This is a genomic window from Ornithinibacillus gellani (assembly GCF_003730295.1).
Classification (GTDB): Bacteria; Bacillota; Bacilli; order Bacillales; family Amphibacillaceae; genus Ornithinibacillus_A; species Ornithinibacillus_A gellani.
Window position 1 is genome coordinate 1 of record NZ_QTSZ01000016.1, and the last position, 57,671, is coordinate 57,671.

Consider the following 57,671-nt stretch of genomic DNA (forward strand, 5'->3'; position numbering starts at 1 on the left):
AAAAAAAATGAAAAAAATTTTAAAAGAGGTAAAAAAACATAAATAGTACTCACTTTTGAACACTAAAAAAACCACAGAAATGCTAAGTGTGAAAGCATTTCTGTGGTTTTAACTGTCAAACATGAGATTATTATATACATATTTTATCAGACAGTCACTTGCTTGGTGGTACATGGATGACGGGCATCTAAAAATTGTTAATGGTATACCAACAAAAATAATATTATCTACTGAAAGCTTTTCCGAACAAGAAAATATGCTATTAATTGCTTTTTTGGAACAAAAATATGGACTTGTTTTCAAAACAGATAAGCAAAATAGAATTATTTTATATGATCAGTTTCAAATCAGGTACTTCTTATTCCTTATCAATCCCTATATGCAAACATGTATGTATAGAAAAACAATAACAACCTTTTATCTTCCGAACGTTCAAAATCACAAAAGGACAACGTTATACCTGCCGAATTCCATCCCATTAAAACATCCAACAAAAGAAATTAATCAGACACTTCAACATCTAGATCAAATAATATTCGCATACAAGCAAAACTATTTTTATGATGCTTTTAAACAAAAAATTTCTCTATTACAACAAAACACAAAACCATATCAAATCGTCATTCATTGTACAAACTTGATGCGGCTATTATTTTTAAAGGAAGCAACCGGATTAAACTTTAGTAAAATAACAGAGCTGGCATTTACTATATAAGTACACAAAAAAGAAACTCTAACCCAACAAAGGCTAGAGTTTCTTTCATTTTTGGAAATTAACGCAGTAGTTGCAATACTCCCTGTGGAGTTTGGTTAGCTTGTGCTAACATTGCCTGTGATGCTTGTGTTAAGATGTTGTTCTTTGTAAACTCCATCATTTCTTTTGCCATATCAATGTCTCTTATTCGAGATTCAGCTGCTGTTAGATTCTCCGATGCATTGTTTAAGTTATTTATTGTATGCTCTAAACGATTTTGGTTTGCCCCTAGGCTAGAACGTGCCGCGGAAACATTTTTTATCGCTGCATCAATTTTAGCCAGCTCATCATCGTGATCAAAGGTTTCTGCTGTTACATCGATATCGTTTACTTTTAAATCTGTTGATGAGAAACCAGCTGTCTCACCTTCTGCGCCTTGATTAATAGTGATTTCCAGACTTTGCTCAGCATTTGCTCCAATTTGTAGTGTTCCTTCATACTCACCGTTAAGAAGTTTCTTTCCATTAAACTCAGTACGGTCTGCAATTCCGTCTAACTCTTTATTCAAAGCGTTAATCTCATCTTGGATATTTTGAAGTTCATCCTCACCAAGCGTTCCACCATTACCAGCTTGGATGATTAGTTCACGCTGACGTTGTAAGATTGCATGCGTTTCATTTAATGCGCCTTCAGCTGTCTGGATCAAACTAATTCCATCCTGGGAATTTTTGGAAGCCATGTCCAATCCACGAATTTGTCCACGCATTTTTTCAGAGATTGCAAGTCCTGCTGCATCATCTCCTGCACGGTTAATTCTGAGTCCTGAAGAAAGCTTTTCAAGTGAACTAGATACTGCATTGTTGTTTGCACCCAACTGACGATGTGTGTTAAGTGCTGAAATATTGTGATTGATAATCATGATCAATCTACCTCCATGTTTTTTATTTTACTAGCAGGCCCCATCCTTGAGAAATGCTAGTTATATAATATCTCCTAATTTAGGAGTTATTACCTGCGATACACCTCTACATGCGCAATGTGAGTAAATATCATGCAAATCCCCCGTTATTCCAGGTGATTCATCTCTTATATCGGCAGGTTATGTGGATTGTTAAATATTTTTAAGACTTTTTTATATTATTTTTTCTATTCATATCCTCCAATAAATATACGGCTGTCCCCCTTTCTTCCCTTTATAAGGCTGAATGATTTTTTATATTCAATATAAGAGCAATATATTTCCATCCAATTAACCATTGACAACCTATAAGTGCGATATTATAGTTAATTGTATTGATATTGATAATCATTCTCAACTATGGATCGATCATTTACATACAATACATTCAAAGGAGAAATTGCGCATGAAAAAAATATTCATTTTTAGTAGTCTACTTGTACTTATTCTCTTAGGGGCTTGCAGTAGCAAGGATGACGCAAACAAGGATAAAGATAATAGCATCAATACAGACGATGCTGGAACAATCACTTATGAATCGGAAAATGGCCCTGTCGAAGTACCCGCAAATCCGCAGCGTGTTGTTGTACTTTCCACTTATGCTGGTGATGTCATACATTTAGGTGTGCCAATTGTAGGTGCTGATTCCTGGTCCATGGACAACCCAAACTTCGCGGATGCACTGAAAGACGCAGAAGAGGTTTCCGATGAGAGCCTGGAAAAGATTATCGAACTGGAACCAGATCTTATTATTGGATTATCCTCCATTAAAAACGTGGATAAGCTGAAAGAAATTGCACCTACCGTTACGTTTACGTATGGAAAAGTAGATTATTTACAGCAGCATATTGAAATTGGCAAGCTATTAAATAAAGAAAAAGAGGCAACAGAATGGGTAGAGAGTTTTAAAGCGGAAGCGAAAGAACTGGGAGAAAAGATTAAAGATAAAATTGGCCCGAACGCAACTGTCTCTGTCATTGAAGACTTTGATAAACAATTATACGTCTTTGGTGACAATTGGGGACGCGGAACAGAAATCCTCTATCAAGCTATGGGATTAAACATGCCTGAATCTGTTAAGGAAATAGCCTTAAAGGATGGTTATTACGCCCTTTCGCTAGAGGTATTGCCCAAATATGCTGGTGATTATATGATCTTTAGCCGCAGCAGTGGTGCTGACAGCTCTTATTTGGAGTCGGACACATATAAAAATATTCCAGCTGTGAAAAATGGACATGTATTTGAAGTAGATCAGCGCTCCTTCTATTTTAATGATGCAACAACGCTGGAATATCAGCTGGAATTCTTTGAAGAAAATTTTTTACAAGATTAACAGGAATAAAGAGGGATTCTTAGATCATGGAATTCCTCTTTTTTAAAGGGAAGATGCACATTGCCGATAAAACACCCCAAAATTCGAAACAAAAAAATATATATTTATGCTGCATCCATTTGTGCTTTCATTGGTATGTTTATAATTGCCATCTTATTTGGTGCTGCCAATACTTCGATTACGGATGTCTGGCTTGCCATCACAACCAATCGGACGCAGGAACCTATTTCAGTCATACGGGATTTTCGGTTACCAAGGGAATTGGCAGCTGTGTTCGTAGGTGCTGCGCTAGCTGTAGCCGGAGCAATCATGCAAGGAATGACTAGGAATCCACTAGCAGATCCCGGCTTGCTTGGGCTCACAGCAGGCGCGAACGCTATTTTAGCTATCACCATGGCCTTTTTTCCGGATATTCATTATTTCGGGATTATGATTGCCTGTTTTATCGGTGCAGCAATAGGTGCTGGTATGGTTTATGGGATTGGTGCACTTGGTGGCGGGAAGCTTTCTTCTTTTCGTATTGTACTTGCTGGTGCAGCAGTATCCGCATTGCTCTATGCAGTTGAACAGGGAGTTGGAATTTATTTCAAGGTTTCCAAGGATATATCGATGTGGACTGCTGGAGGCTTTATCGGGACGACCTGGACGCAGCTATATGTAATCGTGCCTTTTATTGTATTTGGTATCCTTTTGGCCATTGGACTAGCCAAACAGCTCACGATTCTTAGTTTGAATGAAGAAGTCGCAATTGGCTTGGGACAAAATACGGCCATGATCAAAACCATCTTATTCCTAGTCGTGATTATACTTGCAGGAACAGCTGTTGCATTGGTGGGGAATATTGCTTTTGTCGGCCTAATGATACCGCATATCGTTCGTGCCATTATTGGGACAGACTATCGCTCCGTCATTCCAATGTCCGCCATTGTTGGTGCCATCTTCATGCTTTTTGCTGATACGATTGCTCGTACCTTAAATGCGCCATTTGAAACACCAATTATCGCAGTGGCAGCTATATTGGGATTACCATTTTTCTTGATGATTGTGCGTAAAGGAAGTGCAAGCCTATGATTCGTTCAACAGGTGTAAAAAAACAACGTCTTTTATTTATTCTATTTATCATACTCATCCTGATAACCGCCATGATCAGTATCCGAATCGGATTCTCATCCTTAACCTATGATCGGATTTTACCAACGTTATTCGGCCAAGGTGACTTTAAAGAGTCATTCATTTTATTTTCTGTGCGCTTGCCACGAATCGTGATTACAATCTTGGCGGGAATGGCACTTGCCTTATCTGGTGCGATTTTACAAGGAATCACTAGAAATGACCTTGCTGATCCAGGCATTATCGGAATTAATTCTGGGGCTGGCGTTGCAGTTGCACTATTCTTTTTGTTTGCCCCTATTGACGTCGGCAAATTTGCTTATATGCTTCCACTTGCAGCATTTATCGGCGCCATGATTACGGTAATCTTGATTTATTTATTTTCCTTTGACAAAAACAATGGTTTACAGCCAGTCAAATTTGTCCTAGTGGGTGTTGGGTTTTCCATGGCGCTATCGGGGCTGATGGTGGTGCTTATATCCTCCACAGATCGTGAAAAGGTTGATTTCATTGCTAAATGGTTGGCGGGAAATATTTGGGGAACGGATTGGCCTTTTATTTGGGCAATGCTACCATGGCTACTCATTCTCATACCATTTACACTATACAAAGCCAATCGATTAAATGTACTTGGGTTAAGTGAGCAGGTCGCGATTGGAATCGGCGTTTCCGTTGATAAAGAAAGATTGATATTGCTTATCACAGCAGTTGCATTAGCCGCTTCTGCTGTATCTGTCACCGGTGGAATTGCTTTTATCGGCTTAATGGCACCACATATTGCAAAGGCATTAGTTGGACCAAGAAATCAATTATTTATTCCGATGGCCATCTTAATTGGCGGCTGGCTACTATTACTGGCAGATACCATCGGGCGAAATATCGTTCAGCCAGACGGCATCCCAGCAGGCGTCATGGTCGCCCTAATAGGAGCACCCTATTTTATGTACTTACTAATGACCTCAAACCAGACCTGATATAGGGAATGACATTAAAACCATGCTCCCTAGGAAGGGGGCGATAAGCATGCTTCTACCACATCACAATATCCTTATTCCTTTTTTCTATAATATATCAAGAAGGAATTTTCAACTTTTAAAAAACAGGAATGGAATCACATATGATAATAAACAAATATCCGCGTTATTTTAAGATTTTGTTTTCTACATATCGGCATACTCACTCCACTATTAGCTGTATTTTATATATATCCAATAATATTTAATTATTAAATAACGTGAATCAAACTTTTGAAAGGGGGAACAATCGTATGATAAAACATTTGACGAGTCAGAAATAACATTTCATAGCTATTAATTTACAGACTTTGTAACAAACGCAAATGTAAAACAAAGATACCCAGCATACAACGATGAGATGGCTCTATGACTATCGAATTCACATTAAAAAGTAACAGAGAGCGTTCAATCCAGAACAACACATCTATACTATATTATTATGGTTTGGCAATCATTGAAGATAGTTATTTAAATACTACGCCATCGACACTTATACTTAAAAAAGGAGAGTCAAAAAAATTCTATCATGCATGTTTATATTTTAGATCCGGACAAATACAAGGCTGCGGAAAACGAACCATTTTTTATTGAATTCGGTCCAATAGTTTACGAGGGAGATGAAGGATCATAGGATTGGAATGAAGGTGAGATCGTCAAGAATGAACTTCCATAGCAATAAAGAACATGGATACTGTCCACAATATTTGTATTGATTAGAAACAAAAAATTAGAAATCCATCTTCCATTCAGATGGATTCCTAACCTAATCTACTAATTCACTAATTTCGCTAACGTATTTTCTACTTTTTTGCTAATTGCCTGTATGCCACCTAGTAAGGTTAAATTTTTAACTTCGTTTAACTCTAGGTAATCTGATACTACTTTCGGTACCCGATCATGGACTAACAAAATCGCGCTATCCTTTTTAGCAGCTAATACTGCCCCCGACAATGCATCAGCATATTCTTTACCCGTAGCAACATATAATTGTTTCGCTTCCAATTTACTATATTTCGCTACTTCTATATTTGTTTCATAGCGATCATGACCGGCGAGTCGTGTTACTTTAGGTAATTGTTTTTCTATACCGGTCCCAATAACACTAGTTCCTCCAACAACAAGGGACTCTTCGATACCAAGCTGTTTTATTGTTTTCAACGTTTCTTGGGAAATCCAGTCATGTTTTGCTAACAAAATAGGAATTCCTTCTTGTGCTGCATAAGTAGCGACTGATAATGCGTCTGGGAAATCCATCCCATTTACTACCGCTACTTTATTCGTTTCATTCGTTACAACCTTTTTAGCGATTTTTGAAGCTGTTTCAAAACGGTCTTTTCCATAGATGCGCTGAATTTTAACGCCAGCATTCTGTAAGCTTTTTTCGACACCATTACTAATCGCTTGTTCACCACCGAGTATGATTACTTCTTTAGCTCCAAGGCGTTTTATTTCCTTTTCTGTATTTTTCCAAAGTTTATTGTTCGGTGTTAACAGAATAGGTGCATCCAGTTTCTTAGAAAGTGGTACTCCCGCCAGTGCATCTGCATAATTATCACCACGTGAAAGGATTACTTTTTCTGCATTATACCAACCTTCCTTGCTGATTTCGACTGCTGTATCATATCTAATGTCCCCAGCAATGCGATTGACCTTCTCGGGATAAACAAATAAGCGTCCATTAGTTTGTTCCGTTAAAGTTTCATCTTTTCCATTTGTATAAGTTATTTCGATCATACCATCTCGTATATCAAGTTGATCTGGTATTTGCCAATGTCCTTTATAGTAACCTGGTAGGGTTTCTTTCATCTCCACCTGATTCACTACTATTTTATTATTAGGTAACTTGACTGAGAAATAGGCCTCTGCACCTCTCAAGTTGCCATGAAATCCAACGGTTAACGTATCACCTGAAATCAAAAATTCATCCTTTGATGGTTTTAAATATTTGGTTGTTAGTTTCTCACGGTGTACTGTAATGGGATCAGATTTATCCGTAACTTGTCCTTCTACAGTTGATACAGCTATAAATTCATTGTCGCCTATTGAAAGCTCCACATCAAATTCAAATGTTCCAGTTTCATTCACTTTTTCTTTCCCCACAACTACCCCATTGTTTGTTAATTCAATAGTTGCCGTTGGTGATGCTTTACCTACGATTGTAACCGCTGGGTCAGCAGACTTCTCACCAGTACGAGGTGATGTAATTTCCGGCTTTTCCATACCATAATCTACACGTGCACGGATCATATAGTTTCCATCTTCCACAAAAGCTGGATAGAACATACCATCAAGATACTGATAGCTTCTTTTGTAATATGGATTTCCATTATCTGTTGCTAAACCAAGTGCGTCTGGATAGTCCAATGTTTGGACATATACCATATAAAAATCACCGTCTACCTTAATGTTATGCTCTCTTAAATCAACAACCGTCCAATCATCTAACTGGGCTTCAGCTTTTATAGGTCCAGCTAGCTTATTTCCCGGTAAGCCATTGTTACCCTTAGCATCCCATACTTCCACTGCGAATTCTGTTTGTGGGCTTTCCGAGTAACCCTTATCTATAAAATGAAATACACCATCAGTAACTACAGCTGATTTCTTTCCTTCTGGCAGAGACATTCTTACCGCCCAACCTACACCTCCTGCAAAGTACATGCTTCCATTATCTACTTTGCCATTGTCATATCCTAACTCTCCGCCTGGATATGTATAAAAAGGATCTAGTTTGACATCAACGGTCTTCCCTTTTTGATCTATTGTTATTTCAACGGATTGATCATGGTACCCTGGCGCAGTAACCATCAATGTGTAACGACCTTCATATGCTTCTAATTCGTATTTTCCTTTACCATCTGACTGTACTTCCGGAATGTTAGCATCTTCGACCAACTGCACTGTTGCATTTGTAATGACCTCATTCGTTGCACGATCTGTAATCGTACCCGTGATTATCCCTTTAGGTATTTCGGTTAATACAAACTTTGCTGTTGCAGAAGCTTCTTTTTCAAAAGATATTGCTTGTTGGTTAGTAAAGTGACCATATGCCGTCGCTTCCACAGTAAAGTCTCCGACCGGATGAATTAACGTAAAAGATCCGTCTGCTGGCTCCGCTTTTGTGGAACGATTTGTCTCTTTTACAGTAACGGCTCCGACTAATGGTTTGGCTGACTCTGCTTGCACTATCGTTCCTTCTAATTTACCCAGTCCACCCTGTAGTGATTCGACAGCATTATATATATTAATCAGCCCATGTCCATACCCATTGTTTGGACTCTCTTTATATTCATCGTCTATAAGCTTTGTTGCTGTGTTTTTCATTAATTCCTTCATCTCTTGGATGCTCTTTCCTGAATCAAACTGGGTTAATAACGCAATTGCACCCGCTACAGCAGGACTTGCCATGGAAGTACCATTTTTTTTGCCATAATCTCCTCCAGGAATAGCGGAACGAATTTCAACACCTGGGGCAGCAATATCCGGTTTGATGTCTTCGTATGGTGAAGGTCCTCGTAACGAAAAACCCGCTACCTGATTATCCTTATCAATTGCACCAGTTGCAAAAGATTCTGGGTAATTGGCTGGATCTGGAATGGAGCCATCTCCTCCAGGGTTAAATAAATCTGTATTTCCTGCAGAAAACACAGGAAAAATACCAGCAGCTATCCATGCCTTTACAACATCACGATACCATTCATCAAGGCCCGGATTTCCGGCCCAAGAATTATTTACAATATCTGGTGCCATATCCACACGCATATTTCCATCTTTATCTGTTGGCGCTAAAATCCATTCAGCAGCGCGCAATAAATTTGCATCCGATCCACCCGTTTCTGAAAAAGCTTTAACAGCTATCCATTTGGCACCTGGAGCGACACCAATTTGATTTGAACCATCATTTTCACTCCCTACCATGGTTCCTGTTACATGTGTACCATGACCAATATCGTCATATGGTTCAGATTGATTTGCGGTCGCATCATACCAACTATAACGATGGTCAACAGTTCCATCTGCCGGATGATAACCCCGGTATTTTGATTTTAAGGCTGGATGTTTCCAATCTACGCCTGAATCAATGGTAGCAACTACTACTCCGCTCCCATTAATCCCTTCTTTCCATACATTAGGAGCACCAACACGATCAACATTCCATTCAATAAGGTCATCTGATTCCGTTAACAGTTTCGTTTCCGTTTCTGGTAATTTGATCTTTTCATTTGGTAAAATAAGTTCTACTTCTGGGAATGAAGCTATTGTTTCCGCAACATCTTTTGTGGCAGTTACTGCTACCCCATTCACAATAAAAAAGGACTTTATAGTAGCAGCATTACCTTTCTTTTCTTCTTGCTGTAGATAACTAATAACCTTGTGCTGCTCCTTTTTTGCTGTCCTTTTCAGCTCTGAAACGACAGCGGAACGTTGCAGGAATAATTCATTTGCTTGACCCATTTTCTGCTTTGAACTTCTTTGTTGCATCTTTTTAACTGCTTTTTCTGTGTCTGCTTTTTCCTTAAATTTAACTAAGAATGATACCATGTCTTGATCTTTAAAGCTTTTTCGTACTTTTTCACTTAATTTACCTTTTATTAATTCAGTATTTTGTTGTTCCATTCTCTGAAAGTCATTTGCTTGATGTGTACCTTCTGCTTGTGCTTGTACAGGTATAAAAGAAGAAATGATTAACAGAAATGATAAAAGAATATGGAACATTTTCAAGCATTTATTCATGTTAGCCCACTTTCCGGAAATGATAATGATAATTTCAAAATTTCCTTTTTTTGAAATAATTTAATGATAACTCCCTTGTCTACAGTCTATTCAGAAAACTTTTTGCTTATTTATCTACTTATCTTATTTATAATTGTCCCTCCTAACTTTAAAAAATAACTTTATGAAGTAGCATAATAAGAAAGTGTATCATGTATGCAAGCTAAAAACTATACATTTGTTTGAATATTTTTAATCGGTTGTATTTACAAAATAGGTATTTTGTGAATCTTCCTGAAACCCCAAAAAACAGAGCATGGCTTATAATCCATGCTCTTAGTCCTGTTTATTTCACATCATCCGGCAATGCAATTTCATCTACATTATTATGGTTGGTGTAGGTTGTGATTGATTTTTCTTCGGTTAACATGGTGCCTTCTTCGCCGTCGAAGTCCATGTCATAGGAATACTTTTTGGACAATTCGAGTGTCTTCAAGTATTTGGTTTTCTTGTCAATTGTCATTTTATAGCTTGTTTCTTCTATCTTATAGGTTTCGAGCATCTTCTTTTGCGCATTTTCATCCTGAGCGAGATTGGACTCTTCCATTGATTTTATATCGCTTTCCGTTATCTTATCTGGATTGATCAAGATGTGAATTACATAATTGTCTTCGGTTTCTTCAAACTTTTGTTCATCTGTATAATCCTTCAGACGGTCTATAATATTTCGGATGTCTAATGTTTCCTGCTCAATGATTTGATCATCTGTGAATGTGTTTTCAGATGTATTCCATTCTTCTCCACTAAAAGAGTGCTGTGAATAGGTTTTTCCATCTACAATATATATCGTAGACTCTTCTACACCAAAGCCTCCCAAATCTTCATCCGAATCTTTTGCTTGCTCTGATTTCATGGTGACTTTTACTTGTAACGGGTCAAAGATAACATCTTGCTTTTGGGTGTGGACGAAGTGATTTTCTTGGTCGCCATAGGTTTGCAAAGAATCGGTTTCTGTTTCAAAGGAAAAGCTTTTCAATTCTTTATTTACTTTTGTAATTTCATCTAATAGCTGATCTGTATTTTCATTCTTGTCTGCTTTATTGTCTTCCTTTTTCTTATTATCCGACTTATCTTCCTTCTCTATACATTCACTGTTTTGGGCTGTTTCTTCTGTTCCGGAAGTGTTTTCAGTTTGATCTTTATCTGCATTTTCTTTCGTACCGCAGGCAACTAAAAGTATACTAGTAAACAATAATAAGCATGCAAGCATGATGTATTTCTTCATTTTGATGTCCTCCTTGTATTCGCTTTTGTCTGTCAACATGGATGTCATACTATACGGTTGTCTTCCTATTTCATCGTTGCACTTTTGAATGATAAAATGACTGGGTTTATGATTAAAGCGAGTTGATGTGTTTGGTATACCATTTTTCGGATATTGCTTGGATGCATACGTCTATGCACCCCAATTCCTTTCACATCCATTTGCGTTGTACAATTTTTCATACGCGCGGTGCATCAAAAGGTTTCACAGCGAATCATTCCATTTGCAAAAATGGCAAAATTCCCCCTGCATGACTAATCCACATGAATCTTTCTATAAATCTTTGAAACACCTATGTTCTGCAGGCTTTTTCCCGTTTTCTTCAATGGAGCAATCCCGAGTAAAAATGAGGACTAATGGCTTATTTTATCCATACTTTAGAATCATTTTTAAAAACTACCAGCTTTATCCAATACTTTCTTTATGGAAAGAAGCATTTACCCACATCCAAGGGACTAGTGAATTTTGTCAATCATTGTCGAAAATTACATGCGAATAACCTATAGACATATTTCTTCTTTCCCTGATAAGGTTGTACATAATCAAACAACATGTACGTGACGTAAGCATAATAAGAGTGCAGAAATTTGTACGGAGTGGATCAAATAAATTCGTTGTTCGGATCATGCATCTTCTGGTTTTTAGATACTCCACCATTGAAAGCGCTGCCAATTCCGAAGGGTAGAATGAGGAGGGATACCATGATTTCGCTTAATAATGTGGAGCTTATTTTGTATAACTGGTTATATGCGCTCAAGAATAGTTTAGAAGAGAGATATGTAGAAGTTATCGAAAACAAATGGATCATTTGGGTTATTGTATTAATCGCGCTTATTGGGGGAATTGGTTACGCTTTTTATTGTACGAGTAAAGGCTATACCTTTTCCGGAAAAGTAAAGTGGAACTGGCCTCGCGTATGGGATATTGGAATTGGGTGTAAGCCTTAAAATAAACCAGCTGCTTTAATGCAGTACTAGGAATCTACCCTTCGGAATTTTTTTATTAATTTATAGGCTGGAGGTTGGCCATATGATTCATATTAATCAATTAAAAAAGTCATTTGGGAAAAACCTTGTACTAGATCGGGTATCGAAGAAGTTTGCGGCATCCGGTATTGATATCATTGTCGGTATCAATGGGAGCGGAAAAACGACGCTGTTGAATTGCATTTGCGATATTACCCCTTTTGAATCAGGCGCCATTACGATACAGGATGTGGATCGGAAAGAGAAAACGGCGAAAGAAAATATGTATTATATTCCTTCTGAGTTCTACTTGCCAGATTATTTAACAGGATATGAGTATGCGCGGTTCGTGTTTTCACGTTACCCTCATGCGGATGAGAAAACATTTGATTTTTTTATCGAGTTATACCATTTAACGCCTGCTGTGCATCAAAAAATTAGTGATTACTCCTACGGGATGAAGAAAAAACTGCAGCTATCGATAGCGCTGTCATTAAACGTGTCATTTATCCTTGCTGATGAAGTTTTTAATGGGCTCGATTATGAAAGCTATTTACTAACGGATTATATTATCAATTTGTACTCCCGCCAGGTCAAATTTATTTTGGTAACGCATAACATGGATTATATCAACCGAAACCCGCGCGCGGACACGTATTTATTGGATGCTGGAAGCCTGGAATTAGTGACCGACGTCAAGAAGATTGAAGAAATCGTCATGAACCGGGGTGACTTAAAGGATGCCTATGAAAAAATTGATCGATTCGTTTACCGTTTCCAAAATATTGCTGAATGAAATTTTTCATAATATCTTTTCCAGTCCCATCTTTCGTAAAAAGCGAAATCGCTATGCGGTGCTCGCTTTATTTGCGGCTGCTTATATTGCATATTACATTTTGAATATGTCGCAGTTAAATCAAATGTTTGTTACGAAGGATCAGCTAACCAATGCACTTGAGATGAATCTGTTTTCCAGCTTATCTAATGTCATCATCATTATTGCTGGTTTTATTTATTTAATTGTAACCATATCCTTTTCACTGACGAAGAAAATGCAATATCAGCTAAAAATCCTTCCTTTTGAAAAAGACAGTGTGGTGATGGGAAGTATTTTATTCAAGCTGCTATTAAGCTACTTTTCATTTCTTATTATATTTGCCATTATTATTCCCATGCTGAAGTTATTCTATTTCTCCAATACCCTTAATCTATTCATTTTTGTATATTGTCAAATCCTGTTTTTTGCCAGTATTACCTGCTATCATTTTGTTTTTCATACGCTTATTCAACGCATTCGATTAACTAAGTTTAATCTGAATATCATATTGCTTGTGGCGTTTTTATTCTTTTATTTCTTTGTGTTTCGATTTCAAATTGATCAGAAATTCATGCAATCCGGGCTTGCGGTTCATATTCCGCTCGTTGGGTCGCTCATCTTATGTCTTCTCGTCATCATTGGTCTTGTTGGCTATGGCATCTATGTATTGAAGCCTGATGATGACGATGTCTATCTATCTCATGATTTTTTTCTATGGAAACGGATCAAGCAGATGAATTATTTTATGGTCATTGTGTTGGGATTTATCCGAAATAAACTGACCTTGAGCTTGATTGGCATTGTATGTCTCATCGCGATACTTTCTTATGTGGACACGAGGGACATGACGATTACCTTAACTACACTTTTATATGTTTATCCTATCGTATCCTTTTCGGCGATTCGTTATTTTAGTACGACGACTTCCTATCGAACATTGAATCCTTTATTTCGATTAGATGCTGCACTGGAAACCATGACGACAACGATATTAAATATAATCCTTCATTTGCCGCTGATTATTATTGTTCTATTTTTACCAATTGATGAAATACAAATCATGCATTATGGCCTCATCTTGTTTGAATCGGCGCTTATTATGAGCATAATATTTCCGAAGCATAAGAGCTCTGTAAATGAATTTGCGGCTTCTGTTCTGTGCATTGTTTTGGCGATCGGACTATTTTTAATTTCCGATAATATCCTCTTATTTGGGATTATTTTCATCGTATTGATAGGGATTAAATATTACTTACTGGAGAGGAGCACTTATATTGAAGCTGTCTAAGGTGATCGTTATTGGTACAGTCGTTTATTTAGTCGCTTTTCTCATCGACTATTTAACGACGTTATTTTCTATTGATCGCTCCGGGGTGTATCATTCCAAACTAGGGTTAAAAATTACGATGGAGATGAGCCCGGAAGAAATGTTTACTACTTTTTCCTTAACACCACAAATCATCGTTACTTATATAAGCTGGATTGCCATTCTTTGTTTGTTATATTTCTTCATCAAGCTGCTAGCAAAAAGAAAGCAATTAAATTAAATGGAGAACTTCATCCTATTGCTGCAGGCGATGGCGTGGTTATATGGTCTATTATTTATTGTCCTCCTGCTACATGAGTTGATTCATTTCCTATTTATCAAGCTATTTCATAAAAAACTAATCACTTGTAAAATCACTTTTTTTGGTGGCAAGGTTACATATGAAAATGATGATCGTTTTGTAGAAATCCTCATTATATCCCTGGCACCGAGTATCGTGCTGCCAATGATTGGCGGCCTTATTTGGTATGCCAATCTCGGATTATACTTCAATGTCTTTGCCGCATTCTGTTTATTGAATGTCGTTAATTTCTTACCATTTACAGCTGATGGTAGAATTGCACTATACTGTATTTTAAAAATGTTCGAGCCCAGATGGAGAAAGGATGCTTGAGGAAGAGTTTATGAATTGATGAATTGAACCGTAATATATTATGATGGGCAGTACAATATAAATACATCCCTTCATCGAAAAGAGGTTCTGAAAAATGATTAAAATAGGTAGAAATGACCCTTGCCCTTGTGGCAGCGGAAAAAAATATAAAAAATGCTGTATAGGGAAAGAGCTCAAGCTAAAGGCAGATCTTAGTCCGCCAGCTATGGAACCTCGTGCAAAGCATCGTATCCCCAATTTATCCTCTTATAAGAAAGTGAATGCACTTACTTCCGAGGAAATCATTGAAAAGTTAAAGGAATTAGGCATTTCATTTGAAGAAGAAGCATTTTCACAAGATGTGGAAACTTTTTATGCAGCGGGGGAAATTACCGATAAATGGCTCCAACAACAGTCGATTTCAATAAATACCCAAATAATAGATTTCACACATTGTGCTGCTTGGGTTTTATGGGAAAGATTTGCACCAGTTCAAAATCTACCTGCCGAAGCGTTGAGCCAGCTTTATACGAGTGGAATGGATGATTCAATTAATCGAGACCCGATTGCAGCTTGTGATAAATGGCTCAAACTGTGGGATGGAATTAAATATCGAGTTAATCCCGCACGAAAAAACTTGAAATACTTAGACAAACATTATGAATATGTCTTTTCTATCCGAAATTTTGTCCAAGATGTAGAGTTTGAGCTTAATAAAGCAGGAGATAAGAATCCAGCTTATTTTGAAAAAAGGATCGTTTATTGTCAAGAATTTTGCGATCTCTTCCCAAAAGAAGATGTATTAATTCTTCATAATATGCAACGTTCTTTAGCAGAATCCTATAGTTTTCTTGGTAAATATGACCAAGCCGATGATACTTTTCGTAAGCTAGCTGCTGACTATCCTGATAACCCTTGGAGCTATATTGGTTGGGGAGATATTTATTTTATTGACATGAAACAAAATTTTTCAAAAGCAAAAGAATTGTACGAAAAAGCATTAGCTATTTCTAAGGTACCTGAAGATGTGGAGATCGTAAAAGAAAGATTAGAAAGTTTAAATAAATCCATGTAATTTACGTGTAAATACAAAGTGGGGTATCGAATGAATAAAGTGACCTAGTCCTGTTATTCATTCGATATTTTTATTGTCCATTATAAATACCATCCTTTAAGCTCCCGTTCTTTTTCTAATCTTATCTGCTGACAACATATTTTCCAGCTTAAATGTGCGGACTTTTTTTCGATAAAAACAAAATGCCAATACGTGATCTTCTGTAAGTTGTAGAACACGAATATATCGTTGCGTGATTTTCCCATGACGATCCAAATAATAAATGACAATGGTTGCTTTGGTTTGCATTGCATTCATAAGGAAGGCCTTCATATCATCACTCCTAACAGGAACATTTGTTCTATTATACCACAACAAGAGAACGTATGCACTCTTTTTTCGAAATGTGATCATGAGGATTTGGTTCATCCATGAATTTTTTGCAATCCAGCTTCCTCTACCAGATAAACCCCCTTCCCTTCCATTTCTGTACATATCCCATTATGAAAATAGATACCGGTGTTTTCATCTATGCCATAAACGGTACTATCTGTAAATGTTGCTGCTATCTTTTTGGCATGTGCTTCTTCTCTCCATTGCGAAAAATGTACCGCTATTAATACTTGCTTTAGCAAGCCCAACCCTGGCCGTTGTGCACGTTCACATTCCAAACGATCTTGATCAGATATGACACAATGCTCCAAACTGATGAGTGCTCCTGCTGAAAATCCAGCTACTGGTACACCTGCAGCGTATCTTGCCTGAATGGTCTCTGCAATTCGGGTATCAACAATATAATCCGCATATTTACTTGTATCCCCACCACCAATAATGATTCCCGCACTTTGGTTTAATTGATTGGTAACATTTTTAATTGGTGTAGACGGAAGAGGAATAAAGCTAAAATGCTGTAAGCCCCTTTCCTCCAACGCTCTCGTGTAATTGGGCATATATTGTTCCCATCCATCCCGCTCCACAACCAAGATCGAAATCGGTCCCGTTTTATGGATGAGGTTATTAAATCTTTGTGCCAACTTTATCGTAAATGGCGGCCCACCACCAAACAGAAATAGATGTTGACCCATTGGACTCCCCCTATGCTTTTATTTCATACTATATCATGGGGGTTCAAATTGTGGTAATCCATTGGAAAATTAGCTTATTCCTTTATAATGAAAGGATAGTATCCATAAAGTGATTTTTACCTTATTAATAAAAAGGAGTCTATCACCGTGCAAAAGAACTTTGAAAAGGTTGCCGAGGTAAGCTATCTTGCCGCAGATAATTATGAACGATATCGTGCTATAATGAATTTCTTTTATAAGCAGCACCGTCAAATGAATGACCTGTTATATCGCAAGGATATACTAGAATATATGCATTCTCTATATGCACAGAATGAGTACGCTGAAAAAGAGTTGGAACAAGATTTACATGCGCTTACCTCTTGGGGAAATATCGTGCCTCGCCAAGAAATGAGTGAACCAAAATCAATCCAGGAATATAAAAATAAACACTTTCGTTATCAAATTACAGAAACAAGCATTGCACTGGAAGAAATGATGGATAAATTAGAAAACAGCTCTGGAAAAAGTAGAGGCTCCCTTGATAAAAACACATTTGAACGTCTATTAAATAGCCTTACTTTACTCCAATCCGAGAATGATTCAGTTAAATTATTGAATACCTGGGATGATGTACAAACACATTTTACCAATATCAAAAATAATACATCAGATTATATCGGATATTTGCATAGTGACCAAGCAGAAGCAGTCATGCAAACAGAAGCATTTCTCGTTTTCAAGGATAAATTCATTTTTTATTTACGTGACTTTATTGTTACCATGCAAAATACAGCCGATCGTATTCAAAAAGAAATAACCAATGTCAGTGAGGATCGGTTGGAAACTATCTTTCAATTGGTAGTCGATAAAGAAAAAAAGATTCCAAGCACTGCCTTAAACGGTTTTGATGAAAAAGGTTTGCGAATAGAATTTTTTGGTATTTGGCAAAGTATCCGCGCGTGGTTTATTAGTGATGACAATAAAACCAGCGAATATAGCTCTCTCATCAAACAAACAACTTATGCAATAAGTAAGATGACACGAATGATTCAACGTTTTAGCGACCGCAGACAGCAATACCAAAGTCGAAAGAAAGACTATATCAAGCTCGCTAAATGGTTTTACCAATGTGAAGAGTTGGATGAGGTGCACCGTCTCTCAGCAATCATGTTTGGAGCTGCACATACGAAGCATTTTTATGCGGATCCTTTAGAAACAAGCAATAAGCATTCCGATCTTTGGGAGGTTGCTCCTAGTCATCATCAAACAGAGCCACGAATTCGGGCTTATCGGACAAGAACAAAGGCAGCGAGTTTCCAGCGCAAATCAACTGCAAAACGGGAACTGCTGGAAGGTATTTTGGAAGAAAGAGCTGTGTTGGAAAATCAAATGAAAGGCCTGATTCAGGATCAAAAAATTGACCTTGGCATACATCAGACTGTGCCAATCGCAATTCGAAAAGTGTTTCTGCGTTGGCTCAGTTTAACCTATCAACAAGAAAAACGCGCCATATCGACAGAATTTGGCTTTCAAGTGAAAACAATTATCTATCCGGAAAGACGTATCAAACTGGAATCAGAGGATGGCATTTTAACAATGCCACATGTTGTATTTGAAATACAACAATGAAAGCATGTGAATCAATTACGAAATAAAGGATGGTGAACATCAATGACACAGGAACAAATCCAAACCTGTATCGGTTATTTGTTCGAAAACTTTTGGATTATCCGCGAATATCAACGGGATGAATACTTCCAGGTAAAAAAGAATGAAAAAGAAATAAGAAAAATTCTGGAACGACAATTTGGCCTTCGCCTGCGGGTCCATGCCAAATTTATCCGTTTGGAAAAAATCCCTTATTTCCCACAACCGTGGATGGGCATTGCATCATTCACACAAAAAATGGATTATGTACTATTCGCCTGTGCTATGGCTTTTACCGAAGATAAAGGAGAAGGAGAGCCGTTTTTATTAGAAGAATTGATTGAAGAGATTAAACATCATTATCCCGCAGCTGATGAACTTGACTGGACAAACTTTAACCAGCGAAAAAGCTTGGTTCGTGTGTTAAACATGATGACAAATCAGCATCTAATTGAAGTAATTGAAGGTGACCAAGAAGCTTTTGCTAGTGACCGACAAACAGAAATTTTATATAAGGTCAGTACCTATAGCCGCTACTTTATGCGATCCTATCCACAAGATTTGGCAGATCTGAAGGGTTGGCAGGAGCTTGCGGAAATAACCAAAGATTCCAGAGAAGACACGGTTCGACTAGAGGCATTTCAACGTTTGTTGATGGAACCCGCTATTCAAAGAACGAAAGATAATGATCATCTTTTTTACTATTTTCGTAATAAGCAGCAGTATATTGAAGGTGTAATCGAAGCTTATACTCCGTTTACCTTTGAATTGACAAAAGACGTCGCCATGCTGACCATTCCTGACCGACTCAGACAGTATACATTATTTCCTGCTCCGAAAATGGCCGATGAATCTTTACTGCATCTAGCTGATTTAATCCGAAAAAAATCATTCCAGCATGATGAATATGGCGTGATTCAATTAAGTGCCAATCAATGGAAAATGCTTATCGGTGAAGTGATAGATAACTATCGTGTTGGCTGGTCCAAAGAATACCGCGAAAGCTCGCTAAACAAGCTGATGGACATGATGTTGGAAAACGGAAAAGCATGGGGATTCTTTGAAGAGGACCATCTCGGTAATGTATCTATCTCTCCATCCTTTGCACGGCAAATAGGGACATTTCCAGAAGATTTTAAACAGACAACTGGGAAAGTGTAAAGTCATAAAGATATGAATCTTCACGTTATGCATTGATTTTAATATCATCAAGGAGGTTTACCTGTGGAACAGAATAAATGGATTGCTAATCGAGTTGGCCTAATAAACTTTTGGTACTATGATGAGCAAATATATGAATTCTCAGATGGAAAAATGCTACTGCGCGGATCTAATGGTTCCGGAAAATCCGTTACCATGCAAAGTCTGCTTCCTGTATTACTGGATGGGCGTACAGAACCAAGCAGACTAGACTCATTTAAAAGTAAATCCCGGCGTATGGAGGATTATTTACTAGGTGAGGAACAAATCTCTAAATTAAATGAACGCACTGGCTATCTTTTTATGGAATTTAAGCGCGTGAATGCTGATCGATACATGACGATCGGTATTGGGCTGCAAGCGAAGCGAGGCAGTGGGCTTAAGAAATGGTATTTCGGTATTACCGATGGAAGAAGAATTGGCGAACATTTTAGTCTATATGATCAGTTAAGTGGTGAGGATTTACAGCCACTTTCTCAACGACAATTAATCAATCGCATTGGGACTGGCGGCAAGGTGATGACAGTACAAAAGGAATATCAGCAATTTGTTAATGATCGTATCTTTGGCTTTAAAGAAATGCAACAATTTGAAGATTGCTTGGCATTGCTAATTGAATTAAGAAGCCCAAAGCTGTCACGCGATTTTAGGCCTACTGTTATTTATTCCATCTTAACCAACTCCCTTCCTGCCTTAAAGGAGGATGACTTACAACCTGTATCTCGCAGTCTGGAACAAATTGATGAAAGTCGACAGCGCTTGGAGCAATTGGAACGTGAACAAAAAGCAATTGAAAAGATCAATGCAAGCTATGAACGATTGTATCAAGAGAAATTGACCATTATTGCCCACAAATGGCAAGAAGCTGAGAAATTACGTCAACAAGAGGCAGATACTATTGAAAAGCATCAAACAAAGCTGGCAGAAATCGATAGAGCGTTTAAAGCACTGCAACAAAACATGGCAGATCTCAATCAGAATATGGATATATGGGAATCTGAAAAGAATGATTTGCAGCAGCACGAAGCCTATCAGCTTGTTGCCAAGGGGGAAGAATTAAAAGAACAGCTTCAGGAGGCAATACAATCTGCTAACAAATGGAAACAGCAATGGACCAGAAAACAAGACCAATTTCACAACCATAACAGACAAATCGAACAGTATGAAGCTGATTTACAAGAGCATCAAAAGCAATGTGAAGCATTTTTATCCGAATTGCAGGATCATGCACAATCGAGCGGGTTTCAACAACGACACGAACAACATTACACAGACATGGAGAGATTGGCGGATCAATATGACTATACGTATTGGCAGCGCGATATTCGCACATATCGTAATCATCTCAAGGATTGTGTGCATATTTTCAGCCGTTTGGATGAGCTGCGGAAAGAAATGCTTGAGCTGGATAAATTATTAGGTGACTGCAATGAGAAAGTAGAAACAGCTCGACAACAGGAGCGCCATTGGCAAATGATTTTCACAGAAGAAAAAGAACGAATTGCCGATGCGCTTATTGGCTGGCGTGATCAAGCACCATTCTCTATACCGGAAATTGAATTCCAGGAAGTACTACGCCGCCTGGAACAGCTGTACGAAGAAGTCACGCGATTCTCGTTCATGCTCGACCCAATAATTGATGCTAAAAATACGTATATACAAACGTTGGCAAATCAATTAGCTCCAAATCGAGCGGAACAAAAAATCACCCAAGAAAATATCGAGGAAGTACAGCGGGATATAGAGGATTGGCAAACGAAAAAAGATCCTGTGCCCTATCGCACGAAAGCGACGGAGGCATATCGCGAGCAGTTGAAGGAGACGGGTATTCAGGCGCATCCCTTCTATGATTGCATAGATTTCCAGGACCATGTGGATGATACAACCCGGAACCGACTGGAAGCCGCACTGCTGGAAAGTGGTTTGTTGGATGCACTCGTTGCAGACGGAACATTACAATTAAAAGCAGATCGCCAAATCCTTCCTAAGCCATTGCTTTTACAGGAAACATTAGCAGATTATTTAACAATGGATGCAAATAACACCGAAATCAATGAGCGCTTAATTACTAGTTTATTGCAATCCATTGCGGTAGAAGCAAATATAACTGCATTAGATTCAGTAGATGCCCCAGTGATAGCATTGGATGGCTCTTATCGTTTGGAAAATATCATAGGTATGGCAGACCCACAATATTTAACTTCTTTTATAGGACAAGCAAGCCGCACCAGATTTCGTGAAGAAAAAATTAAAGCATTAATGGCTGAAAAGGAAAAACTAGCAGAGCAACTTCATCAACTGCAAGAAACAGAGCGTGAATTGTTAAACAAACAACAGCTTGCAGAAACTGCTCTAGAGCAATTACCAGATGAAGAGAATTTACGCTTTGCGAATACGCAACTGGAGCAATCTGTAAGACAGATGCAAATATTATCAGAAGAAGCCGAAAGACATCAAAAAAATCTCGAATCCAAAAGAAATGAACAGCGAACAAGTTATGCCGATATGATGCAACTTACGAAAACAGATAATATAGAAAAGACACTAATTGCATATCACGAGGCGGAACAGGCGCATACGGATTATACAGATGCTTTTCAGGATTGGATTACCGAATTGGAACGGATGCGGGGTGTAAAGCGTTCCCTGGAGCAGGCTGCCAATCAATTATTATCCATCGAGGAAGATTTGGAGCGTGCCGAACAAGATTATAAAGAGATGGAGCAGACGGTACAAGATATTGAAAATCGCTTGGCCTCAAATAAGGAAATGCAAAAACTACAAGATGTTGAAAAAATCAAACTCAAAATTGAAACATGTATCCGTAACTTGAAACAAGGTAAAGAACAACTGAAAACATTCCAATCCGAGCAATTGGAACTACAAAGAGAGCAATCCTCAGAGGAAAAAACGTTAGAAATAGAGCAGGAAAAATTTAAATTTGACGAACCATTTGCAGGCCTTTGGAAAGAAACTTTTGAATCAGAGGTACATCGGTACGAAACCGCGAAGCAGGATTTACAACAATTCGCGAAACAGTTAACGACAAATTGGGAATTAGTTGATAAACGCCTGATTACGTTAAATACTAATTTTGAGTCCGCATATCGTGAAAATGAGGGGGATCTATTGGACTATCGTTTGCGTATAAACCAAATAGATGCACTAGAAACACCAGACTGGCTACAGTATACAGACCATCATCAACATCAAGATAAAATTTCAGTTTGGGAAATGACAAAACAGATGAAGATTATGGAGGTCAATACAGACGGAGCATGGAGAAGTCCTTCCGTCTTACAACAGTCCCTCCTTGAACAAATCGATGAGGTCAATCTGGTACTGCGAAAAAGTGATGAAGAATTATTTGAGGAAATTATTTTCCATTCTGTCGGAAATATTTTACGGGCACTTATCAAAAAAGGGCAACGTTGGGTCGATCAAATGAATCAAATATTATTGGCTCAGGATAATTCATCCGGACTGGCATTATCCCTTAAATGGAAACCGAAAGCTGCCGACTCAGAAGAGATGCTATCTACTTCCGAATTGGTGAAGCTGTTATTAAAAGATACAAGCATTTTGAAGGACGCAGATATTGAGAAAATTAAATATTACTTCCAAGAAAAAATAGCTCAAGCAAAAATTCAGCGGGATGAATCAGAGGATTATGAATCATTGTATCAAGTACTACAGGAAGTTCTGGATTATCGTCAATGGTTTAGCTTTGAATTGCATTATTCCAAAGGTTTTCCAAATAAGGTGGAACTAACAAACACGCGTTTCAATCGTTTTAGCGGTGGCGAAAAAGCAACCGCGATGTATTTGCCGCTGTTCACCGCCATGTATTCACGCTATCAAGATGCTAACGCAGATGCACCCTATTTAATTACGTTGGACGAAGCTTTTGCTGGTATCGACGACTTAAATATCTCTGAACTATTCAAGGCGATGGAGCAGCTGGAGTTTAATTACATGATTAATTCCCAAGCGCTTTATGGTGAATATCCAACTGTGACAAGTATTAACACATACGAATTAATTAGACCAAATAACGCGGACACTGTTTCTACTCTGCTCTACCACTGGGACGGAAAAACGAGTACAATTATTCCGCCTAAGGAGTTGATGCATGATGGAGCGAAATCTTAAAAAAGAAGCCGTTCAATACTTTAAACAACAGCCTGTTATGGTCACTTGTTTACAGGTCATGCAGCAAAAATATGCTACCTATGGTAAATTAACCGGTACGATTCCAAAAAGGCGATTGGAACGTTTGGATTTAACACCCCTGTTGAGATATTTCAGCTGGGGTGAATGGGAATATGAAAAACAAAAAAGCATTTCCATAAAAAAGTTTATCGATATTTATAACGAGAGTGTATATGGTGAAATTCCATTTGAAGCCGTTATCGAAGGTGTACTAGGTGAACCACTCGTATCCAATCAAGCCCGCAAGGAAAAAATACAACAGCAGCATCAAGCATTTATCAAAGCCGTTCGTACATTTGATAAACGGTTTGAAAATGCTTTTGCCAATGAACCTAAATCAATCTTTTTTGAATGGTATCTGGAAAACGAAAGGGAATGTCTTTCCGCTTTTCGAACTGTCGCACGAAGCATTGCCCGGTTACCAACAAGCTATACGAGATTACCTGTGTTCGCCCACCAAGTCACCGGGAATCCACATGCTTTTGATACGAATACAAGAACGGGAAAATTATTGCAATATATGTTACGTGACATCCTTCAAAAAGAAAATGAAATGGAAAATATCTTGGAAAAGGATGTAATCACAAATGAACAAGCAACCTCCCTTTATTCTGCTGCGGAAAAGGAAAATGAACTATATGCAAGCTTCCATCTTATTAAAGATGATATTATGAATTTTGTAGCAGTTAACGGCTTACGTGCGTTCCAGGGTGACCAACCATTACCTTTATGGGATGCTGCGTGTGATGCAAAACAAACTTGGAACGTTCCAGTCCGGCAATTACTTTCTGTGGACCGTATAGAACCAGCTTTACAACAAAAGTTATTTTTAATTGAAAACTCAGGTGTGTATTCTATTTTATTGGATAGGTTTCCCACATTGCCAATGATATGTTCCAATGGCCAATTTCGCTATGCGGTGTGGTTATTGTTAGAGCGATTAGACTCGAAAACAGAAATCTATTATTCAGGTGATTTGGATCCTGAAGGAATGCTTATTGCTGAGCGATTGTACGCCCGTTACCCTAACCAAGTAAAGCTATTGCAAATGGATCTTGAGGCATATACCAACGTAAAATCAACAGAAAAGATTTCAGAACGCCGACTAAAAATATTGGATCAACTAACACACCCAAGTCTGCTGAAAATAAGCGAGAAAGTCCGTCAGCAACAGATGGCAGGTTATCAAGAAGGCGTGATTGAAGCACTTATCAATCAAATAGAGACTTTAATCGAATAATCAGGGGGGGTTTTGCGCTTCCCCCACGATAGCCGCTCTGGAAATTATTTCACTCTCATATTTTTGGGAAAGTATAGAAATAGACATGCAGGTCGAATCCGTTAGTTCGGATTCCGACCTGTATACTTACGTTTTGAGCAGATTTTTCGAATGGGGCCTCTATAGATATTATCTTACTCCACTTCGGTAATAAACACGTTTTCGAGTAACTTAAATGCTGTTTATCTTACTCCATTTCCGAAAATACACGATTTCACATAACTTAAAAGCCGTTTATCTTACTCCATTTCTGAAAATTCATAATTTCGAGTAACTTAAATGCTGTTTATCTTACTCCATTTTCGAAATTACACAATTTCGCGTAACTTAAATGCTGTTTATCTTACTCCATTTTCGAAAATTCATGATTTCGAGTAACTTAAATGCTGTTTAACTTACTCCAAACCAATATAGCAAAAAAACTGTCCATCCATTGCCTTCAGCAATGAATGAACAGTCTTCTGCAGCTACTCTAATTCATTTGATTTTTATTCTTCTGCTTTGCTTTGATAGCTTTCATGATTTTGCAGTTTCCATAGCTTGCCTGGCCAAAATGCAAATCTTCCGAGCACCGTTGTAATCGCCGGTACAAGCAATGGTCGGACGATAAATGTATCGAGCAAAATTCCGATTGCTGTAATGGTTCCAAAGTGGACGAGCACCTGCAGTGGCAGGACGGCGAGTACTGAAAATGTACCTGCTAAAATGAGTCCTGCAGAGCTAATGACACTTCCTGTTTCCCCGACGCTATCGGCAATCGCCTGCTTGAGCGGCATTTCTTTTCGCTTCCGCCAAATGCTCGAAACAAGGAAAATATTATAATCCTCACCCAACACGACCAGGAACACAAATGCATAAAGTGGAATCAATCCTTGAATTTCTGCTACGCCGAATAAATGATGTAGAACGAGCCAGCCTATTCCCAATGCAGAGAAGTACGATAATAACACGGTTGCCAATAGGTAAGTCATTGCTACAAGCGATTTTAAATATACAAATAGCAACAGGGCAATAATGACCAGTAAGACTGGAATTATGAGCGCTTGATCACGACTGGTGATTTCCTCTGTGTCGTAAAGTGTTGCTGTTTCACCACTTAACCAAACAGCTTCTTCTACATTGGACACCCCTGCATCCTTCAATGCATCTTCTGTCATAGCTTGCAATTCCGGAATGCTTTCAACTGCTTCCGAAGCATATGGATCGATGGACAAAGTGACCTCCCATTGCATCAAATTGGAATCATTTGCTCCTTCTTTCGGATCGGCAATTTTCTCTACGTACGGATGCTCTGCTAAAACCGCTTGTAAATCAACTTCCTTGCCACCTGTGTCAGCAATAATCTCGATGGGAGCAATTTCTCCAGGTGGGTAGTGGTCAGCGATAATCGTAAACCCTTCTCGGGATGGCATATCCTCTGGGAAAGAATCCAATAAGCCATACGTGAATTGCATTTTTGGTACGAAGGAGGCCAAGCCACCAAGGATGATGACAGTAACGACAATAATTGTCCAAGGCTTTTCTGTTACAAGCGCACCGATTTTCTTACCAAAACGATGGCTTGGTTTTGGTCGGCGCAGTTTTTTACCTTTTTTCTTTTCTATACGTTGAATCATCGCTTCTGGTCGTGGGATAAATGGAACAAATGCAATTCTTCCCAGCAAAGCTAAAATGGCAGGAAGTAATGTTAAAGCTGCAATCCCCATGATGAATATCGATAAACTAAATGGTACTGCGAAACGATCGTAGGAAGCATAATATGCCAATCCCAGTGATAGCAACCCTAAAACGGTTGTCATCGAGCTCATCATAATGGCACCGCCAGTACCACCCACGGCACGTTTTAAAGCTACATATTTATCTTCCTCATGACGAAGCTCATCCCGATATCGTGAAATTAAGAATAAACAATAGTCGGTACCAGCACCGAATAAGAGAACCGTCATAATCGATATCGCCTGACCATCCACAACAATCCAGCCTTTATCAGCAAAAAAGCCTAGCAAAGGACTAATAATTCCATAAGCAATCCCCACTGCAACAAGTGGTACAATTGCCAAAATAGGAGAGCGATAAAGTAATATGAGTAGAACGAATACAATCATTACGGTTGTAATTAACAGGGTAATATCTGCATTACTAAATAGCGAGACGGCATCTGTTTGAATACCTACTGGTCCGGAGAATCGAACATGTAAGCCATCATCTGCTAGTTTATCCTTTAACACGTCACTGCCGAGCTGATCCGTTATTTTAACCTCCAGCTCATCCAATGCTGCCTGTAATACTTTCGTAGAAGCTGTATCATCAAAAAACACAGGTGTAATAAGTGCGGAACCGTCCTCTGATGCACTGCCGGCTAATGCTTCTACTGGTGCATTTTGAAATGGTGGTATAAAGGTTTGCGAATCCACTGGCTCCTCTTCTAACACAGTATATACATCCTGAATGGCTTCATAATCCGCATTTTCCAATCCACCATCGCGATACCAAACCAACAGTAATGGCGTGCCTGCATCATTTGCAAATTCTTTATTATTAATTTGGCTTGCAACGACTGAATTGGCATCCTCTGGCAGCAATTGATTATCCGTTGTTTCCCGATCATTGACCTGGGGCCATATATACGAAAATACACCAATTAATAAAATCCAAACAAATATCGTTGCCCAACGGGTTTTCGGACTGGCAAAAATACCGCCCAATTGTTTAAATATATCCTTCAATATGCTCATCCTCTCGAACGCATTCTGTGACAGCGTTGGAATTTTGATAATAAGATTACCTATTCAAAAAGCGGATAATTTATTATAACCATCCCACATTTTGAACCCTTTTATAATTATATATACTGGAAGGTTAATTAAGCAAGTGACAATTTATTTATGATATACTACCTATACGAACTAGATTTTAGGAGTGAGCACGATGCAACATTCTCATCGACCGCTGGGAAGGCCCCGTAAGGAACAAAATGGAATATCCACAAAAGATATGATTTTACAAATCGCAACCGGATTATTTTTAGAAAAAGGATATCCATTGGTGTCCATGGACGATGTAGCCAAGCATAGTAATGTCACAAAAGCGACTGTTTATTATTATTATAAAACAAAGGCTGATTTATTTACCGATGCCATGGTAGCTTTAATGATTCGGATATCTGAGAAAATAGTAGGCATCCTTTCCACAGAAGAACCATTAAAGGATCAATTATTTGAAGTGGCAAACGCACATTTACAAGCAACTGTTGATTTTAATATTAATTCATTTATGAAAGAGGCCAAAACATCGCTTTCCAATGAACAGCTGCAATTGATGAAGGAAGCAGAAGATCATATGTATAGCGTATTAGAAAACGCCTTGGAAAAAGCAATGATAAAGGGTGAAATCCCCGCAAGTAATCCGCGTCTAGGTGCCTTGCTGTTTGTGTCCATGCTAACCGTTGGGAATGGTCTGGAAAAAGAATTTAAAGACACCTTCGCATCCTTTCATGATATGGTGACACAATTTATTGATTTGTATTGGAATGGTTTAGCCAACAAAGATTAAATAATGTCATACTTATGTTTCAACAACAACTCATTCTTTTTCACAAACAAAAATAATCACCTGACACACTGCCAACGGTGATTATTTTTGTTAAAGGCATATAACTTTATATATTGATAATCATCCCATCATATGCCACTTCAATTTGGTATGGTTCAAATGCTTCTACAAATCCCTCATGCAATAAACCCGCATTATGTGTGAAATGCGTTGCAATGATACGACCATTTTCCTTCATGATATGTTCTTCCTGGAAGACTTTTTTCACTTCCAGAACCGTTTCAATACACATATGGTTTCGGCTCCGCTTGTTTTTATAATAACCACCCGTGCAATCCAAAATCGCGAGGTCCAACTGCTTTCCTTTCAACCATTCCCAGGTCGCCTCAGGGAACCAGCCCGTATCATTTCCATATAAAATCTGCTTACCGTCCTTTTCAATATAATATAATAAACAGGTTTCGTTCGGATCATGGTCTGCTAGTAACGGTGTAATGGTTGCAGTTTGTGTCTTTATTTCCTGAAAAGGTAATACACGATGGTAAACAAATCGGTTCTTATCCGGAGGGATGTTCTGCCTATAGCCTTGCACCGCAAGATCATTTCCATACACATGCAGCGGTGCATTAACACCATGGGCAAATCCTTCGATACGGTTTAATAAATCCTGTGGGGTAAAATGGTCCCCATGTGTGTGTGTAATGAGTAAATCCTTTAGCTTTGTAAAATTAATTTGATCCCGAACAGCATGATAAAAAGCATCAGGCGGATCATCCACCTTCAGCTCATCATCAAAAATGACCGACGTTCTTGAACGGATATTCTTGCCGCCGCGTTTTCTTGTTTCCTCACAAACAGAACAGGTGCAGTGGGGATTTGGTATCCCCTCTGCCGCTGCTGTTCCTAAAAAGTGTATTTTCATGTTGTCGCTCCAATCTGTTTATTCCTCAAATCGATCTAAAGCTGCTTGTTTAATCTCTAGATATTCGTCTAGATTCATTTTTTCTAATGTTTGTACATAATGATCCCACTCATCGAAAGAGGTTTCTCCAGCAATAAATTTGTCTCGCATTTCCAGGACATATTTATCGATATCAGAGCCAAATGTCGTTAACTTATCCATTTCCTCTTCCTTATAAATAAATGGTGGCCATGGATCTTCAATCACATCTGGTCTTAGCTTTTCAGCTGCTTCAATTGCCTTTTCAGAACTCTCCGCTGTCCCTTGGAAATATTTCTCCGTTGTCACAGATGGGAGTCCGCCTCCCTGATAGGTGAGGTACTTGGATTGCTCCTGTGCCATTGTTTTACCCTCAGAACTATTTACAATATGATCCATATACACTGCTTCACCATCATCATTTATTTCATATGTTTCCCCCTCTACTCCGAGGAAAAACAGCTTCATGCCTTCTTCACCATAAAAATAGTCAATCCATCTGACCGTTGCGGCAGGGTTTTCATTTTCATTTGTAATGATAAATGCACTCTTATTATCTGCCTCAGGAGAAAGGGTAACAAATTGTTTATCTCCATTCGGCCCTTCAAGCATTGGCATACTGGTTAATTCTTTTACTTTTTCGCCACCAACTGATATTTCCGGGTTAAAAAAGACCGTACTGCCATACATGCCTTCTGCTGTATTCGCTCGGTATTGTTCATCTGTGATGGAAAAAATGTTTTTAGCAATCAAGCCTTCACTGTAAAGCTTATTTAAATATATTAACAAATCTTTGTAAGAATCGGAAATCGGATAGAAACGTAATTCATTCGTTTCCGGGTCTAAATCAATATTGGCATTGGATGTTCCTTTTGTTTTAATACCAAATGCACCAGATAAATAATTAAATAATGGATCGATTTCTCTACCACCATATGGCACTTCATCAGCTTTGCCATTTCCATTTGGATCGCCATCCTTAACAGCCAATAAATATTGATAGAAGTCTTCTGTCGTTTCCGGCATATCCATATCTAATGCCTCTAACCATTTTTCATTAATCCACGGTTTTTCCTTTGTTCGGTAAGAGAAAAACTCCGGATCCGTAATTTTTGGGAATCCATATATATTTCCATCTGGAAAGGTAATTTGTTTTTCAATGACAGGATTCTCTTCAAGAATCTTCTTGAAATTCGGTGCATACTCATCGATTAAATCATTCAATGGAAGAAACACACCCTGCTTACCATATTTCATCATGTCACTATTAGACAGAAAGATAGAGTGAAATGCATCTGGCAAGTCCCCGCCACCAAGCGTTAAATTCAATTTTTCGGTAATGACATTATCTGGAACCATCTTAAAGTTGACATCGATATTGGTCAGATCTCTGTACGTATTAAATACAAGCACGTCATTCCAGTTGTCATTAGAAACTAATGCCTGTCTTGCAAAAATATCCAATTCAATCGGTTCTTTAACGATTGGCATACCAGATTCATTTAAATTATCCAAATCTTCCTCGGCCTTGCTTTTGCCACTACAAGCACTTAACATCATTAACAAAATACAAAATAGGATTAGCAGTCGTTTCTTCATCTTTCACCCTCCATATACGTTATTCGGTAGAATGGAACGTTTCCTCACTTTCCGCTATAACCGTGCTGCTTCACTTCCGTTCTGCTCCCAAATAGATGATTTCTTCTATCATAATCGGAAATTAAAGCGCTTTCTTATTGTATTGAGAAAATATTCCCACAATCGGAAATTATTTTTTTATTTATAAATGCCATCTAATAAAGCACTTAGAAAAAAATTGTCTCCCCAACTGGAGAGACAATCTCTTCATTATTATTTTTGAATTTGAAATTCTTTTCCGCCACAAGTAATGTGAAAGGCTTGTGACCGGATTTGTAAGGAAGGCTTGGTAGCCCATATTTCCTCAAATGCTTGCTGATTAGTGGCAGCATAAACGGCTGCTGCCAGCCAATGTTTTCCTTTTGGAATATCTCCAACAAGGGTTGGGATCTCACAAACATTCGCATAAAGCAAATTTGTGTTTGGAGAAGAACGAACCCTTTTAAGGCTCCGATTTTGACATAAGTCGATCATGCCACTGGCTCCAAATTTGGTTTTGGTAAAGGATTGATCTGGCTTCATGTTGCCAGCATAAGGGTCTGCAACCGGTACAGAAAATCCACCTTCTGCACCATGTAGCTCCCGGTCTGTTTCGATATGGTGGATACGAATATCCCAGCCATTCACTGGGATAAGCCAGGTTTCTATTTGTACGTCTTTCCATGGCCTCCAAAGGCTATAGATGGCATGTTCTGTTATTTGGACTTGCTCGCATTGACGACGAACCCGATAATGATTATCCCTTTCCGATAGTGCAAGTGTGGAATCAAATGAACCATGTCGCAATCCATATGTTTCCTTTGCGACACTAAATCCAAATTGATTCGAATACGCGAATTTAGCATACTTTTCCGCTGTATGAGCAGGTTCAAAGCCCGCATATTGACCAGATGTTAACGCGTAAACATGTTCACCTGCTGCATCGCGCCGCATGATCATATTTGCATGTGTCAATACCTTCGTTTGTTCTAAATCAGGTAAAGGCTGTTCCTTCGCCTGCCAAAAAGGATGGTCATCTGCCAATGCCAGGACAAGAAATGATTTCAGCGCCCAGTATGGTGAGCCCGGCGCATTATAGTTTTCCGACATGATTAAATTGGGATATGCATAGCCAATCGTTAAAATTCCATCTGACGTAAATATGGGCTGCTGCATCCACCAACGTAAATGACGCAACACAATTCCTTTGATAACACCCCATGGAAATGCTTCGACCTCCGCAAATGCAAGTGCACTCCAAAAGGCAGTTTGCGCAAATCGATACGTTAAGCTTCTTCCAAATGGAATAGAGGAACCATCCGCACCAAACCAGTAAATGAAATCCTTGGCAAATTGACTGGCTCGTTCTTTAAATAATGCAGAACGTTCCGGATCATCCTTCTCCTTCATTTTTGCATAGATTAAGCAATAAAAATGGATAGCGAAGGATACATAATAATCCTTTTGCTCCGTTTGTCCATCCGCATACCAGCCATCACCTAAATAATACGTTTCAATTCGTTCAAAGGCCCGCTCATTAGCAGCCTGATTATCTTCCATACCTGCTTTGGCCAAGCCTAGATTGACCAGCACCTTGAATAAATTCCAATTATTATCTGGTGTCTTTTTTTCATTGACGACACGAATCCACTGATGTAAGTTTTCCTTTTCCTCAGTTGAAAAAGAGGCCAATAGGTCGGGACTGCATAAAGCGATGGTTAATCCAATGGCAGCTGTTTCAACCGTTTTTTGATCATAGTCCCGTGGATAGCCCCAAAATTCCGGATGATTTGGATTGGTTCCGTTTTTCAAACCAGTAATGAAATCCTCCCAAACATCGACTGAACCACCACCAGCGATTAATGGAGCAAGGCCCCATAATAGCCTGGAAAACGCTTCATAGCCAATTACCTGTGGACTGTAGTGTGCCTGTGTATGTCCTAAATCTAAATAGGCCTTATCCGGACTAAAATAGGTTGTCAATGGGGTGGCCATGTCTTGCATCAATGTTTGTAAATCGCGCTTCGTTTGGAGTGGATTATTTTTGATATGTGCTACTGGATCCTTTGCGATATGTACCATTTCAACCCTCCTTATCGTTTTAAAATGACTTCCGTTCCAAGCTCTCATCAAGCAGACTACGTAAAGACTGTACATCTGTCTGCAGCTGTTTTACATCATCATCCTTAACAAACTCCATGAGTAAATAACGATCCTGTTCAGTGGACTGCAGTGCTTGGAGATATTTTTCCCAATCCGCTGTTCCTTCCGAAAAGGCAAGTCGATCTGCCACATTCCAATGCAAGACATGAATATTTCTCAGCCAAGGCTTGACCATCCGAATGCTCTCCAATCGGTGCTCAACCGTTTCCCCAACGGCAGGTTGCCAGTAGGTAGATACATTGGGATGATTGATTTCAGTAAGCAGCTGTACTGTACTTTCTGGTGTATCTGTTAATGTATTACGATGATATTCCAAATGAATCGCCATGTCGTGTTCATCAGCCTTGTCCGCAATGCGACATGCATCCGCCACCACTTGTGCGCGCCCCTGTTGATCTATATCCTGTGATCCGTATATTCCAGCCCAGACGCGAATAGAAGGTGCTTGTAACGCTTTGGCTGTTTGTAAAATTGCTTCAAATTGCCCCGGTTCCTGTTCATGGCCCAATCGGTAATAGGAGCCATATGCAGCTACTTCTAATCCTGCAGCATGCGTCTTTTCCGCTACCGCTGCCGCTTCATCGACCGCTCCGTGTGGCACGTGAATATCTCCGCCCCATTCTATTCCTTGTATACGTGCATCCTGACTGACTGCAATAACCTCTTCAACCGTCAAGTGTCGGAATGTAACCGAACATAATCCAATGCGAAACATCCAACTCCTCCCTTCTGTCCTTTTATCGAAGGCTTAGCCTCCATAATTTTATGCCATGGATTCAAACTGTTTTCGATTGACTGCCCATTGCAATGGTTCATTTGCGATATACCGTTTCAATTCCTCCAGCATATACGTCCCCAAGCGCCCACATTCCTTTCCTTCACTGCCAGCTAAATGCGGAGTCAATACCACATTTGGCAAGCTATATAACAAGGAACCTGTCTCAGGTGGCTCCGGATTGGTCACATCCAATATAGCGGTAATATCCGGGCGTTGTTGTAATTGTTCCACCATTTCTGATTCACAAACAATCGCTCCCCTTGCCGTATTAATAAAAGAAGCATGAGGTTTCATGGCAGCGAAATATTCGCCTTTAATCATTCCCACCGTTTCTGGCAGCAAAGGGGTATGCAAGGAAACGACATCTGATTGTTTAAAAATCTCTTCCAATGTAACGAGCTGCACTCCTAATGCAGCTGCATCCTCCTCACGAGCAAATGGGTCATAAGCTAGCACGTTCAAATCAAATGCCTGTAATAATTTGGCAACCTTACGACCAACTGTGCTTAACGAAATTAGTCCGACTGTACTTCCAAAAGCTCCGGGAAGATGTGTAAATGGTTTTGCTGGGTAAATCTGTTCTTTTCGGATGTTACGGACGAATTTCCAGCCATCCTTTAAGGTAAATAAAATCTGCGAAAGCGTATATTCCGCAACGGGCACTGCATTTGCATCAGCAGCAGTTGTAATTGTAATTCCCCGCTCCCAGCTTGCATCTGTCACAATCGACTTGATCGTTCCCGCTGCATAAAACATCGTCTCGAGCCGAGGGGCTGCTTCCAGAAATGCTGCATCCATCTTTGGACCACCCCACCCCGAAAAAATGACGTCCGCTTGCTCCAGAATCGTTGGATTTTCCTGGATATCCTTCGTCGTTAACGGGGGACGGTAAATATGGACCAAACGTTTTATTTCTTGTTGTACCTCCGGGGGATAAACGAGATCGATAAACTGCCCGCTCATGATAAAAAGTCCATTAACCATGTTATTGCCTCCTGTTATGCCTGAATCTGCGTCCTGTTTTCTCACATGTACAGGTTGATATATATTATCATACCATCATCATAAACGAACCATGCTGCCCTAGCATTATACATGTTTCAAAAAGCGGTCTTTGATTGTAGCAAGCACATCATCGCCCGGCTGATCCCAAATCGATTGATTTATAATTTCCACCTCAATTGGTCCGTGATAGCCAGCCTTTTCCACCGCTTGACGGATGCGACGGATTTCAATGACCCCATCCCCCATCATGCCACGTCCTTTAAATAAATCTGGTACGGGTACAATCCAATCCGACACATGAAAACCGAGGATATTTCCAGCTGCTCGTTCGATTTCCTGATACAAATGCGGGTCCCACCACACATGGAATACGTCTACAATGACACCAACCTGATCCGGGCTAAATTTTTCAGCAATGGTATTTGCTTGATTAAGGGTGACAATTACTGACCGATCAGCAGCATACATGGGGTGAAGTGGCTCAATCCCTAATTTGACACCATGTGATGCGGCAAATGGGGCTAATTTTTCAATACCTTCCTCCACCCATTTCCTTGATGTATCGATATCTTTATCTGGAGCCGCACCACAGACGAGCACCAAAACATCTGCACCAAGCTCTGCAGCTTCCTCGACAGCTAATTTATTATCATCTAAATTTTCCTGACGTTTTGCTGTAGTGCTTGCTGGAAACATACCACCCCGACATAGGCTGGAAACCTGCAGGCCTGCATCCCGAATCATTCGCTTGCTTTCCTTGAGGCCCAGTTCATGCACCTTGTGACGCCACGGAGCAATCCACTGAATATCCGCACGTGCACAGCCTTCAATGGCTTCTTTTAAGCTCCAGTTTTCAGTCGTTATTTGGTTATGACTGATTTGTTGTAGTGATGGTGACGCTTTTGACATGCCAACACTTCCTTCCTTTATGATTCCACTCCGGCTAATGCCAGTACCGATTTCATTCGTTTTACCGCTAGCTCCTGGTCGACAAGCAAACCTGCTTGATCTGCCAGCACAAATAATTCCGATAAATGAATGATAGAACGCCAGCCTTCCGCACCACCAACCATGCGAAAATGGGATTGATGTCCATTTAAATAGGCCATGAATACAATTCCTGTTTTATACGCATAGGTGGGTGCCTGGAAAATATGCCTCGCTATCGGGACCGTTTTATCAAGCAATGTTCGATATGTCTTCATATCCCCCTGGTCTAATGCTTGCAATGCCGCAGCTGCAGCCGGAGCAATTGCATCAAAAATGCCAAGCAATGCGTGGCTATAGCCCTGCTCATCCCCTTGAATCAAATCGGGATAATTGAAATCATCCCCCGTATACATGTTGACCGTTTCTGGTAAAAGGCGTCGCATTTCTATTTCCCGTTGTTTATCGAGTAAGGAAATTTTTATGCCGTCAATTTTCTTCTCATTTTCGCGAATAATACGTAAACATACTGCCATCGCCTGGTCAATATCTTCATGTCCCCAATAGCCAGTTAATGCGGGATCGAACATATCTCCAAGCCAATGTAAAATCACGGGCTGCGATACTTCCTGCAATATTTTTCCGTACACATAAACATAATCATCCGGGGAAGTTACACATGCTGCCAATGCGCGGCTTGCCATCAGGATAATCTGTCCACCCACACCTTCAATATAGGAACATTGCGTCCGGTAAGCTTCCACAACATCCTCAAGTTGCATAGGTGCGTTTGGAGATAAATGATCGGTTCCAGCCCCACAAGCAATTCTGCCACCGACTGTTTTGGCTTCAGCAACTGATTTGGAGATTAGTTCCTTCGCGGTCTCCCAATTTAGCCCCATACCACGTTGTGCCGTATCCATCGCCTCGGCAACTCCCAATCCTTGGCTCCATAAATAATGACGGTATTGAAGGGTCGCCTCCCAATCTATGACACTATGATTAAGCGGATCCTGTCCTTGAAATGGATCCGCAACCACATGTGCTGCCGAAAACGCAATCCGCTTCGTAAATGGTCGATAGGTCACATCCGGCAACGACTGCCCTGTTAATGAATGTGTATATAATGCCCCACCCCGCTGCGGAAGCTTTAACTGATTTGCCAATATAAGCTCCCCCTATCCTTTTAATTCCGGTACGTCAATCCAGCGCCGCTCCTGCCAAGATTGTAAAGCCAGCTCGGATAATTGCGTTCCCTTCGCACCTTCCAATAAATCCAAATCATATGCAGTATCTTCAGCCACATGCTTTAAAAACATTTCCCATTGCACCTTAAATGCATTGTCAAATTCCGTATTTGCCGGAACCTCCTGCCATTGGGATTGAAAATCAAATGGATTCGGAACATCCGGATTCCAAACTGGTTTCGGGGTATTGACACGATGCTGAATCTTGCAATCACGTAATCCAGCAACAGCACTACCTTCCTTGCCATCTACCTGAATCGTGAGTAAATCTTCTCTGTTCACACGTACGGTCCAAGAGGAGTTGGCTTGCACAATAACACCATTTTCCAATTCAAAGGTTCCATATGCAGCATCATCTGCTGTTGCCTGATAAGCATCTCCGTTTTCATCCACACGTTCCGGGATATGGGTTGCACCTAGGCAGGAAACTGCTTTAATATCGCCGAATAAATGCTTGATCACATAACGCCAATGGGCAAACATATCGACAATAATTCCGCCGCCCTCTTCTTTTTTATAATTCCAGGATGGCCGCTGACATGTTTGCCAATCTCCTTCAAATACCCAATAGCCAAATTCCATCCGAACAGAATAAATATCCCCAAAAAAGCCTGAGTCAATCAGTCGTTTCAGCTTTAATAAACCAGGTAAAAATAATTTATCCTGGACGACACCATTTTTGACACCTGCTTGCTTGGCTAGCTGCACAAGCTCTAATGCTTCCTCTGTGCTTTCCGCTGTTGGTTTCTCGCAATATATATGTTTTCCAGCTGCGATAGCCTGTTTAATACCTGCTGCCCGTCGGTTGGTCGTTTGTGCATCAAAATATATTTCATTATATTCATCTGCCAATGCTTCATCGAGATTTGTCGTCCAACGCGACAATCCGTATTGCTCCGCAAGCTCCTGCAGTCGATGTGGACGTCTGCCAACTAAAATAGGATCTGGCATAAGATAATCCCCATTCTGCAGTGGGATCCCACCTTCTTCCCTTATTGCAACGATGGAACGAATCAAATGCTGATTGGTGCCCATCCTTCCAGTTACCCCATTCATGATGACGCCGATATGTTGTTTCGCCATTCCTTCATCTCCCTCATTCATCTTCTTAGCCCTATGTTATTTCAATTTGAATGCGTTTTCTTATAACAACAAGTGATAGATTATCAATTTCGGAAATGAAAAAAGAAAGAAGGAAAATAAAAACCATAATGACACATGGCATCACGTATCATTATGGTTATAGGAGGTTCGATATTTTTTTGGTGAAATATGTGTGTAACGGTTAAACGTTCGATAAAAGGTGGAAAGTGACTCAAAGCCTACTTCAAAGCAAATGGAGATAATATCATTATTTGTTTCCAACAACAACTTTTTCGCGGCTTCAATTCGAACTTCTGTGAGATATTGTAATGGCGTCATATTGTATTGCTCTTTAAAAATCGTGTTCACATGCCGGATACTATAACCAAGTCGAGAAGAGATATCTCCTGCATTCATCACATTAAAATAATTGGTATCAATATATTTCTTAAGTTTTTCTGCCCGTAATGTATTCGCATCGGTAATAATCGATTCTTGTAATGCATTACAAAGCAAATACAAGATTTCTAATAGATAGACTTCCAATCCCATTCGTTGAAAAGCATGATCTAATGATTGCTGATAAAGCATTTTACGCAAAAGCTGCCGGATCCCCATTGCTTCGAATTCACTTACCACAATCAATTGTGAGTCATGCAAATAATCATGCAACAGCTTCTGGTGGATAGCGGATTCCAAAACAGTCGGATGAAATTCCAACACCAATATAGCAAGCTTACTATGTGCCAAAATAGAGTGCTTGGAATAGGGCCGAATAAAAGCAACTTGATCTCGAGTTAGCAGATGTTTCTTGCCATCCATCGTAATTTCCCCTTCATCCTCCATGACATATAGAATTTGATAGGTTTCATGATAATGCTCTTTTACTTTATCTTGTTCCGAATGAATACTTTCATGCAGTTGTATCATGTGATCACTCCAACGACGCATCCTTCATCCCCCCTCTCATTTTTTTATCATATGTATGATTGTTTCGATAAAAACTACTTATTCGTATTATACCAAAACTGTCTGTTCACGAATAACCATGTATCATAAGACAAAAAAACAGAGCGACTCTCGACTATTTTTCGAGAATCGCTCGTCCGATCATATTACGCTAAGTTATCGCAGCACCCAAACACTCGCATCTCCCGGTGTTTCCCCCTGTGTCCACCAAAGCGCTTCATAGACTTTTCCGTCATAGATAATTAAATCACCTTTTGTATATACTAAACTCGCATTCCAAGCGGGCGCGGCTGGATCTTCTCCATCCCCTTCATCGCCACCGCTTTCTCCTTCACCAACGAGTGCCCATACATTGGATTCTCCTGGTGTATCACCCTGTGTCCACCATTGTGCGCGGTAAACTTTACCATCATAGGTTACCTCGTCACCACTTAAATACACACTGTTAGCATCCCAAGCTGGTGCATTAGGCTCTTCCGGCTCTTCTGGTTCCTCAGGCTCACCTGGTTCAACAAAGTCGCCATCAAAGTTCGCATCAATCACCTGGTAAAAAGCATTTGCTGTATCAGCAACTTCCCAATAAGCTAGGATAACATGGTATCCAGAACGGTCAGGTATGACACAATCATGCTCTACCTGAAAATCTGGACGTTTGCCACCATCATCAATCGAGCAAAACAGCTCTAAATCAGAACGCTTTAACGGCGAATTCGGATCCCAATCTTCTTTTGTAATATAGTAATCCCATTTTTCTGTCGCATGTGCAGCGGTTAGTGTCCAACTAAACGTGTAAGCACCACTTGACATACCAACCTTTGCCCAACGATCTTCACCCTGCTCGTCCAGCTCAGGAAAAACGCCTCCACCACTAGCAATTTGTCCATCAGGAACGCCAGCATTCGGGAAGTCTCCCGGTCCTTCAATACTTTGTGGCTCATACACTACTGCTCCACAATCTTTATTAACACCTTCTTGACATAACACAGCTCTACTGCTCGGGCCATCGACATAACCATGGGCAGAAACATTCATGCTAAAACCCAACGTAAGCGCTAACATTATAAACCCGCCAATGATCACGTAAATCGGATTCATCTTTACTGAACGCAATTCCAAAATAAATCAGCCTCCAATTTGTTATTTTTTGTTACACTCCTATTCATTCACAAATGGTCATTACATTTTTTAATAGGGTATAACATTATAATGTTATAATATAGGAACTTTTCACATGATAAAAGAGTCAGAATGCTTATATTTAGAATGATTTTCAGTAGAACTTATTAACTACCAATCTCAAAAACACCAAAAATACAGCTTATGAAAAGACGCAATCCATCTATTCAGACTGCCTTTATTCGACAAATTGCTTGTTAGGCATAAAGTATGATTTTACTGAATTTACAGCTTATTAACGATAAATCAATATAGCTTTAACAATCCCTTGTTAACGTTGAAAGTGAAAGAAAAAACAATAATCGGAGGGATTGAAATGAAGAAGCATGTGAAAAAGCTAGTTGGAATTACACTAGCTGGGGCATTATGTACATCAGCTGCCCTTGGGATGGTAAGTTCCAGTTCAGCAAAAGAAAATCTACATACCATCGAGTCAGAAAACAATGCCAAAAATGTGATCCTGCTCATCGGGGATGGAATGGGGCAAACGCAAGTATCTGCGGCAGCCTACTTTCAAGGGGAAGGTTATGGTGCAACTGAGTTAGCTATGGATCAGTTTACAAATGTTGGCTATGCCAGGACGTTCTCACATGACAATACGGTAACTGATTCCGCCGCAGCAGCTACCGCTTTCTCAGCAGCACATAAAACTGATAATGGCGTATTGGGAATGGCTCCTGAGAACGAAGAACACCACGAAGATGAGGAACACTTTGATGTAGAAACAGTCCTAGAAGCCGCAGAGAAAAAAGGAATGTCCACCGGCCTGGTAACTACTGCACGCATCACCCATGCAACTCCAGCTGCATTTGCTTCCCATATCGGAAGCCGTGATGAGGAAAATAGTATTGCCGAGCAAATGCTAATTGATCACGACATTGACGTGTTACTTGGCGGTGGGAAAAGACATTTCCTTCCAAAAGAGGAAGGCGGCAAACGAGAAGATGGAAAAAATCTACTCCAAGCTGCAAATGAAAAAGGCTATAAACTGATTGAAAATGAAGCTGCATTAGAAAATACGGACGCAGAGAAGATGCTTGGGCTTTTCAATAACAGCCATATGACCTATGAGTTGGACAGAGATTTAACAGAGGAACCAAGTCTTGAATTGATGACTACGAAGGCATTGGATAATCTGGAGAAAAATGATAATGGATTTTTCCTGATGGTAGAAGGTGGCCGAATTGATCATGCAGGCCATGCCAATTATCCAGCAACCAATATTCACGAAACCATCGCCTTTGATCAAGCTGTCGCAGCTGCACTCGATTACGCTAAAAAGGATAAAAACACACTTGTCATTGTCTCCGCAGATCACGAAACTGGCGGCATGTCCATTGGTGCAAATGGTGTTTATGGATTTGAGAAAGACGTTATTAGCCAAGTAAACAGATCGCCGGAATTTATCAGCAAACAATTGAACAAGGACTATTCCAATATGGAAGAAGTCATGGCTGAATTCGTTGGCATCACAGATCTAAAGGAACAAGAAAAACAATCCATTCGCGAGAGCAAGGATACAGCTGCTGCCATTGCACATATCATTAGCGAGCGCGCACTTATTGGCTGGACGACAACTGGCCATACTGCAGTAGATGTTCCTGTCTATGCCTATGGACCGTTATCAGAACAGCTAGTAGGTACCATTGATAATACGATGATTGCAGAAGTGATAAGTAAAGCCATCCCAGAGCCAAATACGGAATCGGCAAAGGACTTACAGGCACAGATTCAAACGATGCAGGAGAACGATAAAATCACCTCCGAAAAAGCAGCACGTTCGCTCCTTCTGCATGTACAAACAGTCATTCAATTTGAAGAAAAAGAAGCCTCCCAAAAGGTTATCAAACATTTAACAAGTTTTAAAGCATTATTAGACCACGTAAAAGAAAAGAATGAAATCTCAAGCGAAGCCTATGAAACGTTAATGAAGGATACAGAAGCATTAATAACCAAATGGGATAAATAAATCAGTGCGGGTCTTGCAGCCAGTTAATCGGGATAAAATCTATGAAAATAGGAAACTGTAAAAGCCAATGACAGGAGGAAGCAAATGAATTCAACTTACCGGAAAGCCGTTTTATTTGCAGTCGTATCTTTTATGGGGTTGGTCATTTTCTTACCGGCCTCTCCAGCTTTAGCGAGTGATACACTCACATCCAAGCGAACAGAGGTTATGAATATTGCCCATCGCGGGGCATCTGGTCAAGCTCCGGAAAATACCATTGCGGCATTTGATAGATCCATTGCATATGATGCAGACTTTTTCGAGCTTGATGTCCAAATGACAAAGGATGGTAAATTGGTTCTCATTCATGATACAACCGTTGATCGCACAACAAATGGTACTGGCGCGGTAAAGGACCTTACTTTTGATGAAATAAGAGCACTCGATGCTGGCAGCTGGTTTGATGCATCCTTCGCAGGTGAAAAAGTTCCAACCCTTGAGGAAGCGTTAGATCGATATCAAGATAAAATTGGCATCCTCATTGAGCTAAAAGATCCACATCTATATCCAGGAATAGAACAAAAAGTGGCAGATGCATTAATAGAGCGTAATTTACACCAAGCTGAAAACATCATTGTACAATCCTTTAATTGGGATGTGGTCCAATCCTTTCATGACATCCTGCCCGCTGTTCCTACAGGGGTATTGGTTAGCAGTGGACAAACGATAGATGGCGAGATTACAAATGAACAATTAATGAGCTTTTCGGCATACGCTGATTTTGTTAATCCGAATAAGAGCTTGCTCAATCAAGACACGGTCAATCGCATTCACGAGCACGAACTGAAAACCTGGCCATATACGATAAAAGATCGAAAATGGGTGGAGCGGCTTATGGAATGGGGGGTTGACGGAATCATTACCGACTATCCCATATTCGTGAACACCACAGCAAGTGCCAACAACATGAAAACATTAGTCGAACGCTTTGAAGGAAAGGAATTAACGCGTGATGATGCACAAGATATCAAGCTGCACCTCAGTGCCATCAGCCATTACGAGCAACATGATAAGGGTGAAAAAGTCGTCAAACACTTAAATAGTTTACTAGCTTTACTCGATTACCAGCTGGATCATCATTTATTATCCAAACGTGCGTATGACATTTTACAAGGTGAAGTACATTACTTACTGGAAAAATGGTGATTATGGGACAGGAATAAACATGTTTTGTAAAAGGAGCCGAATGGGATGAAAGCAAAACGGGTGGTTAGAGCCATCGGGAATAGTATGATGACATTCCTCATGATTGCCCTCGTTGTGACATTATTTTTTGTCCTCATTATGAAGGCATCAGGAGGGCAAGCAAGTATATTTGGTTATCAAGTCAAAACGGTTCTCTCCGGTTCCATGGAGCCATTATTTCAGACCGGTTCCATCATTACAATCAAGGAGACAGACACCGATCATACGTTTAAAAAAGATGATGTGATTACCTTTACAACGGGAGAAAACATCGTCGTTACCCACCGAATCATAGATGTAAAGGAAGCGGATCAGCTTTATATCACAAAGGGAGATGCCAATGATGCACCAGATATGGAAGCTGTTTCCCCTGCCCAAATCATTGGGGCTTACACAGGATTTACCATCCCATACATTGGTTATATCCTGCATGCTGCTAATACAAATGAAGGAGCGGCACTTATCCTGGTGATCCCTGGTATATGCTTTCTATTGTATTCCATATTCACGATTCGCAATGCATTACAATCAATAAACCAAAAAGAAGCAACAAAACCACTATAACCATAACCAAAAAAATGGAGGTTGATGAATCATGGGAATCAAAAAACAACTTGCTACAGGAATGTTAACGGCTGCACTCGGTTTATCTTTAGTAGGTGGAGGAACCTATGCCTATTTCAGCTCTTCTGCAGAGACCAATAATACATTTGCAGCAGGTACACTCAATTTAACGGTTAATCCAGAAGCAATTATTGAAGTAGATAGCTTGAAGCCTGGAGATTCGATCATTCGCGATTTCGAATTGAAAAATGACGGGACATTAAATATCGAAAAAGTACTGCTGGAAACGAATTATGAAGTAATAGATGCCAATAACGATAACACAGAGGATTTTGGCGACCATATCGAAGTAGAGTTTTTGTATAACGCTGATAAGATGGATGAGGTTATTTACCAAACTACATTGGCAGAATTGAAAGACATGACACCGGAAGCTGTGAATGAAAATGTCTTTATTCCAGCTTTTGGTGAAAAAGGGTTAGAAGCCGGCACAAGTGATGACTTGGTTGTCAAATTTAACTTTGTAGACAATGGGGAAGATCAGAACCAATTTCAAGGCGATTCCCTTCAACTGGAGTGGAAATTTACTGCACAACAAGGAACTGGTGAAGAAAAATAATTTCATATAACAAAAAAGGAAGTAGAGATCGAGTCGGTCTCTGCTTCTTTTTTTTGTTTTCCAATCACCCTTTATCGACTGTAATATAAATGTGAGAAAACGTTCACAAAAAAATAATGAATCCATGATATAATGATGGTTAAACATAAATCATTTAATTATGGGATGGACAATACCAAATTAAAGGGGAAAGAAAATATGATTATGACTTCCATCGTAGTTAGTTTGTTATTTACAATTATTGTTTTGTGGTTAACGTTAATTACGATTTCGAAAGGGTATGGACTCAAGCATACGATTGATCCATTAAATGAGGGCGACGAAGTGCGTGAGTATACCGACAAAGGAGATTACAGGGTAAAATAAGCACATTTATTATTCTACAACAAAGGACCAACAACAATGAAAAATAATCTTAGCCTAATCGAACAAGCCATTTTATTAGAGTTGGAAAGGGTACACCCTACACCTGTAAAAATCAAAGACCTCATAGCAAGTTACCGTGATTTTTATGAAATCAGAGATAATGTTTATTCGCTGAAGCATAAAAATTTAATCGATGAGGTAAACGGAGAATTTATGTTAAAAAACACCCACGAATTTGAATGTGTGGGCTGTGAAAGATGAAATGAAGCAATAACCACCCAATGCATGCCAGTTATGAATGCATTGGGTGGTTATTTTTTATACTTATGCTTTTACTGCGCCGCCTTCTTCATCCCTTTTAGCGGAACATCGCGCATCGTCAATATAATGATTAACGAAATCAGATAAATTGCCGATAAGAACGTCATTGCCACGGTAATATTGAAGCTGTCCAAAAAATAACCAATGGCGATTGGTGATAGACCACCTATCGCTCTCCCCGTGTTGAAAATAACATTGTTAGCTGTACTTCTAGCATTCGTTGGATAGAAACTGCTAATCAATGCACCATATCCAGCATTCATCCCATTTGCAAAGAAACCAACAATCACGCCACCAATTAAAACCGTTACTGCACTATCTGCAAATACATATATAAACACCGAAATAGCTGAAGCAGTAAGGAAAATGCCATAAGACCATTTTGCACCGAAACGGTCTAATATTTGGCCAAAAAGCAGCATTCCCAGTATCATACCAACGATGGTACTAATCATCCAAAGAGACGAATCGGATATGCTTAAACCAATTTGTTTTTGCAAAATTGACGGCAGCCAATTCATGAGCCCAAAATAGCCTGCCACCTGTACACTCGACATAATCGTTAATGCAATCGTTGTGTACGTTGTTTTCGGTGAAGTAAACAATAGGGAAATGGTATTCTTTTCTTTTTTGTTCAGCATCGCCTGACGGTTTGCTTCCTTCCAATCATCGGTTTCATCTAAATTTCTTCTTACATAGTAGGCTAAGAATACAGGTAGAATACCAATGATGAATAGCGCACGCCAGCCGCCTAGAGGAATGATGATTGCAGCAGCTACCGCAGCAACAATCGCACCTAACTGACCACCTATTGTTACCCAGGAAGTCATCCGGCCGCGCTTTTCTTTTGGAAATGCCTCTGCAACCAAAGCCATTCCAATACCAAATTCACCACCACCGCCAACTCCAGCTAGGAAACGAAGAATATAAATCATCGACATATTACTGGCAAAAGCCATCAATGCAGTTGAAATAGCAAATAGGAAAATCGTATAAGTAAAGACACGAACCCTGCCAATCTTATCTGCCAAAATTCCAAATCCAATTCCCCCGACAAGCATCCCAATATTTGTAACAGAGGAAATAGCCCCACCAGCTGCAGATGAAATATTGAATTCCGTAATAATACTCGTTAAAACAAAGGATAGAAATAAAATATCCATCCCTTCTAATCCTAATCCAAGCATAGAGGAGGCTAGTACCTTCTTTTTATATCCTTTTTCTTGTTGACCAACTTTTTCTATGTTGTTCATTACATAATCCTCTTTTCCAATTTTGAAGTAGATGTACTATTTATGCGGTACAAGCATCTAATATTGCCTGTGCTGCTTTTTGATGCAGCTTTTGATAGGCTTCATCTGGAACCCATTCATCATTTGAGCGATTGACATGGATTACGAGACAATTTGCAGCAGGTATTTGATATAAAGATGCCAGCAAATATAAGATAGCCGTTTCCATCTCGTAATTGGTAATATGTCTATCCTTCCAGTAGTTCAACATGGAAGGATCAGGCTTTGGACCGTTTTCAATTTCGTGTGCACGTCCTTGTCCAAGATAATAGCTTTGGGTTGTCATGCCGATCCCGCTATGAACCTGAAATCCTGCATGCTTTATTTGCGTTTTAATGGTTTGCAATAAATCAAAGTCGGCAACAGCAGGATAATTATCATCTACATAATTGGCTAATATGCCTTTATCGCGTGCCATCGCATGATTAAGCATAATATCTCCTGTACGCATATTTGTTTCAAATGTGCCGCATCCACCAAGACGGATTAGCTTTTTCGCACCGCTTTGAATCAGCTCAATAACCGCTATTTCAGTAGATCCTAAGCCAATTCCAGTTGAACAAATAGAGACAATTTTTCCCTTCCATTTTCCAGATACCAAGATGAATTCCCGGTTCTCCAGAAGAAGTCTTGTATCTTCCCAGTTTTGTGATATGAGTTCTACACGTCCGGGGTCACCAACCAATAATGTAACTTCTCCTAAATCAGATGGCTGAATCGTTTTCAAATGCACATTTTCCATTACCATAGGCTCCTTCTTCATTCATGTCGACTGCATGATGTTTTCTGACAAATAGCGACGCTTTTAAAAGTTAAATAAAGTATAGTATGATGAAAAACAGAAAACAATTGCCCTAATAGGGAAATATCTTGATTATTTCTTACTATTTGGCGCATATGGAGGAATGTGTATGGTTAAAGTAAAAGATATTTTAAAAATAACGAGCATGCATAACAGCAGATTATTAACAGGGAAAAAAGGTGTACATCATAGCGTTTATGACATTTCAATCATGGAAACACCTGATTTTGAGGAATGGGCAAAACCCGGGACAGTTATGTTAACCAGCTTATATGCTACACAGGATTTTTCATATGAGCAGCAATTTGACTTCATCAAACGATTACATCACATGGAGATAGCTGCATGCATCATAAAAACAGAGAAATATGTTAAGAAGGTACCCAAAGGTATTATCGATGGCGGGATACATTATGGTATGCCAATCATCCAAATTCCTAAGGAAACATCCTATAATATAGTGACGAAAGAAGTCATGCAACTACTTTTTGATGAAGAAAATAAACGATTAAATTACTATCATAAATTATATGAAAAATTTTTAGCGCTTTCTTTGGATGGCTTGGAAACAGAGGATATCATCCATTCCTTAAAGAATATGATTGACCATTCTGTTGAATTTTATGAAAGCGATACGGCATATCACGTTCAGACGCCATTGCCATTAGCGGAGCACATCCCAGCGGAGCATATCAATGAATTTATTGTGGCGTATGATTCAGTCACAGCATATGTTGTTTCCATTCAGCTGGAAGGCCTGAAAAAAATGTACTTAACGATTCCTACACATACTGAAACGTTAACAAATCACGAGAAAATCGCCATACATGTTGCGGCTTCGTTTATTAAACTAACCTATATTAAAAACATAGCGATCCATAAACGAAATCAACAAAAATATGTCCAAACCATCCACAACCTTTTACATGATGTTGAATTGCCATATCGAAGCCGGTGTTTGTCAAGATAGTTGTCGCATTTGGTAGATTAGTTTTTGGAAAATGTATTGCTTCTGTTAAACTACCGCGCTTCGCTTGCTGCCCTAATTATTTGAAAAGAAAGGAAATTCATCTTTCATTTCAAATAATTAGGTTATGAGGCATTCTACCTGTATCAACTCGAAACAGAATTCACCTCTTCCTCCTGCATTGGGTTTAGTGCCACCTGTTTGTGTGGTGACCAATCTCTTATATCTCTTGCCCACCGCTCTGGATGCTTGTTTTTGGCCTTTTCATAGACAGTCACCCGGTTAGCTAACACGTCCCTATAGGTTCCATTGTGGCACTGTATTGGTGTAACGAAATTCAAACTGCTATGCAGGTGGATCTCATTGTACCAAGTGACAAACTGACTAGCCCATTTTCGTGCTTCTTCTAATGATGCATGATGTAAAGCCCTTGTGGGGAAATTCTGGTCTATACTTAAGCGTTCGGAACATCGCTTCCAAATATGGATTATCATTGCTGACTCTTGGTCTAGAAAATGAACTTTGTATGCCTAATGTTTCAAGCAATCCTTGGAACGTAGCCGCCTTCATGGGACTCCCATTGTCCGAGTGCAACACTAAAGGCTTCCCTTGTATTTTCTCTTTCATCACAGCTTTTTTCACAAGCTTCTCTGCGTACCGTGCTTCTTCTGTCTCCCATACTTCCCAACCAACAACCTTACGGCTGAATAGGTCAAGAATCAAATACAATCGGTAAAATAATCCTTTCACTGGTCCTCCAAGCCACGTAATATCCCATGTCCAAACTTGATTTGGTGCAGTTGCTAAATGACTTTCAGGAACCCGTTTCTTTGGCTTTGGACTACGTCCGCGATGGTTCTGCATTTGTTCCTTACGTAGGATACGATAAAAGGTAGATTCGGATGCAACATATTCCCCTTGATCGGCTAGGTGTGGCACAATTTGTGTGGGAGGTAGATCTGCATACTCCTTTTGATTAACAATTTCCAACACCCTGGATTTTTCTTCTTCCGAAAGTTTGTTTTTTGGCACTGGTCGTTTTGCGCAAGGACGTTGATCGACTTTCACACCACCTTCAGCAACCCAGCGCTGGTACGTTCGTACATGAATTTGTAGTTCCTGGCACGCTTTTGAAAGACGAGCCCCATTTCGGTTAGCCTCCTGAATTAATTCCACAGCCAAAGCGCGATTTGAAGGATCAATCATTCGTCCTCTTCTTCCCCCCAAATCGCTTGGGCCTTTTTTCTAAGAAGTAACAATGCTGCAGCCTCAGCCAGCGCCTTCTCCTTTTTCTTAAGATCTCTCTCCAATGTTTTTGAACGTTGTTTTTCTTCTTTTAACTGCCCGTTTAGTTGTTTAGACGCTTCAAAAACTTTTCCGTTTGCTTGCATACATGTTTGCTGCCAAGCAATAATCTGTTCCCGATATAAGCCTTTTTGACGGCAATATCCAGCTAATTCCTCCTCGTTCATGGCATACGTCTCCAGTACAATAAGGAACTTGTCTTCACTGCTCCACTTGTCGCTGGTCTGTCCGTTTCCTGGCGCTGCCACACCAGATTCTCTCGCTTCCTTACGCCATTTGTATAAAGACACATCGGAGATGCCAGTCTCCTCACTTATTTTGGACACCGATTCATTTTTGGGCGGCATCATTCGTTTTACAACCTTTGCTTTTTCCTCTTCAGAATAACGTATTCCATTTTTTCTTGTCATGACGATGACCTCCGTGTAATTTATTTAATCATACCACGTTTGCCTCGTACGACATCTATCCTAACAGAGGGGGAAGCCGACTAAATATACTTGATCGCCTCACACTTTCAGCTGAAAGTAATTTTGTAGTGATCATTGTTGAAACGTATACTTTTAACGCCAAATTGATGAATCTTTTTGAGGATCGGTTGACTTTAGCCTGGCACAGTGATTCCAAATTGATAAAGTATAAAAAGCAGGAAAATCAATTGGTTTTGATGTTTGATAAAAAGAGCGAGAACATACAAGAGGAAGTGTATCAACAGCTTTTATCCATGGATATAGCGCATTATGAGATTTACATTGGTATATCTGAAATGGTTAATCAGGAATTAGATTTCCCCAAAGCCTTTGATCAAGCAGAAGACGCATTAGCGTTAGGAAAGCAGTTATTTTCAAAGCACGGAAAGTATGTATACTCCTATCCGGATATGGGGATTTATAGAACATTTTCCATGCTGCAAAAGGAAGGTTCCTTGGATTATTATATAAATCCAAAGCTAAAAAAGATATGGAATACGGATGAGGCGAATAAAGATCAGCTGATACAAACATTACAAGTCTTCCTGGATGAAAAACAAAGATATAAAAACACCGCAGCAAAGCTTCATATCCATTGGAAAACAGTAAAAAATCGTATCACAAAAATAACCAAGATGACCGGGATACAATTAAATCGTCCCGAAGAAGCCCTGGACATTCATCTATCATTAAAATTGCTTACGTTTACTTCCGAGCAGAATATATGACAGCAGCAATCGTATGAATTTGCTTATACGGGCTAATGGTAAAATACAGCTAAAACATGTATAAATAAACGAGCACATAAATTTGTAATGGTGTTTTATTATAATGATAAATAACAGGAATATTATCGATTTAATTCAATAGAAAAATAGAAAGGGGAAAATGAAATGAATGAAGTTCAAACCATTCAAACCCATAAAGGCAGAACATCATTTTTTGATGGTGGTTTATTGCAGTATATCGGTTGGAAAATTCTTGGTATCTTGATTACTGTTATTACGCTCGGTATTTGTTATCCATGGTCCATTACAATGATTTATGGATGGAAGATTAATCATACCGTGATTGAAGGAAGACGTATGCAATTTAACGGCTCGGCAGTTCATCTTTTCGGAAACTGGATTAAATGGTGGTTCTTTACCGTTATTACACTAGGTATCTATGGTTTTTGGGTCTTTATTAAACTGGAGGATTGGAAAGCAAAGCATACGACTTTCGTAAATTAAATTTTGCAGAAACAATATAATCCGAAAATAGGATTGTGCTACTACTCGCTTAATCGCAATAGGTACAGGCCTTCATTGAAAATTAATAAAACCCGGACAACTACTAAAAAATATACAGTTGACCGGGTTTTGTATTAAGTTCACAATGCAATCATCATATAGTTTCGGTTGGGCTGAATTTCTGTCGTTTCTTTATTTTGTTTATTTTTATCATCAATCAGAACTTTTGACGAACCGGATTTTATCTCCATTTTTAATACAATCAACTAGAGGGACATATGATTCTACTATTCCTCCAATGACATTCACTCGCTCATCTTTTGGATAATGATTACGCATGATTTGAACCTCTCCCGAGTACCGTTGATATGCCTCATTATCCATCGTAATTTTTCCTCTGTTTCTTTCCGAACAATATTGTGCTTTTATCATTTTACCTTTGGAAGCAAATTCTCGCGATTCCTGCAATCGCATGATTCCGCTTGGTGAGTCAATGCGAATGGTGTACGTATGACCATACAAATATTCATAATTGGATTCAAACCTAACAGGAAGTGTAATAACCCTGTTTGCTCTATAATCTTCAATCATGTGTAACTGCTCGGAGGAAATACTTACATCACCAATAAAAACCTGATCAACAGAACTGTTTTTAATGAAGTCCAAATATGCAACATAAGGTAACAAATCACGATGACCCTCTAATGTTGGTAGACCTTCAAAAATTGGACCACGTAATATGTCATCACCTGAAATAAATGCCACAATTTGCGTAGACCCGTTTTGCTTGATTGCTTGATTGATTGTTTCAAACAACTGCCGATCCAACCCAGTCTCAGGCCTTGGATAAAAATTATGCATGGCATACAAACCTTGTGCTTCATAAGTAAATGGGTTAGCTAAATTTATCGTTGAAGCATTAAATGCAACTGGAATCTGCTTAGCAATTCTTTTTACCTCTTGTACATCAAAACCGTAATCTAAACGTAGCACAGAAACTCCCATTTCCTTGGCAAAGTGTAAAGGATCCTTTTGCCCAAAGATTTGCAGTGTTTTCGGTGATATATCTGCAATCACATTAAATTTATGTTGTTGAAGCCATTTACACATTGCCTTCGCCTTACCTACATATGCATCATTTATCTCTTCTGAAATATGAAATGAAGTAAAAATGTAGCTATTTTTATCTTTAAGCGCTTCTAAATTAAACATCTGGGATTCAAAAGTGGATACATATACAGAAAGCCCAAGTGGGTTAAGCATTTGCCACATCCTCTTTTTTAAGGAGAAGACGTGTCATAATAAAACCACCCGTATAAGCGATAAAGATACCAATAATATAATGAATCATTTTATCTGCATGCATCAAAGGAATAGCCACTAATCCTGATGGTCCCCATGCATTTGCCATAACATGCATCATCATCACATATGCGCCACCAAAACCTGCGCCAAGGCCTGCTGTAATAAATGGTTTACCAAGTGGTAAAGTAACACCATAAATTAAAGGTTCGCCAATACCTAGAATTCCAGCTGGTAATGCACCCGCGATAATTTGCTTCATGCGATGATTTCCTACTTTTTTACATATTAAATAAATAGCGATGGATGCTCCCACCTGTCCTGCACCGGCCATGGCTAATACTGGGAAAAGTGAAACACCACCAAGTAAATCCAATTGAATAGCATAGATCGGAATTAATCCATGATGTAGCCCAAGTAGTACCATTGGTAAAAATACAGCTGATAAAATATAACCAGAGATAATACTTACAATTGTATTATCGGATCCAATGATGACACTTAGCCCACTAACAAGCCAATCAGAAAATATCCCCGATAAAGGCATAATAATAAATACAAAGAGTGAAACGGTAATAAACAGGGTTACAACCGGTGTTACAATTAAATCCAATACATCAGGAACACGTTTACGTATGGCTTTTTCCAGCTTAGCCAAAATAAACACACCAAATATCACACCGATAATTCCACCTTTTCCAGTCGTTAAAATAGAGTTTAACGGTTCCTCCGCATCATATAGACCAAAGAGCTGTGAGAGTTCAACGAGAGGTGTAGCTATAGAAATAGCACCAATCATACCACCTAATGCTTCTGTTGCTCCAAAACGCTTTGCTGCACTTATTCCTGTAAAAATGGAGAAATATCCTAAAAATCCTGTACCGATTAAGGCAAATAATAATCTTGTTGCTTCCCAAAATTCAGCTGTCAGTGTTCCTTCCCCTTGAAGCGTACCAATTAAGCTACTGAATCCATTAAAAATACCCGCTGCAATGATGGCAGGTATCATTGGAATAAAAATACCACCAATTGTTTCAAGCGCGTTTTTTATTTTACCTTTCTTTTGTTTTTGTTTGATGGAAGCCTTATTTTCTTGCCAATCCTCCGTAACCGCTTGACTGTCATTTGTTACATTTGGACCGTCTTCTGCAGAAATATGATATCTTTCCAACAACAAATCTGTTGATTTCTTCGCTTTACCAGGCCCAACTATTATTTGAAGCGTATCCGCTTGAACAACACCTAGTACCCCAGCTAATTCTTTTATGCTGGCAACATCAACACGTTCCTCATCTATAATACGAATACGCATTCGAGTCATACAGTTGGTTGCTGATTGGATATTGCGCTTACCACCAATCAGCTCCACGATATCATCAATGAACTTCTCTTTTTCATTCGCCATTTAAATCCCACTCCCCCTCTGAATATTATTGTGTTTTTCTAATATGTCCTTTTGATTTCTGAAGCTTTTGCTTAGCAGTGGTTAGATCACAATCCAATAAAATCATGGTAATAGCCAGCTTCACACTACCTTCTGCCTCCTTTAATTTAGTTTGGGCTATATCTATATTTACTTCTGTTGCAGTCATAATGATGCGTAATGCCCTAACTTCCAGCTTTTCATTCGTTGTTTGTAAATCTACCATTAAATTTTTATAAGCCTTACCAATTCCAACCATGGAAATGGTAGAAATCATATTTATAATTAGCTTTTGTGCTGTAGCCGCCTTCAATCTAGTGGAACCAGTTAACACTTCAGGCCCAGTCATTACTTCTATAGGAATTGCGGCTATTTTTCCAATTTCAGAGTTCTGGTTACATGCGATAGCAACTGTCTGCACACCTATGGAATTAGCATAATTTAAAGCACCAATCACATAAGGTGTTCGACCACTTGCTGCAAGACCTACAACAACATCCTTTGATTGTAATTGAACATTTTTTAGATCCTGTACCCCCATTGCTTCGCTATCTTCCGCCCCTTCAACTGCTTTGACAAATGCCTTTTCACCGCCGGCAATAAGTCCAATTACTTGAGTCGGATCTGTACCAAATGTTGGTGGACATTCGACCGCATCTAGTACGCCGAGCCTTCCACTTGTTCCTGCTCCGACATAAATCAATCTACCCCCTTGGTTAAAAGCATCGATAACTACTTTTACCGCTTTCTCAATTTCTGGAAGGTGGTTCTCAATTTCCTTTGCAACCTGCTGATCTTCCTTATTCATAGTCTTTAATGCTTCTGCTACGGGCATTTGGTCCAAATTTAGTGTATTTGCATTTTGCTTTTCAGTTGTCATCGTATCTAAGTTAATCATTTAATGAGACTCCTTTTTAATCAGATTTTTCCCCAAGATTTCAATTGATTTTTCATAATGCATGTTTACATAAGTCGTATAAAGAATATCAATCAGATTCAGTTGGGAAATTCTCGAAGACATCGCCCCACTTCTGAAAGCGTATTCATTTGCAGCGACAAAAAGTCTATAATCTGCCATATCAGATATAGTGGTATCTCCATACTTGGTTATTGAAATAAGTTTTGCTTGGTTTTCCTTTACTGTTTTGGCACATTGGATCATTTCATCTGTCTCCCCAGAATAAGAAATAACAATTCCAACATCTTGTACCCCCATGTTCTTTGCTATCAGCAATTGAGTATGCCAATCTTCCGCAACATAAACCATCTTGTTAATTCGAGTAAATTTAAGCTGTGCATCCTTGGCAACAATTAAGGATGCTCCAATACCAAATAACACCAGCTTCTCACATCTATAAATGGATTTAACACACGCATCAATCACGTCATATTCGAGTAAACTCTCTGTTTCTTCTAATGATAAGATGTTCTTATTCGTTACCTTTTCGACAATTTCCTTGACACTGTCTATTTTTGTTACATCCGCCATTCTTTTGTTTTTATAGTTTTCTCTAACGGCTAGTTCAAAAAGGAGGGATTTTGAAAACTCCTTGTATCCATTAAATTTATTCTTCTTGCATAGCCGAATAATGGAAGCCGGTGAGGAAAACGTCCTTTCAGCCAATTGGTAAATGGTCAACTTTGATGTTTCTTCTGGGTTGGCTAGTATATAGGAGATAATTTCCTTTTCTGTTATTGTAGCCTGCCCATAAAATTCTTTTAATCGAATTGTTGCGATTTTCACTTGATTAGTCCTCCCTGCTATAAGTTCGATGATACCTATTATGAAACACAGTGACAATGGTATTAACAAATTATGAAATAAAGTTCCATATCCCGGTACTAATTAATTGTAACCCCTTTCACGAATGAAACATTTATTGTATTTTGTGAATAAAAGAAGGGAAAATACAATTTATAAAACGTTTCTTTAGCGATTGTTAGTTGAACCAATCAGGCCTTTACTGGCTGTTGATCCCCCACCTACAATTCTGGTTATCAACAAATACTCTTAATGTGGGGGGCTTACAGCCAGTTAATCTGTGATAAAGTGAAACTTCAATCAGTGGGGGTTTTTGCACTCCCCCCGCTGATTGTTAGTTGAACCAATCAGGCCTTTACTGGCTGTTGATCCCCCCTATAATTCTGGTTATCAACAAATACTCTTAATGTGGGGGGCTTACAGCCAGTTAATCTGTGATAAAGTGAAACTTCAATCAGTGGGGGTTTTTGCACTCCCCCCGCTGATTGTTAGTTGAACCAATCAGGCCTTTACTGGCTGTTGACCCCTATAATTCTGGTTATCAACAAATACTCTTAATGTGGGGGGCTTACAGCCAGTTAATCTGTGATAAAACCATAAAATTAAGCTAAAAAAGCATCGAATCAATATGATTTGATGCTTTTTTAGCTTAATTATCATGCATGAACTTTTCCAAACCAATAAATGAAAAATGGCTTCTTATTATTTATTCGCTACGTTAAATCAGCCAAAGAAATAAAAAAACGCTTCATCCTTTAAGGACAAGCGTCTATCGAAAAGCTTCCAACAGGATTTGAACCTGCGACCTCTTCCTTACCATGGAAGCGCTCTACCTGCTGAGCTATGGAAGCATAGAAATGGCTCCACAGGTAGGATTCGAACCTACGACCGATCGGTTAACAGCCGATTGCTCTACCACTGAGCTACTGTGGAATAAGAAGTTAAACTAATGATTAAATTGTATTACTTTATGTACCTTTACATCCAAACTTTATTATAGCAGTAAATAATAAATTAAGATACAAAAAAGCGGCCTGGCGGCGTCCTACTCTTGCAGAGGCGATGCCTCAACTACCATCGGCGCAGAAGAGCTTAACTACTGTGTTCGGTATGGGAACAGGTGTGACCTCTTCGCTATTGCTACCAGACCTGCAGGATACAGGTCATTCTAATATCCATAGAAGCGAATCCTTATGGATAGAATTTCCTTTTAATAAAAATTTATACCCTGAAAACCAAATAAGCGATCATTCAATGACATGTCAACCAAAATAAGTTAGTTAAGTCCTCG

At 39.3% G+C, this 57,671-nt stretch carries 46 protein-coding genes, 2 tRNA genes, 2 rRNA genes and 1 pseudogene (1 of these 51 running past the window's edge); 24 read left to right on the forward strand and 27 right to left on the reverse strand.

Annotation, left to right across the window (positions count from 1 at the left end):
- The first annotated feature begins 121 nt into the window (after nt 1–121).
- Entirely contained in the window at nt 122–715 is a 594-nt protein-coding gene (locus DX933_RS03875; RefSeq protein WP_123315173.1) for a hypothetical protein, read from the forward strand.
- A gap of 58 nt (nt 716–773) precedes the next feature.
- Here the strand turns inward: DX933_RS03875 and hag are convergent, their stop codons facing one another.
- Nucleotides 774–1,613: a flagellin Hag gene (hag, locus tag DX933_RS03880; protein WP_123315174.1), complete on the reverse strand. Its 840-nt coding sequence runs from the start codon at nt 1,611–1,613 to the stop codon at nt 774–776.
- Between the two features lie 445 nt (nt 1,614–2,058).
- Between hag and DX933_RS03885 the strand changes: the two genes are divergently transcribed.
- The 3 genes from DX933_RS03885 (at nt 2,059) to DX933_RS03895 (ending at nt 5,069) form a co-directional block, all read left to right on the forward strand.
- Complete coding sequence (locus DX933_RS03885) at nt 2,059–2,985, forward strand: iron-hydroxamate ABC transporter substrate-binding protein (RefSeq protein ID WP_123315175.1); 927 nt, start codon at nt 2,059–2,061, stop codon at nt 2,983–2,985.
- Nucleotides 2,986–3,120: 135 nt separating this feature from the next.
- On the forward strand, nt 3,121–4,056 hold the full coding sequence (locus DX933_RS03890) for a FecCD family ABC transporter permease (RefSeq protein ID WP_123315218.1): 936 nt from the start codon (nt 3,121–3,123) through the stop codon (nt 4,054–4,056).
- Nucleotides 4,053–5,069 (forward strand): FecCD family ABC transporter permease, encoded by a 1,017-nt coding sequence (locus tag DX933_RS03895; protein ID WP_123315176.1) that lies wholly within the window; start codon nt 4,053–4,055, stop codon nt 5,067–5,069. Before DX933_RS03890 ends, DX933_RS03895 begins: the two co-directional genes overlap by 4 nt.
- A gap of 813 nt (nt 5,070–5,882) precedes the next feature.
- Here DX933_RS03895 and DX933_RS03900 read toward each other — a convergent pair.
- Together DX933_RS03900 and DX933_RS03905 are read right to left on the reverse strand one after the other, a co-directional pair.
- Nucleotides 5,883–9,842, reverse strand: a complete 3,960-nt coding sequence (locus DX933_RS03900; protein ID WP_123315177.1) for a S8 family serine peptidase — start codon at nt 9,840–9,842, stop codon at nt 5,883–5,885.
- 325 nt (nt 9,843–10,167) lie between these two features.
- Nucleotides 10,168–11,106: a DUF6612 family protein gene (locus DX933_RS03905; protein ID WP_123315178.1), complete on the reverse strand. Its 939-nt coding sequence runs from the start codon at nt 11,104–11,106 to the stop codon at nt 10,168–10,170.
- Nucleotides 11,107–11,846: 740 nt separating this feature from the next.
- Here DX933_RS03905 and DX933_RS03910 point away from each other — a divergent pair.
- The 6 genes from DX933_RS03910 (at nt 11,847) to DX933_RS18355 (ending at nt 15,921) form a co-directional block, all read left to right on the forward strand.
- Nucleotides 11,847–12,092 (forward strand): hypothetical protein, encoded by a 246-nt coding sequence (locus tag DX933_RS03910; RefSeq protein WP_123315179.1) that lies wholly within the window; start codon nt 11,847–11,849, stop codon nt 12,090–12,092.
- 82 nt (nt 12,093–12,174) lie between these two features.
- Nucleotides 12,175–12,906 (forward strand): ATP-binding cassette domain-containing protein, encoded by a 732-nt coding sequence (locus DX933_RS03915; protein WP_123315180.1) that lies wholly within the window; start codon nt 12,175–12,177, stop codon nt 12,904–12,906.
- The gene (locus tag DX933_RS03920) at nt 12,851–14,215 is read left to right on the forward strand and encodes a hypothetical protein (protein ID WP_223805866.1); all 1,365 of its coding nucleotides are present in this window, start codon (nt 12,851–12,853) and stop codon (nt 14,213–14,215) included. The genes DX933_RS03915 and DX933_RS03920 overlap by 56 nt, the downstream gene beginning before the upstream one ends.
- Nucleotides 14,202–14,474: a hypothetical protein gene (locus tag DX933_RS03925; protein WP_123315182.1), complete on the forward strand. Its 273-nt coding sequence runs from the start codon at nt 14,202–14,204 to the stop codon at nt 14,472–14,474. The genes DX933_RS03920 and DX933_RS03925 overlap by 14 nt, the downstream gene beginning before the upstream one ends.
- On the forward strand, nt 14,475–14,867 hold the full coding sequence (locus DX933_RS03930; protein ID WP_123315183.1) for a metalloprotease family protein: 393 nt from the start codon (nt 14,475–14,477) through the stop codon (nt 14,865–14,867). It abuts the gene before it with no gap.
- 94 nt (nt 14,868–14,961) lie between these two features.
- Complete coding sequence (locus DX933_RS18355) at nt 14,962–15,921, forward strand: tetratricopeptide repeat protein (RefSeq protein ID WP_190279406.1); 960 nt, start codon at nt 14,962–14,964, stop codon at nt 15,919–15,921.
- 96 nt (nt 15,922–16,017) lie between these two features.
- Here the strand turns inward: DX933_RS18355 and DX933_RS03940 are convergent, their stop codons facing one another.
- Together DX933_RS03940 and DX933_RS03945 are read right to left on the reverse strand one after the other, a co-directional pair.
- Entirely contained in the window at nt 16,018–16,233 is a 216-nt protein-coding gene (locus DX933_RS03940; RefSeq protein WP_123315184.1) for a hypothetical protein, read from the reverse strand.
- 92 nt (nt 16,234–16,325) lie between these two features.
- Nucleotides 16,326–16,985, reverse strand: a complete 660-nt coding sequence (locus DX933_RS03945) for a Type 1 glutamine amidotransferase-like domain-containing protein (RefSeq protein WP_123315185.1) — start codon at nt 16,983–16,985, stop codon at nt 16,326–16,328.
- A gap of 147 nt (nt 16,986–17,132) precedes the next feature.
- Here DX933_RS03945 and DX933_RS03950 point away from each other — a divergent pair, with 147 nt between their 5' ends.
- The 4 genes from DX933_RS03950 to DX933_RS03965 all read left to right on the forward strand — a co-directional run bounded on the left by DX933_RS03950 (nt 17,133) and on the right by DX933_RS03965 (nt 25,266).
- The gene (locus DX933_RS03950) at nt 17,133–18,596 is read left to right on the forward strand and encodes a TIGR02677 family protein (RefSeq protein WP_123315186.1); all 1,464 of its coding nucleotides are present in this window, start codon (nt 17,133–17,135) and stop codon (nt 18,594–18,596) included.
- 42 nt (nt 18,597–18,638) lie between these two features.
- Nucleotides 18,639–19,775 (forward strand): TIGR02678 family protein, encoded by a 1,137-nt coding sequence (locus tag DX933_RS03955; RefSeq protein WP_123315187.1) that lies wholly within the window; start codon nt 18,639–18,641, stop codon nt 19,773–19,775.
- A 63-nt stretch (nt 19,776–19,838) separates the two neighbouring features.
- A complete protein-coding gene (locus DX933_RS03960; protein ID WP_123315188.1) occupies nt 19,839–23,966 on the forward strand; it encodes a TIGR02680 family protein in 4,128 nt (1,375 codons plus the stop codon).
- The gene (locus tag DX933_RS03965; protein ID WP_190279407.1) at nt 23,950–25,266 is read left to right on the forward strand and encodes a TIGR02679 domain-containing protein; all 1,317 of its coding nucleotides are present in this window, start codon (nt 23,950–23,952) and stop codon (nt 25,264–25,266) included. Before DX933_RS03960 ends, DX933_RS03965 begins: the two co-directional genes overlap by 17 nt.
- 527 nt (nt 25,267–25,793) lie before the next feature.
- On the opposite strand, the gene DX933_RS03970 is transcribed toward DX933_RS03965, so the two are convergent.
- Nucleotides 25,794–28,034 carry an MMPL family transporter gene (locus DX933_RS03970; protein ID WP_397315837.1) on the reverse strand — a complete coding sequence of 747 codons (2,241 nt, stop codon included), beginning with the start codon at nt 28,032–28,034 and terminating at the stop codon, nt 25,794–25,796.
- A gap of 199 nt (nt 28,035–28,233) precedes the next feature.
- Between DX933_RS03970 and DX933_RS03975 the strand changes: the two genes are divergently transcribed.
- Nucleotides 28,234–28,857, forward strand: a complete 624-nt coding sequence (locus DX933_RS03975) for a TetR/AcrR family transcriptional regulator (protein ID WP_123315191.1) — start codon at nt 28,234–28,236, stop codon at nt 28,855–28,857.
- A 106-nt stretch (nt 28,858–28,963) separates the two neighbouring features.
- On the opposite strand, the gene DX933_RS03980 is transcribed toward DX933_RS03975, so the two are convergent.
- From DX933_RS03980 to DX933_RS04025, 10 genes are all read right to left on the reverse strand, one after another.
- A complete protein-coding gene (locus DX933_RS03980; protein WP_123315192.1) occupies nt 28,964–29,779 on the reverse strand; it encodes an MBL fold metallo-hydrolase in 816 nt (271 codons plus the stop codon).
- Nucleotides 29,780–29,797: 18 nt separating this feature from the next.
- Nucleotides 29,798–31,396, reverse strand: coding sequence for an extracellular solute-binding protein (locus tag DX933_RS03985; RefSeq protein WP_123315193.1), 1,599 nt, complete (start codon nt 31,394–31,396; stop codon nt 29,798–29,800).
- Nucleotides 31,397–31,648: 252 nt separating this feature from the next.
- Nucleotides 31,649–33,496 (reverse strand): DUF2264 domain-containing protein, encoded by a 1,848-nt coding sequence (locus DX933_RS03990; RefSeq protein WP_190279408.1) that lies wholly within the window; start codon nt 33,494–33,496, stop codon nt 31,649–31,651.
- 19 nt (nt 33,497–33,515) lie between these two features.
- Nucleotides 33,516–34,292, reverse strand: a complete 777-nt coding sequence (locus tag DX933_RS03995; RefSeq protein WP_123315195.1) for a sugar phosphate isomerase/epimerase family protein — start codon at nt 34,290–34,292, stop codon at nt 33,516–33,518.
- Between the two features lie 48 nt (nt 34,293–34,340).
- Complete coding sequence (locus DX933_RS04000; RefSeq protein WP_123315196.1) at nt 34,341–35,339, reverse strand: hydroxyacid dehydrogenase; 999 nt, start codon at nt 35,337–35,339, stop codon at nt 34,341–34,343.
- Nucleotides 35,340–35,444: 105 nt separating this feature from the next.
- Entirely contained in the window at nt 35,445–36,269 is an 825-nt protein-coding gene (locus DX933_RS04005) for a sugar phosphate isomerase/epimerase family protein (RefSeq protein WP_123315197.1), read from the reverse strand.
- A 17-nt stretch (nt 36,270–36,286) separates the two neighbouring features.
- Nucleotides 36,287–37,453, reverse strand: a complete 1,167-nt coding sequence (locus DX933_RS04010) for a dihydrodipicolinate synthase family protein (RefSeq protein WP_123315198.1) — start codon at nt 37,451–37,453, stop codon at nt 36,287–36,289.
- A gap of 12 nt (nt 37,454–37,465) precedes the next feature.
- Nucleotides 37,466–38,617 (reverse strand): Gfo/Idh/MocA family protein, encoded by a 1,152-nt coding sequence (locus DX933_RS04015; RefSeq protein ID WP_123315199.1) that lies wholly within the window; start codon nt 38,615–38,617, stop codon nt 37,466–37,468.
- A 141-nt stretch (nt 38,618–38,758) separates the two neighbouring features.
- Nucleotides 38,759–39,568, reverse strand: a complete 810-nt coding sequence (locus DX933_RS04020) for a helix-turn-helix transcriptional regulator (protein ID WP_123315200.1) — start codon at nt 39,566–39,568, stop codon at nt 38,759–38,761.
- Between the two features lie 174 nt (nt 39,569–39,742).
- Complete coding sequence (locus tag DX933_RS04025) at nt 39,743–40,702, reverse strand: lytic polysaccharide monooxygenase (RefSeq protein ID WP_223805868.1); 960 nt, start codon at nt 40,700–40,702, stop codon at nt 39,743–39,745.
- Between the two features lie 376 nt (nt 40,703–41,078).
- Here DX933_RS04025 and DX933_RS04030 point away from each other — a divergent pair, with 376 nt between their 5' ends.
- From DX933_RS04030 to DX933_RS04055, 6 genes are all read left to right on the forward strand, one after another.
- Nucleotides 41,079–42,731: an alkaline phosphatase gene (locus DX933_RS04030; protein WP_123315201.1), complete on the forward strand. Its 1,653-nt coding sequence runs from the start codon at nt 41,079–41,081 to the stop codon at nt 42,729–42,731.
- A gap of 84 nt (nt 42,732–42,815) precedes the next feature.
- Nucleotides 42,816–43,916 (forward strand): glycerophosphodiester phosphodiesterase, encoded by a 1,101-nt coding sequence (locus DX933_RS04035; RefSeq protein WP_123315202.1) that lies wholly within the window; start codon nt 42,816–42,818, stop codon nt 43,914–43,916.
- Nucleotides 43,917–43,961: 45 nt separating this feature from the next.
- Nucleotides 43,962–44,519, forward strand: coding sequence for a signal peptidase I SipW (sipW, locus tag DX933_RS04040; RefSeq protein WP_123315203.1), 558 nt, complete (start codon nt 43,962–43,964; stop codon nt 44,517–44,519).
- Between the two features lie 31 nt (nt 44,520–44,550).
- Nucleotides 44,551–45,138 (forward strand): CalY family protein, encoded by a 588-nt coding sequence (locus tag DX933_RS04045; RefSeq protein ID WP_123315204.1) that lies wholly within the window; start codon nt 44,551–44,553, stop codon nt 45,136–45,138.
- A 198-nt stretch (nt 45,139–45,336) separates the two neighbouring features.
- Nucleotides 45,337–45,504 carry a YtzI protein gene (ytzI, locus tag DX933_RS04050; protein WP_123315205.1) on the forward strand — a complete coding sequence of 56 codons (168 nt, stop codon included), beginning with the start codon at nt 45,337–45,339 and terminating at the stop codon, nt 45,502–45,504.
- A gap of 36 nt (nt 45,505–45,540) precedes the next feature.
- Nucleotides 45,541–45,765 (forward strand): hypothetical protein, encoded by a 225-nt coding sequence (locus DX933_RS04055; RefSeq protein WP_123315206.1) that lies wholly within the window; start codon nt 45,541–45,543, stop codon nt 45,763–45,765.
- 71 nt (nt 45,766–45,836) lie between these two features.
- On the opposite strand, the gene DX933_RS04060 is transcribed toward DX933_RS04055, so the two are convergent.
- Together DX933_RS04060 and DX933_RS04065 are read right to left on the reverse strand one after the other, a co-directional pair.
- Nucleotides 45,837–47,078 carry an MFS transporter gene (locus tag DX933_RS04060; protein ID WP_123315207.1) on the reverse strand — a complete coding sequence of 414 codons (1,242 nt, stop codon included), beginning with the start codon at nt 47,076–47,078 and terminating at the stop codon, nt 45,837–45,839.
- A gap of 40 nt (nt 47,079–47,118) precedes the next feature.
- Nucleotides 47,119–47,859: a nucleoside phosphorylase gene (locus DX933_RS04065; protein WP_123315208.1), complete on the reverse strand. Its 741-nt coding sequence runs from the start codon at nt 47,857–47,859 to the stop codon at nt 47,119–47,121.
- A 169-nt stretch (nt 47,860–48,028) separates the two neighbouring features.
- Between DX933_RS04065 and DX933_RS04070 the strand changes: the two genes are divergently transcribed.
- A complete protein-coding gene (locus tag DX933_RS04070) occupies nt 48,029–48,889 on the forward strand; it encodes a PucR family transcriptional regulator ligand-binding domain-containing protein (protein WP_190279409.1) in 861 nt (286 codons plus the stop codon).
- Nucleotides 48,890–49,032: 143 nt separating this feature from the next.
- On the opposite strand, the pseudogene DX933_RS18860 reads toward DX933_RS04070, so the two are convergent.
- Nucleotides 49,033–50,601 (reverse strand): annotated as a pseudogene (locus DX933_RS18860) (IS3 family transposase).
- Nucleotides 50,602–50,687: 86 nt separating this feature from the next.
- On the opposite strand from DX933_RS18860, the gene DX933_RS04090 reads away from it, so the two are divergent.
- A complete protein-coding gene (locus DX933_RS04090; protein ID WP_223805870.1) occupies nt 50,688–51,389 on the forward strand; it encodes a PucR family transcriptional regulator in 702 nt (233 codons plus the stop codon).
- A gap of 165 nt (nt 51,390–51,554) precedes the next feature.
- On the forward strand, nt 51,555–51,893 hold the full coding sequence (locus tag DX933_RS04095; RefSeq protein WP_190279411.1) for a YjgN family protein: 339 nt from the start codon (nt 51,555–51,557) through the stop codon (nt 51,891–51,893).
- Between the two features lie 213 nt (nt 51,894–52,106).
- On the opposite strand, the gene DX933_RS04100 is transcribed toward DX933_RS04095, so the two are convergent.
- From DX933_RS04100 to DX933_RS04135, 8 genes are all read right to left on the reverse strand, one after another.
- On the reverse strand, nt 52,107–53,156 hold the full coding sequence (locus DX933_RS04100; RefSeq protein ID WP_190279412.1) for a MupG family TIM beta-alpha barrel fold protein: 1,050 nt from the start codon (nt 53,154–53,156) through the stop codon (nt 52,107–52,109).
- Entirely contained in the window at nt 53,149–54,600 is a 1,452-nt protein-coding gene (locus DX933_RS04105) for a PTS transporter subunit EIIC (RefSeq protein WP_123315215.1), read from the reverse strand. The genes DX933_RS04100 and DX933_RS04105 overlap by 8 nt, the downstream gene beginning before the upstream one ends.
- A gap of 25 nt (nt 54,601–54,625) precedes the next feature.
- Nucleotides 54,626–55,516, reverse strand: a complete 891-nt coding sequence (murQ, locus tag DX933_RS04110) for an N-acetylmuramic acid 6-phosphate etherase (RefSeq protein ID WP_123315216.1) — start codon at nt 55,514–55,516, stop codon at nt 54,626–54,628.
- Nucleotides 55,517–56,362 carry a MurR/RpiR family transcriptional regulator gene (locus DX933_RS04115; RefSeq protein ID WP_123315217.1) on the reverse strand — a complete coding sequence of 282 codons (846 nt, stop codon included), beginning with the start codon at nt 56,360–56,362 and terminating at the stop codon, nt 55,517–55,519.
- 796 nt (nt 56,363–57,158) lie between these two features.
- Nucleotides 57,159–57,231: transfer RNA gene (locus DX933_RS04120), tRNA-Thr, on the reverse strand.
- A gap of 7 nt (nt 57,232–57,238) precedes the next feature.
- Nucleotides 57,239–57,313: transfer RNA gene (locus DX933_RS04125), tRNA-Asn, on the reverse strand.
- A gap of 99 nt (nt 57,314–57,412) precedes the next feature.
- A 5S ribosomal RNA gene (gene rrf, locus DX933_RS04130) occupies nt 57,413–57,528 on the reverse strand.
- 128 nt (nt 57,529–57,656) lie between these two features.
- Nucleotides 57,657–57,671, reverse strand: a 23S ribosomal RNA gene (locus DX933_RS04135); its annotated part runs 157 nt beyond the window's last position; the annotation flags it as partial.

Coding starts and splice junctions, on each gene's coding strand:
- DX933_RS03890 (WP_123315218.1), top strand. CDS start 3,121: ATGTTTATAATTGCCATCTTATTTGGTGCTGCCAATACTTCGATTACG.
- DX933_RS03875 (WP_123315173.1), top strand. CDS start 122: ATGAGATTATTATATACATATTTTATCAGACAGTCACTTGCTTGGTGG.
- DX933_RS18355 (WP_190279406.1), top strand. CDS start 14,962: ATGATTAAAATAGGTAGAAATGACCCTTGCCCTTGTGGCAGCGGAAAA.
- DX933_RS04060 (WP_123315207.1), bottom strand. CDS start 47,078: ATGAACAACATAGAAAAAGTTGGTCAACAAGAAAAAGGATATAAAAAG.
- DX933_RS04055 (WP_123315206.1), top strand. CDS start 45,541: ATGAAAAATAATCTTAGCCTAATCGAACAAGCCATTTTATTAGAGTTG.
- DX933_RS03955 (WP_123315187.1), top strand. CDS start 18,639: ATGACACAGGAACAAATCCAAACCTGTATCGGTTATTTGTTCGAAAAC.
- DX933_RS04020 (WP_123315200.1), bottom strand. CDS start 39,568: ATGCGTCGTTGGAGTGATCACATGATACAACTGCATGAAAGTATTCAT.
- DX933_RS03900 (WP_123315177.1), bottom strand. CDS start 9,842: ATGAATAAATGCTTGAAAATGTTCCATATTCTTTTATCATTTCTGTTA.
- DX933_RS03910 (WP_123315179.1), top strand. CDS start 11,847: ATGATTTCGCTTAATAATGTGGAGCTTATTTTGTATAACTGGTTATAT.
- DX933_RS03940 (WP_123315184.1), bottom strand. CDS start 16,233: ATGAAGGCCTTCCTTATGAATGCAATGCAAACCAAAGCAACCATTGTC.
- hag (WP_123315174.1), bottom strand. CDS start 1,613: ATGATTATCAATCACAATATTTCAGCACTTAACACACATCGTCAGTTG.
- DX933_RS03895 (WP_123315176.1), top strand. CDS start 4,053: ATGATTCGTTCAACAGGTGTAAAAAAACAACGTCTTTTATTTATTCTA.
- DX933_RS03930 (WP_123315183.1), top strand. CDS start 14,475: ATGGAGAACTTCATCCTATTGCTGCAGGCGATGGCGTGGTTATATGGT.
- DX933_RS03980 (WP_123315192.1), bottom strand. CDS start 29,779: ATGAAAATACACTTTTTAGGAACAGCAGCGGCAGAGGGGATACCAAAT.
- DX933_RS03915 (WP_123315180.1), top strand. CDS start 12,175: ATGATTCATATTAATCAATTAAAAAAGTCATTTGGGAAAAACCTTGTA.
- DX933_RS03905 (WP_123315178.1), bottom strand. CDS start 11,106: ATGAAGAAATACATCATGCTTGCATGCTTATTATTGTTTACTAGTATA.
- DX933_RS04095 (WP_190279411.1), top strand. CDS start 51,555: ATGAATGAAGTTCAAACCATTCAAACCCATAAAGGCAGAACATCATTT.
- ytzI (WP_123315205.1), top strand. CDS start 45,337: ATGATTATGACTTCCATCGTAGTTAGTTTGTTATTTACAATTATTGTT.
- DX933_RS03990 (WP_190279408.1), bottom strand. CDS start 33,496: ATGGTACATATCGCAAAGGATCCAGTAGCACATATCAAAAATAATCCA.
- DX933_RS03975 (WP_123315191.1), top strand. CDS start 28,234: ATGCAACATTCTCATCGACCGCTGGGAAGGCCCCGTAAGGAACAAAAT.
- murQ (WP_123315216.1), bottom strand. CDS start 55,516: ATGATTAACTTAGATACGATGACAACTGAAAAGCAAAATGCAAATACA.
- DX933_RS04015 (WP_123315199.1), bottom strand. CDS start 38,617: ATGGCGAAACAACATATCGGCGTCATCATGAATGGGGTAACTGGAAGG.
- DX933_RS04105 (WP_123315215.1), bottom strand. CDS start 54,600: ATGGCGAATGAAAAAGAGAAGTTCATTGATGATATCGTGGAGCTGATT.
- DX933_RS04005 (WP_123315197.1), bottom strand. CDS start 36,269: ATGTCAAAAGCGTCACCATCACTACAACAAATCAGTCATAACCAAATA.
- DX933_RS03995 (WP_123315195.1), bottom strand. CDS start 34,292: ATGTTTCGCATTGGATTATGTTCGGTTACATTCCGACACTTGACGGTT.
- DX933_RS04035 (WP_123315202.1), top strand. CDS start 42,816: ATGAATTCAACTTACCGGAAAGCCGTTTTATTTGCAGTCGTATCTTTT.
- DX933_RS04045 (WP_123315204.1), top strand. CDS start 44,551: ATGGGAATCAAAAAACAACTTGCTACAGGAATGTTAACGGCTGCACTC.
- DX933_RS04070 (WP_190279409.1), top strand. CDS start 48,029: ATGGTTAAAGTAAAAGATATTTTAAAAATAACGAGCATGCATAACAGC.
- DX933_RS04030 (WP_123315201.1), top strand. CDS start 41,079: ATGAAGAAGCATGTGAAAAAGCTAGTTGGAATTACACTAGCTGGGGCA.
- DX933_RS04065 (WP_123315208.1), bottom strand. CDS start 47,859: ATGGAAAATGTGCATTTGAAAACGATTCAGCCATCTGATTTAGGAGAA.
- sipW (WP_123315203.1), top strand. CDS start 43,962: ATGAAAGCAAAACGGGTGGTTAGAGCCATCGGGAATAGTATGATGACA.
- DX933_RS03885 (WP_123315175.1), top strand. CDS start 2,059: ATGAAAAAAATATTCATTTTTAGTAGTCTACTTGTACTTATTCTCTTA.
- DX933_RS03985 (WP_123315193.1), bottom strand. CDS start 31,396: ATGAAGAAACGACTGCTAATCCTATTTTGTATTTTGTTAATGATGTTA.
- DX933_RS03965 (WP_190279407.1), top strand. CDS start 23,950: ATGGAGCGAAATCTTAAAAAAGAAGCCGTTCAATACTTTAAACAACAG.
- DX933_RS03920 (WP_223805866.1), top strand. CDS start 12,851: ATGCCTATGAAAAAATTGATCGATTCGTTTACCGTTTCCAAAATATTG.
- DX933_RS03945 (WP_123315185.1), bottom strand. CDS start 16,985: ATGGGTCAACATCTATTTCTGTTTGGTGGTGGGCCGCCATTTACGATA.
- DX933_RS04100 (WP_190279412.1), bottom strand. CDS start 53,156: ATGCTTAACCCACTTGGGCTTTCTGTATATGTATCCACTTTTGAATCC.
- DX933_RS04000 (WP_123315196.1), bottom strand. CDS start 35,339: ATGGTTAATGGACTTTTTATCATGAGCGGGCAGTTTATCGATCTCGTT.